Here is a 56,927-nt window from a genome sequence, read left to right as displayed (position 1 = left end):
TAGCGGCGTGGTACCTACTATCAAGGGATCAACAACGGCCGGCATACCATCGGCGCCAGCAATTTGGCTACCGGGCCAACTTACGGAATTGAAATTTCGCACTCCCTCGATTGAGGCCCTGGAGTCCCTGCAAGGATTCAGACCTGGCTGGACGCGGGCAGCACCACAGCGTGACCGCTGGAAACTCGTGGGAAACGCTGTAGCTGTTCCCGTCGTCAAATGGATAGCGCAGGGACTGAGGGAGTATGAGGATCTGGCTCCGATCACAGCTCCAGTTGGACTAGCCACGAAGCACACTTGGGGCCTAGCGGGCATATCTATTGGTGGGAACACTCAAGCCTTCTCTGCGTCGGAAGGACCCACGACAGGGCAACTGCCGAGGACGTTCAGTCTTCACAGGCTGCTTCAGGAACGCGGGTCAAATCCCCTTTCAGTCAAGGCGACCCGCGGATTTTGCTCCAGGCTGGAACGAAGCACCCTGCGATATGACCTGTCCTTTATGAGCGACCTCAAGGCATATGCTGCCCTTTAGGGTGGAGTGGTTGTGTATAACTTGTATCTAAAGGACGAATTACAACATGGGGGCTAGATGACAGACGCGGCCGCGCGGTCAATGGTTAGTGATGAGCTTCCAGAAGTTGGGCAGCTAGTAACCGTTCGAGGCTCTAAGTGGATTGTCACGGATGTTGCAAGTCAGGCACTGGAACGGTCCAGCGCAGACGACGGCAAGGCCGAGCTTCAGCACGCAGTGTCGCTCCAGTCAATCGAGGAAGAACACTACGGCCGCGAGATGACTGCCATCTGGCAGCTTGAGCCTGGACGGGGCGTCATTCTCGACCAAGGCCTCCCCACGACAGTCGACCCGGAACATTTCGACGACCCGACCACGTTCGCCGCCTACGTCGACGCCCTTCGATGGGGTGCCCTAACCTCGGCCGACGCCCGGACGCTTCAGGCCCCCTTCCGCAGCAGCGCTACCATCGAGGCCTACCAGCTTGAGCCGCTCCGACGAGCACTGGAAGCCCCTCGAGCAAACCTCCTCCTTGCCGACGACGTCGGCCTCGGCAAGACCGTCGAAGCCGGACTCGTCGTGCAAGAGCTGCTGCTCCGTCACCGCGCCCGGTCAGTCATCATCGTATGCCCGGCCGGCCTCGTCATTAAGTGGCAGGAGGAGATGCGCGACAAGTTCGGGCTCGGCTTCGAAATCGTCAACTCCAACACCATGCGCGACTTCCGGCGACGCTTCGGAGTGCACGCAAACCCATTCATCCTGTTCCCCCGGGTGATCGTCTCCATGTCCTGGCTGCCATCGCCGCGGGCCGAACGACTCGTCCGGGACGTCTACGCGCGCGCCGACGACAAGCGTGTTGCTGACCGATACGCCTTCGATGTCGTCATCGTCGATGAAGCCCACCACGTTGCCCCGTCCACACCCGCGCGCGGCGGCAATGACAAGAGCCGCTACGCCGTCGACAGCCTCCGCACGGTCTCCGTTCGCGAACTCGCGCGGCGCTGCGAACACCGGCTCTTCCTCAGCGCCACCCCACACAACGGATACACCGAATCATTTACGGCACTCATGGAGATGGTCGACCCGCAGCGCTTCGCCCGCGGCGCCGATCTCGATGCCAAGGCGCTGCGCGAAGTGGCCATTCGCCGACTCAAGAAGGATCTTCCAGATGAAGGCTTCCAGCTGCGCGAAGTGCACGCCCTGCTGTTCCAGCCGTCCGACGACGAGTCTGAGGCTTACGACCGACTGGTCGCGTTCACCAAACGGCGCAACGCAGCTGTAAAAGCCGAGAAGGGCAAACGCGCCGCCGATCTCGCAACGCTGATTCTGAAGAAGCGGTTCTTCTCCTCCCCGACAGCATTCGCCTCGACCGCCGAAACGTATCTCGCCACCCGATTGCGTGGAGACGACGACATCGACTTGCCTGACTACGACGAGGTGCTCGGCGAGGAGGCCTCCGATGAAGAAGAAGGCCGTCTGGAGCAGCCTGAGCTAGAAGCACTCCGCATGGCACAGCGCGCACACGTTCCGCTGACAGATGAAGATGTCGCAGACCTTGAGTGGCTCATCGACTGGGGACGGTGCTACTCGTCATTGCCTGACACGAAGCTCCAGTCGCTCATCAACCTGATACGGGGTCAGCTGCTTACCCCCGACGGAATGTGGTTGAACGAACGCCTCGTCGTCTTCACCGAGTACGTTTCCACACTCGACTGGATTCGCGACATTCTCAATGCGTTTGACCTCGGAGGGGACCGTCTTGCGGTGATCGAGGGCTCAACCGATGCCGAAGAGCGCGAACTGATCCGCGTGCGCTTTACCGAGAACCCCTCCAAGGACCCCGTGCGGATCCTGATCGCGACTGACGCCGCGGGTGAGGGCATCGACCTGCAAACACACTGCCACCGCCTAGTCAGCTTCGACATCCCCTTCAACCCCAACCGCCTGGAGCAGCGAATCGGCCGCATCGATCGATATGGGCAGACCGAACGCCCACAGATTTACCACCCGGATCCGGAGGACAAGTCGGCTACCTCCTCGAACTACGCCAGGGACACCGACTATCTTGCCCGTGTCGCCCGCAAAATCTCCCGTGTGCAGGAAGACCTCGGGTCCGCGGGCGATATCATCGATCCGGATATACAGCGCACGCTTGGCTACGGAAACCTACCCGCCCGGCCCAAACCAGTCAAAGGCTCTGGCGAGCAGATCATTCAGACTGCCATGCAGGGCGAACACAATCTCCGCCGTGAACTAACTTCCCTTGCCAACAGGCTTGAGAGTTCCCGTGACCACCTTCACCTGCATGACCGCAATCTGCGCCGCGTTCTGGAGACCGGACTGCGCGTCTCCGGTCAGCCTGGCCTCACTGGTGTAGTGGACGACGATGAACAGGCAGACCTCTACGCCCTGCCGCCCGGACTCGACCGGACCTGGACGCCCGGGCTGGAGGGGCTGCGCACGCGTCTTCGCCCAGATAGGCTGCGCCCCATCACCTTCGACGGTGAAGAGGCGAGGGGTCGCACCGACATCGTCTACGCGCACTTGGGACACCCGCTCATCCAGCGCGCTGCCCGGGAACTCCGCGGTCAGATCTGGACCCGCTCAAGTCACATTCATGGCGTGAGCGCCGTGGTAGTCGACGGACTGGAGCAGTCGTTCGTGGCCGGCGTCGCACGCTTGGTCATTGTCGGCGACGGCGGCACTCGCCTCCACGAGGAGGTGTTCCTTGCCGGCACTCGCCTAACCCGACGTCAGGAACTCGGCGTGGAACGGTCGGAGGACCTTCTGGTTACAGCTCTGGACGCCGAGAAGCTGACTTCACCCGCCCCTGGCGTGCTCGCCGGACTGGCCGATCTTTGGAACGTAGATGGCCTCGACGACGGCGGCATTCGCCAGCGCGTCGCGGACGCGGTCGCGTCCCGCGCCCAGAGGCTTCGCAGCGGAATCGAGCAGGATCTGATCAAGCGCAAGACAGCCGATCTCGAACGAGTAAACGAGGTTTTCGCCCGGTTCCGCCAGACACTGGCTGGCACGCTCGACAACGCCGAAGAGCGCAATCGCGAGCTTGAGGACATGCTGTTCCACGAGGAGCAGCGCCAGCGCGAGAAGGACCTAACAAACATCCGGCGGCGCCTCGACGCCCTCGCCGAGGAGCAGCGCGATGAGCTGCAAGCGGTGTCTAGGCGCTACGCCAATCTGCGACCGCACACATTCGTCGCCGCGGTCGTGTTCGCACTGAGTCCGGCCGATGCAGAGAGATTGGGGAAGAACGATGGCAATTGGTGATCCTTGGGAGTGGCTCTCCCTTGTGGATGTTGACGGTCCGTTCCTTTCTCGCGCCGCCCTCAAATCGGTGTTCCCCAACGGACTTGACCGGCCTTACAACGCCATCGACGATGTCAACAGCACCTTCGTGTACGAGCACAGGGTTTGGTCAAAGGCGTGGACCGCCCGTCAGAATCGGCCAGATGGCGTTCAGGACCTCGCCTGGCGGGACCGCTGGGTCACGTCAGTCCTCCGCGATCTGCTGCAGTGGGGCGACTTCCTAGACGAGCATCCCGACTCCTCGATCGCCGCCAGTTCGCCTGATGGAGACGTGACCGTACGTCCGTGGGCCGTGCTGGACGCAGGTGGCGGCCCGGCCGCGCTGGTCCTAGTTGTCGACCCTACGGACGATCTCCGACGAACTGGCTCCGACGGGTGGGCCGCCAACGCCGTCGACCGAACCGCTGCCCTCCTGCGCGAAGGGAAAGTCAGTGTCGGGCTCGTCACCGACGGCCGCTGGTGGGGCATCGTCTCGGCCGTTCGAAACGTCACTACAGCGAGCGGCATCTTCGATTCGCTGATTTGGAGTGAGGAAAGGGACAGCCGGGACGCGTTTCTCGCTCTCGCTGCGCTGGTCTCGCTCGCTGGGGGCGCCACCGAAAAGCGTCTACCGAAGTTGTTCGAGCTCAGCGTCGCTAGCGCCGAGGCAATCACAGAGGCCCTGGGCGACCAAGTTCGTCGAGCTGTGGAGCTCGTCCTCCAGGCCATGTCGGAGTCGCATCTGCGAGCGATCGCGAACGGAGAAGAATCCCCTCTGCCGGACGACAGCAAACAGGTGTACGAAGCCGCAGTATCCGTGCTGATGCGCGTCGTTTTTCTCCTCTTCGCCGAGGAACGCGCCCTCCTGCCGCAGCACGAAATGTACCGGAGCGCCTACGCCATTTCCGGAGTGCGCAGCGCTTTGGAGCGTCAGGCCCAGAACGCCACCGAAGAAGCCCTCGACCACACTTGGGAGACCTGGCACCGCCTACTCGCCGCCAGCACCGCAATTTTTTCCGGTGCCACCTTCGAAGATACGCGCATGCCGGCGTACGGCGGGTCCTTGTTCGCCCCGACCCGTTTCCAATGGCTGCGGAAGACCAATGCGCAGGGACAACTTTCCGTACGCGTCTCTGACCGGGTCATGCTGCATGTACTCAAGGCCGTTCAGATCGCCCAGGTAGGCGGTGAGGCCCGCCAGCTCTCTTTCCGCGACCTCGACGTCGAACAAATCGGCTACGTCTACGAGGGACTACTCGGGTATTCCGCCGAATACACCCAGGACGTGGTCGTCGGGCTCCACGGCAAGAGTGGATACGAGCCTGAAATCGCGTTGTCCGAGCTACGCGAGCTCTCCGGTGCCGCGACAAACGGTGCAGACTTTGCCAAGAAGCTCCTAGCCCGGCTGAGACAGACCCAACCCAATGCGAAACCCGCGACAGCACGGCAGATTGCGAAAGCTTTCGAAGAGGACGACGAAACGAATGCCGCAGACGCCCGCACCCGCCTCGGTTTCGTGCTGCTCGGCCATGCCGAATTGGTGGACCAGCTCGCACCGCTGCACGCTCTAATCCGAAACGACCTTCGTGACTTCCCATATGTGGTCCCCGAGGGCGGAGTTGTAATGACCGAGTCCCCGCAACGTGCCAACACAGGAACCCATTACACACCACGATCACTCGCTGAAGAAGTGGTGCTTCATGCGCTGGAACCGCTCGTCTTCTCGCCGGGCCCCCTCGACACAGAAAACCGGGACGACTGGGTCCCGAGGAGTTCCACTGAAATCCTCAACCTCAAAGTTGCGGACATCGCCGTCGGTTCCGGTGCTTTTCTCGTTGCCGCCGCCCGATACCTGGCGGAACGCCTGATAGAGGCCCGCTCAAGGGAGGGGTTGAGCGCCGCTGCGAACGAGGACGCCAAACGGTGGGCCATACGAGAAGTCGTTGCCCGTTGCCTATACGGTGCCGACATCAATGGCATGGCCGTAGAGATGTGCAAGCTCTCGTTGTGGCTCATCTCGATGGACCCCGGTAAGCCGTTTTCATTCGTGGACGATCGAGTCTTTCATGGCAACTCGTTACTGGGTGTCACCACTGAGCGGCAACTCCGCGCGCAGCACATCGACCCTAGCCGGAGCCGAGTCGTTCAGAGCAAACTGCTGCAGCTAGACGTCGAGAGCGATCTCACCCGGGCTGCGCAGCTCCGCTGCGAGCTCTCCAGCGGCCAAGTCGACGACACTGACCGGATGCGCTCTACTCGTGCCAAACGTAAGCTCCTGGAAGAGTCGCGCGATATAACTGCACGCCTGCGCGACGTAGCTGACGGCATAATCGCCGCGGGGCTCCGCGAAGGCGGGAAGCCCGGCAAGGCCCTCGAAAGTCGATATGACGAGCTGGCCGATGCGCTTTACACTGCATATCCAAGGAATGGCGCCGTCGGTGACCGGAGTCAGCTTGACGCGATACTCACCGCCGGACTGACTTCCGAAGTGGACACGGGCGGCGCTCATCTAAGACCCCTGCACTGGGTGATCGAGGCGCCAGACGTGATCGTGAACCATGGTGGATTCGACGCCATCGTCGGAAATCCACCGTTCTTCGGCGGTTCCAAGATAAGTGGATCAATGGGCACTAATGTGCGTGAGTGGTTCAAGCATCGCGTTGCGAATGGTAAGCCCGGCAATGCAGATCTGGTCGCGTACTTCTTGCTTCGGGCTTCTGGCTTACTAAATGCGACAAATGGCTATTTGGGACTCATCACGACAAATTCCATCAGTGAGGGAGACACGCGCGAGGTCGGACTTGATCAGGTGACTAGCGGAGAACTCTACGTGTACCGATCAGTCAAAAGTATCCCTTGGCCCGCCACTACCGCAAAGTTGGCTTGCTCTTATGTTTGGGCTTCCCGTCAGAACTTACCGGTGAAGATATGCGATGGTCGTCGGGTCAGTTCAATCAATTCGCTCCTGGAAGAAGCCACACGGGTCCTAGGACACCCGATACCGTTGAGCTCAAATCGAGCGGGAGCTTTCAACGGATCGAAAGTGTACGGCGATGGCTTCTTCCTCACTCAAGAAGAAGCTTCCGAGATGATCCGCTCCAACGCACGCAACAAGGAAGTCATACTTCCATTCCCGGAGGCGAAGGGCGACATCCTGAAACGCCCCAGCCAGGCGGCAGGCTTGTATGTAATCCATTTTAAGCGAATGAGCATAGACGAGGCGTCGTTGTTCGTCGAACCTTTCGAACGGGTAAAGCGGCTCGTTCAACCAGTGCGCGCGACCAACAATCGAAAGGTACGTCGTGAGCGATGGTGGCAGTTCGGGGAATATGCGCAGGGCTTGGAACGTGCTGCACACGGCCTTGACCACGTCATGGTGCAAGTCATCACCAGCAAAATGGTGATGCCGACCCGTGTACCGGCTAGGCAGGTGTTCGGGCACAATTTTGCCGTTTTCGTTTCCGACGATTTCGCTCTTCTCGCCTTGCTAGACTCCTCAATTCACCAACTTTGGGCCGTGGCTCGCGGCACAACTTTGGAAACTCGCATACGTTACACGCCGTCTGACGTGTACGAGACTCTTCCCCAGCCCACTTTGACTAAGCAATTGCGTGAGCTGGGCGAAAACCTGGATCGCGAACGCCGCGAGAACATGCTTCGCCGAGGGCTCGGGCTTACTGCGCTCTATAACTTGGTCAACGACCCAAAAGTGGTGAATGACCAAGACGTCACCCAGCTCCGTGAAATGCACGTCGAGATCGACAATGCTGTGATGGATGCATACGGCTGGACAGATATTCGGCTCGAACATGGCTTCCATACCTACCGACAGATGGAGCGCTTCACAGTGAGTCCGGCGGCGCGAGTCGAAATTCTCGACCGGTTGCTGGAAGAGAACCACCGCCGGGCGGCGCTTGAGGCGCAGAACGGCGGAAAGGCGCCTACCCCGATGGAGCTCGACCTTGATCCGGAGACCGCCCCGGAAGGAGCGATGTTCTAAATGACCACACAGTCAGCGACCTCCCAACCGGCGACTTCCGCCGAGGTTCGAGACGAGCTCGTAGACCTATTGCATCGGGATCTGATCGGGCCGTGGGGCGGGCCGGACGAGACCGTCAAGGGCACGCCGCGTGCTCGCTACCTTGTCGGAGCGCTGGCGCCCATCGCAATCGGCGACGACGACCCGCTGCTTCAGGCAAAAGCTCAACCGGACGTAGGCGGTCCTGATGACTTCCGTGACTCGGACTTCCCAGCCGTGCAGGACGCCGATGCGAGGCGCGAGGTCAAGGGCGTGTTGGACGAACCTGACGAGTCCATCGCTGATTCGGGTGGGGTTGAAGCTGACGAAGACCGCGGCCCGGAGTCCAAGCTCATCGCGCCGTCGTCGATGGGCCTCCGATTCCAGGTCGGCCCCGACGTTGGCAACCTCATTTTCACGGCGCGATGGGGACAATACAAGTCTCGCCGGGAGACCGACGAGGACGGGCGCACGCAGACGTTCTACGAGCGGACAGACCACGTTGAGCGGCGGCCGATCGACATCGCGGCAATCGGCGCCGGTCAGACGCACACCGAAGTGATCGTCGAGGGCCATGTAGCGATCTCAGTCGAAGTTTTCGACCACGACGGGCTCCGAGTAGTTGAAGCCGCACTCCAAAATACCAAGGTCACCGGTAAAGAGCTGCCGCCCAAGGTGTGGCTATTCCAGACCCAACTCGAAGTCAGCGCCGAAGATGGGAGTGCCGTCTTCCGACCCACCCGGGACGCACTCGAACAGGCGCGTGACTTCGGCGACCCCGAAGTGCTGCAGCTCGATCTGTTGTACCGCGATCGCCTTGAATTCGCCGTCGGCCGCACGACCTCAGCTACGTGGACTCTGCCGGATGCACAGTCCCGCACGGCCACTGCGGTGGGTACCACCTGGCTCCCCACCGCTGAGGTCCCGCAGACCCTTGCGCCCACAATCGAGCGCGCCGAAATGAGCATGCGGCTTCTGATGGAGGCGTCTCCTGACCAGCTTGGGCAATACCTGACACCTTTGCTTGACGGCTATGAGCACTGGATCAATGACCGACGCCTCGACGCCGCGGCTCTGCCTGAGCGCCTCCAGAACGTGGCCGAAAGCGGAATTCAAGACGGCGAGGACGCGCTGAAGCGCCTGCGCGCTGGCCTCGGCCTGCTGACGAATACTGATTCGAATGCCCACGCAAGCGAACAGGCTCGAAAAGCCTTCGCCTTCATGAACCGAACGATGCGCGACCAGCGCATCCGGTCCCAGATTGCCGCACTCAGGAATGCAGACCGCACACTGACTGTCAAGGATGCGACCGCAGCGATCGAGGCGAAAGGTGATGGCGCTGCTTCATGGCGCGCCTTCCAGCTCGCATTTATCCTGATGCAACTGCCGTCTATCGTTGATCCGACGTTGCCTCGGCGGTCCGGTGATTTGCCCAGAGCAGAGCTCCTATTTTTCCCCACCGGTGGTGGCAAGACTGAGGCGTATCTAGGTCTCGCGGCATTCACATTCGGCATCCGTCGCCTCCAAGGCGTTATCGAGACGCCAGGCGGCCTGATTGATGGCCACGATGGTGTCGCAGTGCTGATGCGGTACACGCTCCGCCTGCTCACCTCTCAGCAGTTCCTGCGTGCCACCACGCTCATGTGCGCCGCCGAAGTAGTGCGGCGTGAGAACCCTGCAACGTGGGGGCAGGAACCGTTCCGCATCGGACTTTGGGTGGGCTCCAGCGTCAGCCCGAAACGTTTTGCCGAAGCCGAGAAACAGGTCAGCGACGTACGGGACGACGACGGCAACTCCGCCTACGGACTCACCGTGCTCCAGTTCAGCAGCTGCCCCTGGTGCGGAACGCCAATCAATCCCAAGGCGGATGTCGTTGCCGTGAAAGCGACCCAGCGCATCCATGTGTACTGCGGCGACAAGCTCCAACGGTGCCCGTTCTCCGCGGGGGGCAGCGCAATGGACGGCCTTCCCGTGCTGACCGTCGACGACGAGATCTACCGGAATCCCCCGACCTTCCTACTCGCAACCGTCGATAAGTTCGCCCGACTCGCCCGCGAAGGTGAGGCGGCGAGCCTGTTTGGCTATGTGTCTCAGCGCTGCGAACGGCACGGCTACAAGCACCCGGACACCGTGGCTTCTGTGTGCGGAGCGAGCGGACACACCGCAAAATCGGAGGGCGGGAGAACCTATCCGAAGGCTATCGTGAAGAGTGTAGACCGGCTGCGTCCGCCGGACCTCATCATCCAGGACGAACTCCACCTCATCACCGGCGCGCTCGGCACCGCCGTGGGATTATTCGAAGGAGCAATCGACACGCTTTCAACCTGGGAATACGGTTCTGCCGACCGCCCCGCGCTAGTGAAGCCGCTGGTTATCGCCTCCACCGCGACCGTGAGGAATGCGCGCGACCAGGTGATGAAGCTCTATGCACGCCAGGTGCAGATCTTCCCGCCCCAGGTCCTATCAGTGACAGACACCTTCTTCTCGAAGGAAGTCCCTATCAGTGAGAAGGACCCCGGCCGTCGTTACGTCGGGGTTTGCGCCCACGGGGCACGCCTGACGCTGGCGGAGATCCGGGTCAGCGAAATTCTGCTCCTCGCCGGACAGAAGCTATTCGATGCGCACGGCGGGGCGGCCGAGCCGTACGCGACGCTGGTTGATTACTTCTCCGCCACCCGGGAGCTGGCCGGCATGCGCCGCTATCTCGAAGACGACATCGTCACCCGAACCAGCAACCCCGACAAAGACTCTGGTTACCCCCGTCGGGGGTCCACGGGGCTGCGGATCGGCGAATTGACGTCCCGCATCTCGTCAGCGGATATCTCGAAAACCCTCACTACCCTGGGTGTTCCGTTTGACCCTCAGAAGGACACAACCGCAGCAAAAAGGCAGTACGCTCAACTGGCCGCAGCCGCCAAGAAGGCCCGCAAGAAGCTCCCTCCCCGGGACATGCCGTATGACGTGGTACTCGCTACCTCCATGCTCCAGGTTGGTGTGGATGTGCCGCGGCTTGGCTTGATGCTGGTGGTTGGCCAACCGAAGAATACTGCGGAGTACATTCAGGCGACTTCACGTGTTGGTCGTGAAGCCTCCAAACCCGGACTTGTAGTGACGCTCGCCAACCGGTCTCGGCCGCGGGACATGGCGCACTATGAACAATTCGAGCACTACCACGACACGTTTTATGCACACGTCGAAGCACTGTCGGTTACACCGTTCTCCGACTCCGCGTTGGAGCGGGGCCTGACTGGCGTACTGGTGTCGGCAGCCCGCGTCGCCGACCAAAGGAACGAGCCCTCACTCTCGCCCGAAACTGGGGCTGGGGCAATCGCACAGCGTCGAACGTTTGTCGACACCCTTGTCGACCGGCTCGTCACAAGGATCAGAATTGCCAGCGGTGGGGACGACGCTGTAGCGGACGCCGCCAAGAGCAAGCTCATCCTGCGCCTCGACAAGTGGACGGACGAGTCGGACAAGTGGTCAGGCGCATTGACTTATCAAAAGGACGCCTTGGGCGGTGGGCAGATCGTTTCGCCGCTGCTGGTGAGCCCTGAGACTGTGGTTCCCGACGAAGACAGCCGTCTGTTCCAAGTCGCCAACTCTATGCGCGAAGTTCAGCCCGAGATCAATCTCCTTGTAACACCGATCGTTGGCAGACTAGCGGAGCCACTAAGTGCTGCTGCGCCGAAATGGGTCTTCTCGAAGAAGGATGCAAAATGAGTCAAGTCCCAGAGGAAGAGGTTACGACCGTCGCAGGGGTGGTAGCAAACCCGTTTGGTGAGCTGGAAAAAGTCGGCGCGAAAAACCACAGCCGCGTGGGCTCGGTGAGACCTAGCGCCCTGCTATACACTTCGGGCATTGGCGCCACGGTGGATATGCCTCACATAGCAGTGATGCCCCAGGGGCTGGACGCCTGGGAGATCGCTTATTCAAAACAGGGCGGCCCGCAGCTGGTCTTGGTGCCGCGGCTCCTGGCGGCGGTACGCAAGATGCTGCCTCGTGTTGAAGAGCTGCGGCAACCCCCCTGGGTGCCTGAGAAGGCCCATGAAAGCGGCACTCCGATCGGAATTCCCACCCGTGTGTTCCCTCAGTGGCTGCGCTGCACCGGCTGTGACCTATTGGCGCCAATCTCGGAATCGACCAAGTTCGAGTTTGTGAACACCAGCAAGCACCGGCCTGACAAGGCGCAGTTCGTCCACAAGTCGTGTAAGGGTCGTGCGAAGAAAGGCCAAAAGCAGGGTGCCTTGGAAGGGCGGCCGCGGCTAGCCGTGCCTGCCCGTTACCTGATCGCCTGTACCGACGGCCACCTCGACGAGTTCCCGTACGTCGAGTGGGTGCACGGCGCCGACGGAGACCCCGTAAAGTGCAAGGTCGCCAAGCCCGAGATGCGAATGTTGGAATGGCGCTCGAACCTCGGACCGCAAGTGAAGATCTCTTGCATGGCTTGCGAGGCCTCTCGAAATATCGCTGAGCTCACGCGGGCCGGCGGAGAAGAGATGCTTCCCGACTGCCGCGGACGACACCCACACCTTCCCACTTATGCACCCGCCGAGCATCCGTGTCAGGCGGACGTTAGGCTCATGCTGTTGGGCGCCGCGAACCAATGGTTTCCAGCATCGGTGAGCGTGCTCGTGCTGCCTGCTCGCAGGCACATCACGGCCGCAGACGTAGCTGAGACAGTGAAGGGTTTGCCAGCAGTCACGTTCGCAGACGTGCAGACGCTCGATGACTTACTCGGGTGGCGGAAGTACGGGCCGAAGGATGTACGCTCGATCTTCGACGGAATTGCAGATGAGGCCCTATGGAACGGAATTCAGGTCGCCCGGGGCCAGGCTGTCCCTGAACCCGAGTCCTCGCCCTCGGGCTTCGATCCGATCAGTCTTTTGGAACCAGAGTGGGACACCCTCGTTCACCCAGAGGATTTCGAACGCGAAGACCGAAGAGCTGGCTTCCGTGTTCGACCAGTGGAGGTGGCGCAGGCCCTGCGGCCGGTTCTATCCCATGTCGTGGCGGTGGAGCGAGTCAAGAAGGCCAACGCGTTCGTCGGCTTCACACGCATCGATGCTTTGGATCGGGTAGGCGACGCTCCCAGCCGGATCGCGCCGCTCGTCCAGTCAGGAAAGCCGAAGTGGGTTCCGGCAACGGAGGACCGTGGCGAAGGAGTTTTTCTCCGCTTTGATGAGGATGTGATTCGGGCTTGGGAGGACGGTGTACTCGGATCCAAGGTGTGGCAATCCCATGTTGCCGCTCACGAACGCAACCTTAAAAGGCGCCAGAGTCGCACCGCTGAGGCGATTGATCCGGCGGACCGGATGCCCCCGCCGCGCTACTGGGCGTTGCACACTATGTCCCACCTGCTCATTCGTGAAATGGCCATGTCCAGTGGCTACGGCTCCGCTTCGCTGTCCGAACGTCTTTACGCATGGCGTGAGACGGACGCACGGGAGGCTGCGGCAGGCATCCTGATAGCCACGACATCGCCGGACAGCGAGGGAACTCTCGGCGGGTTGGTTGATCTGGCCAGAACGGAACGCCTGGAGGAAGTAGTCCTGGACGCACTCCACAGGGCGGAGCGGTGTTCATCAGACCCGATCTGTGCTCATCGGGTGCCCGCCGGACAAGAAGACTTTCTCCACGGTGCCGCCTGCCATTTCTGTCTATTCGTGTCGGAGACGTCCTGCGAGAAAGCCAACCGCTTCTTGGACCGTCGCTTTGTACTCACCCTGAATGCAGGGGCTGAGCACGCGGTTGATGGCCTGCTACAGCCCTTATTGCCACCGTTTGGAGCTTGAGAGTCATGGGAGATGTTCTCCTCCAGGTAGCACAAACTTTGACTGCCTCACAGGCAATTAGCATTGCCGCATCGCTGGAAATCGACGGACGGCTGGACCGAGCAGTATCGTTCCTGCCAAAGTCATCCCAAGCCACCACCGCCCTACTTGGAAAAGCTCTCTCCTTGCTCGGGGATCCACTGCTCCTGGCATCGGTCTTGCGGGGCTACGCGGCCGCTGCGGATCGGGGACTCGCCCCGCCGCGGGCAGTCTGGAGCGGCCCTAGCTTTGACGGTGACGGCGACCACACGACCGCCGCTGTCGCGCATCTGGTCGACGAAGCGAAGGAAGATGTGCTCGCTTCCACTTATTCCGCATCAGTCGACTCCCCATTCGTCGAGGCCCTTTGGCGCGCAATCGCGAGGGGCGTCTCGGTAACCCTCGTGCTGGAGGGTGCCAAGATGGAAGCAACGGTTGCCAAGCTTATGGCCAAGCTTGGTGGCGCCGAATTCCTGAGGTATATCCCGCCGGCAGGACAATACGGGGTCCAACATTCAAAGGTTGTCATAGTGGATTCCACTGTGGCATTCGTCACGAGTGCTAATTTCAGCGATGCCGGTGCCCACAGAAACCTAGAAACTGGCGTTCTAATCCGCGATCCAATTTTTGCCTCAAAACTCCGACAACGCTTTTCCTCTTTGCGCAAATCGGGGTGGCTTGACCTCGAGTCTCCGAGGTCCGCTTAGAGGCATTCCAGTGGTTGGAGCAGTCTGGTCCTAGTTGGATGGAAATGTAGTGTTTCGCGGCCTCAAGAGTCGCTTGAGGCTCAGTACGTCGGCAACATCTGTTCGCCAGGGGCAACACAATTCAGCCGCGATTAGTGGACGATATTACGCGGGCGTCGCTCTGAAGGAAATGGCGTCCAACCTGCAGGTCTTGTTCAAGTCCCCGGCTAATTGGTAGAGCCCAGTGCCTTTAGAAGATCCAAACCCATAAAGTCGATACAAATGGTACGAATCTGAAGCTGATTCGGAGGCTAGGATCTCTCCGCGAGTGACGAAAAAGGGTACATCTATGGCATAGGTCGTGGTTTTGACCTCTATCATCTTTTCTCGACCGTTGATGTCAAACGATAGGACGTCGTAGCCCAGGCCATCACCTTGCGTCACCGCAACATGCTCAACTCGATCCGCCAACTTCTTGCGACCAAGACCGTGCAGCAGCCGTTGCTCTCGCCGCACAACGGCCAGCTCCCCCTCAAGACCTAACTTTCTATTCGCAGCCTCAAGCTCAAGATAGTTCCGTTTAAAGGGACGGGCAGCCTTCCTACCGTGCAAAAGATCCGTAATAACCACCGCCGGGGCGGGTGATTCTCGGACTATGTCGACGGGGCCAATCGGGGCAATCTTTGATAGTTCGACCTCAATAACGGAATCCAGTGACTCGCGCATTCCTAATTGTCCAAGGACCGATTCCACGAGACTTCGTTGGTAGTTCGCTAGCGGAGACAGACCTCGAAGATGAGGGTATCCCAAACCGACAAGAACTGCACTGATGTTACTCATCTTGCGCTCTATTGAATTCACATTTCGTGCGGGGAAGCGCCGTGAAAGTTCCCTGTACACTCTGGCTTTCACAAACTGCTGCCCCTGAATGTCAAGCACCATCATGTCGAAGTAAGCCTCGACGGCGGCGTCGATCTCAGGGCTTGTCCATGGCATTCCCGTTTGTCCGGCGGTCATCGGTCCAGGATAGCGTGTCGCCCTAGGTGTTGCATTTGTTGTACTGGACCGAAGATTCGCAAGCTCTGCCAGGCCCAGTACCTGACAAGTTCGAACGCTTCATACCCAGAAAGCCTCATAAGCCTCATAAGCCTCGAAACGCCATACGGCTGGCACAATGAGCATTCGCACGCCGCAATTCCGCCTCCGGGTGACTCGGAAATACTCCGACCCAAGTACGAGCACCGCCCCCACCAACTGCCAGACCGGCAACGCCTCCCCAGGAAAACGACCCCCACCACTTTGGCCACAAGCGGGCTCAGGAATCCCAGGAACGAGACCACCATCGTCGGCAGCCGCTGGATCCCCGGAACCAGACGGCGTAAGCCACCAAAGCGCCGATGACGCTGAGGTAAGCGAAGCCCGCAACATTAGGCAAGGTCACCGACGTCGGCAGTCCTTCAACAACCCAGCGTCACCGGCAGGAGCATGATGCCTCCCACCGCTAACTGCAGGCCGGTAAACCCAAGCAGCCCCACGCCGTCGGGCCTTCCCCAACGCTTGGTCAGGACAATGCCCGCCGCCATGCTCAGCGCGCCCGCCATCCCGGCAAGCACACCGATGGCGGTCAACGTCGCATTGGACCTCAGGACCAGCAACCCGACTCCGGCAGCACCCACAGCGCAGGCAACCACGTGGGTCAGGCGAATCCACTGCCCCAGCAACGGCACTCCCAGAAGCAGTACGAACAGGGGCTGAATCGACCCGACCAACGCCGCCACCCCACCCGGCAACTGGTACGCAGTAAAGAAAAGCAGGAAGAAGAACAGCCCAATGTTCAGTGGAGAGGCCGGCCTGCGTTTGCCATCCCACCGACAATCAACAGCACTTCCTCGCCCCAAGGAGCCGTGGGGACAAGCCGGCGAACTGCTACTCAGTAGGCTCAGGCCGGAAGTCCCACCGTATACCCGTTAACCCACCACTCAGTCGCCGCCCCCTACCCACACAACCGATCCTGCACCTCCATCAGCGCCGACAGTATCTGGCTGCTCATCAGATCACGTTCGTACAGCGTGCCGGGATTCTCTCGCGGCGACGGCTCCGGCGCTGGGGAAACAGTCATGGTTGCTTCGTACCGCCCATCGCTGGAACTGAGTGCGATGGTCCGGAAGTCGAGGAAACCGCCCCTGGCGAAGAACCTCGGTGCGCCGCTGCAGTCCGGTGACCACTTGTACACCCCCAGCGCGAAGGAGCCGATGACAGCCTTCTTCATCTCAACCAAAGCGCCGGCGGAGATCAGCCGGCCACCAAACAGGCCAGCCATGAAGTCATTGATGTCGGACATGGTCGAGACCACGCTTGGCATAGGGGAACCGAGCCGTTCCAGTGCGGTGCCGCCGGTGACACGCTTACCCTCAATGCTGACGTAGCCCTTGAGCAAATCAGCCGCGTCCGATACCTCCCCGTCGACGGAAGTGTGGCTTAGCCCCAGAGGGTTGATGATGTCATCGCGAAGAATCTGCTCGTAGCTCTTCCCACGGAACTTTTCCAGAATCAGTCCCAGGGCCAGGTTGTTCGAGTCCGAGTACTGGAACAGCCCGACAGTCCGCGATTCCCAAGGCAACGTACTGGCCAACCTCAAAGCTTCAAGCGCGGTCAGTCCCTGGTTGGAACCGGACACGTAGTCATCCACGCCCCGGAACATCAGGTCTCCGTAGGAGGGCATTCCCGAAGTGTCGGAGAGTAATTGGCGCAAAGTGATCGGGATAGGCGGCTTGAGGCCAACCGCAAAACCCTCCAAGAGCCCGTTGACGGGATCATCAAGAGCGATCAATCCATCGTCAACGAGTTTCAGCACAGAAACCGCCGTCATGGTCTTGGTAACACTGGAAACCGGGACGCGATCCTGCGGCTGGGCTGGTTGCCTGGTGTCAAGGTCGCGGACACCGTAGGCCTTCGACCATTTGCCGCCCGGCCACCGCACCTGCGCGAGGACGGCCACAGCGTCCTGGGCCATGAAGGCGTTCATCGCGTACTCCAGTGAGGCGATCGCCTCGGCGTCACCGAACGACGACGACGGCGAGGGCGACGGCGACGGCGACGGGCCCGGCGATGTGCACCCCGCCAGAACCGTCACAACCAGAAGTGCAGTCAACCGAATCAGCCAGCCCCGGCGCCTCATCGACACACCAACCTTGACGGAATGTCAGACCTCGGAACCAGCTCCCATCACGGCCACGACTAGCCGATGAACGCTGGTTCCTGGATACGGCTCAGGGCCGCCACAACGCAGCTCCGCACCGCGCAAATAGCGATGCAGCTACGTTGATCGTCCTCCCACGCCACCCGCGGGACAAGTATCAGCGTCAGCTCAGCACTTCCGCCTGCACCGGCTGCCGCCGCCCCGCACCAGCCGCCGCTCGCTGCACCAGATACACCGAGGCCAGCACCAACAACGCGCCCACCAATTGCCACCCCGACAACGCCTCCCCCAGGAACACGAACCCCAGCACCGTCGCGACCAGCGGGCTCAGGAATCCCAGGAACGAGACCACCATCGTCGGCAGTCGCTGGATCCCCCGGAACCACACCGCGTAGGCCACCAAGGCGCCAATGACGCTGAGGTAGGCAAAGCCCGCAACGTTAGGCAAGGAGACCGACGTCGGAAGTCCTTCAACCACCAGCGTCACCGGCAGGAGCATGGCCCCGCCCATCGCCAACTGAAGGCCGGTAAACCCAAGCAGCCCCACGCCGTCGGGCCTCCCCCAGCGTTTGGTGAGAACAATGCCGGCCGCCATGCTCAGCGCGCCCGCCATCCCGGCAAGCACACCAATGACCGTCAGCGACGCGTCGGAACGCAGAACCAACAAACCGACCCCGGCAGCTCCCACGGCGCACGCCACGATGTGCGCGAGACGGATCCTCTCCCCCAGCAGCAACGCACCCAGGAAGAGCACGAACAGGGGCTGGATCGACCCAACCAACGCCGCCAACCCACCCGGCAACTGGTAGGCGGTGAAGAACAGCAGGAAGAAGAACAGCCCGATGTTCAGTGCGCCCAGTGCCGCTGCTTTGAACCACCACGTTCCCCGCGGCCATGTCCGGGTGACGAGCATCAGCACGATTCCGGCAGGCAGGGCCCGCACGGTTGCGGCAAGGAGCGGCCTGTCGGCGGGAAGGAATTGAGTTGTCACCAGATAGGTGGAACCCCAGACCATCGGCGCGAGCGCGGTGATGAAGAGGTCGCGGGGAGACATCCGAGCCATTGTTCACTTCCATACATTTCGATGTCGAACTATTTGATGTATGACAATGTAGGTGTTGTACTGTTTGAGGTCAAGCATGGGAGGGCAATGGACCGCGACGCAGTGGACACGATTCTTGACCAATGGAACCGGGAGCGCCCCGATCTGGATGTCAGCTCCATGGGCATTTTGGGCCGGCTCGCAAGGGCGAACCGTTTGGCGTCACTCGATGTCCAGAAGTTCATGAACCAATTCGGGCTGGAACCTTGGGAGTTCGACGTCCTGGCAACGCTGCGGCGCTCCGCAGCTGAGGCCCCCCTCACCCCTGGCCGGCTCGCCAGCCTCACCATGATCGGTTCCGCAGCCATGACCAACCGCGTCGACCGCCTGGTCAACCGCGGTCTGATTCACCGCGAGACCAACCCTGACAACCGCCGTCAACTACTGGTCAGCCTCACGCCTGAGGGACTCGCCCTGGTCGACGAAGTGGTGGAGCATCACGTGGAGAATCAGCAGAAGATGCTCGACGGCCTCTCCAAAACCGAACGCGAACAGCTGGCGAACCTCCTGCGGAAGTTCCTCCTGGCAAACAACGACAGCGAACCCTCCTGAGCGGGTAGCGTCGCCCATGCGAGGATGAGGGGTGGACACTTCCTCTGAGCAGCTGGCGATCGCAATCGGCAAGGCCATGGTGGGTGGTGACGGCACTTCCTACGATGCAATCTCACTATGCCAAGCTGGTGGGCACACTGAGCGGTACGCCATCTCAGTGCTTCCAAGAGGCTTCATATGGTCCGCGACGCGGCTATTGGACGGAACCACCCAGAGCTTTGACCCTCACACCATGACTGTTCAGGTTGACGGCGCAGCCCAGCATTCCCTCTCCATAGAGCGCGTCCCCCGCGCCTTTCCTGAGTCCGTTCAGTTGGCCTTCCCACTCTCCCTCCCCATATGGGGCCGGAGCATGGACAGCTACCATCCGGCGGCCGTGGAGATAAATGGCACAGACACAACACTGCTGCTAAGGCACCGCTCCGACCCAACAATCTTTGGATCCTTCACGTTCGAAACGGAAAGCGGAGTCGCGAAAAGCTACTTCACGCCCAGCGAGGTACGGAAGCTGGAGCGCGAGTCAAAACCGGACGACGGCGGAATAGACTTCGGCTTCGTAGCGGGCATTGGGGAGAGCCTGCCACCAGGGATGCAGTATCCCACGAAATCTACGCAGACATAGAGGTGGCATCCAGTCCATCACTACCGGATCACTCAGACTCGCCGGCCTCCCGGGGTGCAGCCTTCTGCTTGGCTTTCCGGAGGACATAAACTCCGTAGCACCCGAATCCCAGCATGAGCACGGCCCCCGCGGCCCGCCACCAGACCAACGGTGGCCACATCGCAAAGATGATCGCCAAGGCAAAGAACATCACTACTTGCAATGGGCTCGGTGCGTTCTTCACAGGTCTTCCCCCCGAACTGGCGAAATCTTCCTTGAACTGTGAGTCTACGAAACAACCCGAATGTCACAGCGTAAGACGACCAACTTTTCATTTCGGAAATTTCCGACATATCATAAACCCGTGCCCTCCGACGTCTTCGGTGCCCTCGCGAACCCCTCGCGGCGGACCATCCTCGATACCCTCCTCGCCGGTCCCCTGACCGCGGGCGAACTGACGGGTCGACTGGAGCTCAGCCGCTCATCGGCGTCGGAACACCTGGCCGTCCTCAAGGAGGCAGGCCTGATCCGCGAGGAACGGCAAGGCAGGCACAGGATCTACCACCTCCAGCCGCAAGGACTGCGTGAAGTCAGCGGTTGGCTGCAGCACTACGAGCATTACTGGAACCAGAGGCTCGATGCCCTGGCCGGTCTTCTGGATGAGGAGAACACCCATGACTGAAAACGCCATCCGCCTCGAGCGCACCTTCCCCCACCCCAAAGAAGCCGTGTGGGCCGCCCTCACGACGCCGGAACTGCTTGCCCGCTGGTGGGCGCCTGGCGATATCGCACCCGTGGTCGGACACCGCTTCACCATGGACATGGGCGGCTGGGGCCAGCAGCAGTGCGAAGTCACCGCCGTCGAGCCCGGCGATTCCATAACTTTCGTCTTCGCCGAAGGCGCCTTGGACACGACCATCACCTGGACGTTGGAAACGGTCGACGCCGGGACAACACTTCACTTCGAACACGCCGGCTTCAACCTGGACTCACCCATGGGACGGCAGGCCATCGAGGGCATGGGCAACGGCTGGCCGGGCCTGCTGGGGCGGATCGGGCAGGTGTTGGTGAGCGTGGGCTAGGATCGCCGCGGTGACGGGTTCCCGCCTATAGCTCGAAGTAGGTGGAGAATCACTCGTATGGGTGGATCTATGTATCAAGCGGCAAACGACTATTCAGTATCGGAGGATGCCCGCCGAGCTCGCAGCTCCCGCGCGGAGGAATTCGGCCAGTTCGCCTACGGATTCTCTGCTACCGCGCCGAGCCCGCTCTCGATCTCGGGTCCATCGGAAGTCGAGACAGGGCTCGTGGTCGATGCACGCTTCGACCATCCGCCTATTGAAGGTGAAACCAGCCCACCGACAGAATGGCTGATCACCCTCAAGCCCGTTCTCAACCATCCACTGGGTGCCGGGCAGCTTATTGACCTTCTAGCCAAGGAACTTGTTCGATTTGGTCTTGGTCAAATGGTTGCCACGAATCCCACGGAACTACTCCGGGCACTCGCCAGCGCCAGCGCCCAGCCGACGTCCATAACCGTCAACGGCGTCGCAACCGTCGGGTGGAGTCTTGAACTTGCTGAAGTCCGGGGGTTAGTCGCCGGTTCCCATGGTCGGGTGTTCATGTGGCTCGCCACGCGAGTCTCATCAGCTCCCAAGCTCTTGGTCACGAAAGACCTGGGCTCATATGTGCGGGCACTGCTCGGCACCTAGACCGGCTGCTATATTGCAGGGAACCGCATGTTCAAGGGGGAACGGCATGGAAGCTTTGCAATGGATACCAGCGATCTTGGCGGGAGCCGCGGCACTCTTTGTCATGGGATCAATCATTTGGGGCTTGTTCGACGTTCTTGGTGACAAGCGCCTTGACCAAGCAACGCGAACTGTATGGGCGCTACTGATCTTCGCCCTGCCGCTCATTGGCATCTTGGCATGGCTTTACACCAAACCCCAGATCGCCGGCGGCAGTGACCACGTCCGCCTGAAAAAACCCTTTAGGGGCACTTAGCCGCCGGGCGCCCGGCCCCCGCAAGCCGCGCCCCGCCGTCGTACGGCTTCCGACGGCTTGCCGTCACCCGCCCGCAATCTCCCGCAGCGTCTGCAGGTGCGCAGCCCACACGTCCCGGCCCAATGCCGTCAGACTGGCCGACGTCCGCGGCATCTTCCCGGCGAAGCTCTTTTTGATCTTCACGTACTCGGCCTTCTCCAGGATGGCCAGTTGCTTGCTCAAGACGGAATCGCTCACCTGGATGGCATCGCGGATGTCCTTGAAGTCCATCGATTCCGCGCCGGCGAGCGCAGCCATGATGGAGAACCGGACGGGTGAATGGACCAACTCGTTGAGCTTGTGGCGCGGGTGCTCCGCCGGGGCGCTCATGCGCGCAGCTCACGGAAAGCCGCTGCCAGGCCCACTGCACCGAGAGCAATGGCCGCCGGGAGGTAGAACCACAGGTTGCCGTCCCGGAAGAACGAGGCGCCCACCACGAGCGCCACTATGTAAAGGGCAAAGTACGCAAACAGGGACGTGAGGAAGCGCCTGGTGTAGCCGGCCTTGGTGGACCGCTGGAACATGGGCCAGACGGAGGCTGTGATGGCAGCCCAGGCACCCACCGAAATGGCTAACAGGGCTGCGCCGTAACCTGTCACGAGCACGATGTGCATACCGATCATGAGCAGCGATCCAATGATCGCGAGGCTGGTAAAGGTGACGGCAACCGGCCAGGCGGCTGCGTTGGTTGAGGTGGCACTGATGGCCTCTGCCTTGGCAAGGAGCTCGCGTGCTTCTGCAGCGGAAGGGCCGCCTGTGGTGTCGTTCATGGTTCCCCCAAAGGTGCGTTTACTTGATAGAGCAACTCTAAGAAAGTACTTTTCAGTCTGTCAAGTACTTTCCATTGCACTCCCGTTACCACCAGCCCCGCCAGACCCGGTAAATTTGATTCCACGAGTTTGACCCTCGGTGAGCAACACCACTCGCGCGCCTCACGAAAGCAGGATCATATGACCGTCTCTCCCCTCATCTGGGGCATCACCATCGTCGTCATTCTGGCGCTCTTGGCCTTTGACTACTTCTTCCACATCCGCAAGGCCCACGTTCCTTCCCTGAAGGAAGCAGCCATCTGGTCGTCCATCTACGTAGGCCTGGCCGTCGTCTTCGGCATCCTGGTACTGGTCTTTGGCGGAGCACAGATGGGTTCGGAGTACTTCGCCGGATACATTACGGAGAAGGCCCTCTCGGTCGACAACCTTTTCGTCTTCCTGATAATCATGGCGAGCTTCCGGGTGCCGCGTGAAGACCAGCAGAAGGTCCTGTTGTTCGGCATCGTGTTCTCACTGATCGCCCGCACCGGCTTCATTTTCCTCGGCGCCGCGCTCATCAACTCGTTCGCCTGGGTCTTCTACATCTTCGGCCTCATCCTGCTCCTTACGGCCGGAAACCTCCTCAAACCCGGCGACCACGGCGACGACCAAGCGAACAACTTCATCATCCGACTCGCCAAAAAGCTCTTCCACACTACGGATAAATACGACGGCGACAAGCTCTTCACCATGGTCAACGGCAAGCGTGCCCTGACTCCCATGCTCCTGGTGATGGTGGCCATCGGCGGCACGGACATCCTCTTTGCCCTCGACTCCATCCCCGCTATCTTCGGCCTGACGCAGAATGTCTTCATCGTGTTCACGGCGACGGCGTTCTCGCTGATGGGCCTGCGCCAGCTCTACTTCCTGATCGACGGACTGCTGGACCGCCTCATCTACCTCTCCTACGGCCTGGCGGCCATCCTCGCGTTCATCGGCGTCAAGCTGATTCTCCACGCGCTGCACGAGAACAACCTGCCGTTCATCAATGGCGGTGAACACGTCAACGTCATCGAGATCACCACAGGCCTCTCGCTGAGCGTCATCATCGGCGTCCTGGTCATCACCGTGGTGCTCTCACTGATTAGCCCGGCAGGCAAGGCCCAAACTGCCATCAACAACGCCCGCCGCCACGCCGTGGACTACTTGGACCTCGACTACACCGCCGACGCCAATGAGCGCGAGCGTATCTACCGGGCATTGACCGCGGAGGAAGCCCAGATCGTCCAGATGCCCCTGAAATATCGGAACAAGGCCAAGGACGTGGAGAAGATCCGCGAACAGGTGGCAGAAGCCCACCGCCAGCACGAGGCGTTCCTCAACCGCTAAGCACAGCCCTCGGTTCAGCATGAAAAACGGGACTCTGGCACCACTGCCAGGGTCCCGTTTCGATGTTCACCTGCACATTCGATGACGGGCAACGTCGAATGCGCAGCGGACCATCGAATCGGACCCAACCGATCCGCTAAACGGCCGCCGGTTTCCGCCACAGCACCGCGAGCACCAGCACCACGGCACTAAGCCCGAGCATCACCAGGACCATGATGCCCCAGTTCGCCTGGTTCACACCCGGACCGTACAGCACGCCGATCAGCACGGTTGCGGTGATCGCGCCAAGGTAGCGGCACGTCTGGAAGATGCCAGCCGCCACACCCCTCTCCTCGGGACGGGCCGAAACATACAGGCCTTGGTTCGACGCCGTACTGACCACACCATACGGAACACCCATCAAGGCAGTCAGCACGAACACCACCGGAGCCCACAACGTCATCGTCAGGACGCCAAGTGTTCCTGCCGCGAGCGTCAAAATCCCGACGCCGGCGATCAGCACCGAACGCACACCGAACCGCTCAATGAACCGCACCGTCAGCGGCGTCACCACAACCGACAACGCCGCAAGGGGAAGCATCAGCAGGCCTACAACACCGGCGTCGTAATGGCCTGCTTCCTGCAGCAGCTGCGGCAGGCCGAAGAACGCAAAGTAGTACACGCCGCTGAAAACAATGAACAGCATGTAGACCAGCAACAGCGGCCGGTTGCGGCCCAGCAGCCGGAGGTCCAGGAACGGCGGCCTGAACCGCAGCTCGCGCCAGGCAAAAAGCGCGCCAATCACGGTAGCCGCTCCCAGAAGGTACCAGCGGTAGCCCGGCATCACGTTGAGCAGCGCCATCATGGCGAGCATGAGGGAGGTGACGAACGCGAGGATGCCGGGGATGTCGGAATCCCGTATCAGCGTTCCCAGCGAACCGGTCTCCCTCCCGGAATCGGCAGGTGCAGTTTGCCGGACAACAAACAACGCGAGCAACGCGATGGGCACGTTGATCGCGAACAGCGCCTGCCACCCCACCAGGCTCACCAACAGGCCGCCCACCACGGGACCCACAGCAGCGGCCGAGGTGTTGGCCATCTGGATCCGGCCCAGCGGCCGGGTGGACGGCAAGTTCGCCAGCCGGCTTAGTTCGGTGACCATCACGACGGCGGACGGGTACGCCGTCGCGGTCCCTACAGCCATGAGCGCGCGGGCCACGCAAACCAGCGCAAAGTTGGGCAGGAACGGTGCGATCGCACAAGTAACAGCGACCAAGGCCATGCCGAACATGAACAGCCGCCGGGGCCCGAAGCGGTCAGCCAGCCTGCCCATGAGGGGTTGCCCTGCCGCGGACGCCAGATAGAACGAGGTGATCACCCAGGTGACTGTTGCGACGTCGAGCTCAAAATGCTCCCGAAGGACCACCAGTGCCACAGCGATCATGGACGAGTTCAGCGGGTTCAGTGCAGTTCCGAGGCTCAGCGCAGCAATCGCGAGCCCAGGACGGGGTTTCTTGGCGGTCACCCAACCCAGTCTGCTCCATGGTTGCCTCGGGTTACGAAACGGGTTCGGTGGGCGGACTTACTGGTTCGGGCAAATTTTGCTGGATCATCCGGAGTGGCACCGGCACCCAACCCTGGAATTCCGCGGGTGCACCGATGTGCGGGCGACGATGATCCAGCAGAATGTACTCACTCCTCGAAGTGCGTGGTGATCTTCCCGGAAGACACAGCCGCGATGATGGACTTGGCCAGATGCCGCAGCTTGATGTTCCGGTTGCTGGAGGCCGTCCGCAGGATAGTGAAAGCTTCCTCCTGGCTGCAATGGTTTTGCGCCATGATCGCCCCGACCGCGAGGTCGATGACGGTGCGCGACTGCATCGCTGTTGCCAGGTCGTTCCGGGCATCGCTGAGTTGTGCGATTTTCAAGGCGAGACGCAGCGACTTGGAGGCGTGGGAGGCGAAAACCTCGGCCCGCTCCATGTCCTCGGCTTGGAACGCATCCGGTTTCTCGGAGTACAGGTTCAGGGCAGCGCGCGTATCGCCCTCGACCAGGAGCGGAACGCTCAGGATGGAGCGAAGCCCTTGGTCGGAGGCGGCCTGGATATAGGCCGGCCAACGCTGGTCGCTCAGGAGATCCGGGACCAGTACGGGGGTGAGCTTGTCCATGGCCGTGAGGCAGGGACCTTCGAAGGTGCTTTGGAGCTGATCCATGACGCGGGCGCGCTCGTCACTGCTTGCGGCAGTTGCCGACTTCTTGCGACGTAACACTGTGATGCCGCTGTATACCGGGCTCTCCGGGTGAGAGAGGCTCTCGGCTGAGAAAGCCGCGAGGTCGCTGAGAAAAGCCTCAACGTCCTCGCTTCCCAGGACGAGATCCAAAAAGTATCCGTTCTGGAGAGCTTCATGCTCGGGGAGGGGGTTGACCATGCACGTTCCTACTGACTGAAATGCGTCCCCAGCAGACAGCAAAGGAGCGAAAAGGGCCGCCCTCTGCAAAACGGTCTGGCAATACCTTATCGCCCAACGATCGACGGTACAAAGTGCGGCGCAAGACGTCGTTGACCTGCGGCTATGGTGAAACGCCCCCTGATGGTTTACCCCCTCACCCTGAGTCGGGCCCGCTAGCCGCTGGCCACGAGAGAACGTTCGTTCAGACGTCCACAGGGTCCTTGGAGAAGCGCGCTGCACGAGCGTCCAGCTCGTTTCCCTGCTGGCGGCCGAGGATGCCGTACAGCTCTGGCCTGCGGCCACGAATCCATCTGCGCCCGGTTGAAAGTGGCACGAGATCAAAGTCCAGATCTGCCGTTACCACGGCTTCGTCCGCCACCCAGGTCTCGGCCACGATCGTTCCGTAGGGATCGATGATCATCGCATTCCCCGTCCGGATCTCGTCGTCGTCGCGGCCCACACCGTTGCTGAAAAGGATGAACATGCCGTTGTCGTGGGCACGGGCAGGCAGCCACCGCATAAGCCACCCACGGCCGTTGACCCCCCGGAACGCGTCCTCGATGGCCGCGGGATCCGCTGCACGGTTGTCCCATAGCTCTGCCGGGACAGGCTTCATGCCCAGGGGACTGGCCGAGTTGGTCCCGCCCGTCTGGTGGGGAGCGATAAGCACCGTTGCCCCGAGGAGGGCCGTGGCACGCACATTCTCCACCAGGTTGTTGTCCCAACAAATCAGAATCCCTGCTTTGACACCCCAAGGCGTATCGAACACTGTGAACTCCGAGCCGCTACTGATGGCCTCGTGCTCGAAGGCGTGGAGTTTCCGGTGGGTGTGAACGGTCCCGTCCGGGAGGCAGACGGAGTAGGAATTGAAAAGCCTCCCGTCGGCCTGTACTTCCAGGAACCCGATACCGATCCCCAGTTCGAGCTCTGCGGCAAGCTTCCTGATGGTTTGGACGTGTTCACCGTCCTCGGACTGTGCTAATTCATACAAGCGTTCCGGGGTCTGCTTGCGTAGATGCCAGTAACCGATCAGGCACATTTCCGGGAACGCAACAATCCGGGCGCCGTCCCTCGCCGCCTTGATGGCCAGCCGGCGAATGGTCCTTAGATTGAGGTCCGGGCGATCCGGGGCGGCTTCGAACTGGACAACCGAAGCGCGAAGGGTGGGGGCGGTGATCATTGGTTTCTCCTTGGTTGGGACACCTCCCATGCTCGCCTCCACCTAGCATTCCGTCTAATGAAACTTTAAGGACTTTTGATTCCCTTCGGGAATGAAACTAGGATCCCAGAATGGAACTACGGCTGATTCGCTCCTTCGTTGCTGTCGCCGAAACCGGGAACTTCGGGTTGGCGGCCAAGGCGCTTTCCACCACGCAATCCAACCTCACCAAACAGATTCAGCTCCTGGAGCGTCAGGCCGGAAGCCAGCTGTTCACCCGGGGTCGGCATGGGGCAGCACTCACCCGTGCCGGAGAGGCGCTGCTTGCCGATGCGGTCGACCTCGTGCGCCGCGCCGACGGGCTCGCACAGCGCATGGAACGTATCGCGGCGGGGGCTGAGGGTGCGTTGAAGGTGGGATTCGGCATGTCCGCGATCGACGTGGCTCCGCGTGCTGTGGCCGCCTTCAGGACCGAACATCCGGCCATCGACATCGGATTGGACGACATGTCATCCACAGCGCAGTTCGAGGCACTGCGCAACGGGACGCTCAGTATCGGATTTGTTCGGCTGCCTGCCCCACCGGACATTGACACCCGGATGATTCGCCGCGATCGTCTGGCCCTGGCGATTCCCAAGAGTGAGTCGGCTCCCCTATCGACCCGGGATGCGCTGCATCGGTTCATCGATGGTCGTCCTCTCATTCGCCTTAATCCGGCGCGCGGCCCAGGACTCACTGCCCAAACCAGCAATCTCTTCTCGGATCTGCGCGCACGGCCAGGCGTCCTCTATGAGACCTCGGACCTTCTCACTGTGCTGGCGCTCGTTGCAGCCGGAGCCGGCTCCGCCGTGGTTCCCGCCAGCACCTCGGCCATCGTTCCGGAAGGCGTGCAATTGGTGCCCATCGACCTCGAGTCCTCAGTGTGGAGCATTGGAACCGCGTGGCTGCCCGGAAACAACGACCCACTCATCCCATTGTTCCTGCAATCCATCGACGCCCTCAGTCTTTAGCCGGCCCCGCCGTCGAGCCCCTCACCACCAACTCAGTCCCCAGCTCGATCCTGTAGGTTCACGACCCACTTTGACATTCGGTGGCCCCAAATTCAGCCGATTCCGGTTGCATAAGCGTCCAACGGAGTTCAAAGAAGGTAGCGGAAGCACGGCCCACGGCGGGGTCAGCGGCCGGTAGGCTTCGGAGATGCTCCCCCTCCCAACCAAACGATTGCGCTTTCGCGAGATGACGCCAGCTGACATCGACGGGATGAGCAGCCTGCTCGGTGACCCCCACGTCATGACGTACTACCCGGCGCCCAAAACCCTGGAAGAAGCAGCCGCCTGGATCGACTGGAACCGGGCGAACTATGCCCACCACGGGTACGGGTTGTGGATCGTGGAAACCCACGACGGCGATTTTGTCGGCGACTGCGGGTTGACGTGGCAGAACGTCAATGGCCGGTCCGAGCTTGAGGTTGGTTACCACGTACGCCTGGATCTTCAGCGGCGGGGCTATGCCACGGAAGCCGCTTTGGCCTGCCTCGAATACGCCCGGGACGTGGTGGAAGTTGATCGCCTGGTAGCCATCATCCACCCCGACAATGGTGGCTCGAGGCGCGTCGCCGAACGGATCGGAATGCGGCACCTTGAGGACGACCTTGCGGGCTCCACGGTTCGGACCGTGATGGGTGTCAGGCTCCGTTAGCTGCCTCTCCGGCGTCACGCAAACTTCACGTCCGTGTCCGGGTCCTTCCGGGTATCCAGCATTCCGGCGATCTTGCCTTCCAGGGCGGCGACCGTTGCTTCCGGCAGGACAATCAGCCCGTCGAGTTCCTTGCGTGCGCGCTTGTACGCAGTTTGCCGTTCCGCAGGTGTAGCTGCGGTGTCCTCCGCAATGCGCAGCAGTTTCCGTGCCGTAGCCAGTCGTTGCCGCTCCGGGCCGCTGAAGTTACCGTCCTTGATTCTCCGGGCTTCGCGTTCGGCTACGTCGAAGGCCAACTCGTAGCTGTGGACTGCCGCGCGGTACTCGGCGAGCCGGGCCGGCGTCGAAATTTCTTCAGGCGCTCCGGGACGCAAGCCGTCGGCTTCCTTCTTGGCGCGCAGGAAAGCGACGGTCAGTGGCTCACGGACGTCGGTCATCAGCGGAAAGTCGATGAGATTGCCGACGTCGAGTTCGTACTCCAGCCATCTGTGATTGACCGAATCGTGGGCGGACATCAGCGAAACCACTTCGGCCTGGTTCGCTTTCTCATGCACGGCCAATTGGTTTCGCAGCTTCAGCAGTTCCACCTTGCGGCGGTGCCGCTCTTCACTCGCTTTGGACCACGATCTCGCCCAACCGCCAGCCATCCCGCCGATGGGGAAGATGAGCCACCAGTAACTGCCAAGGAAGTCGAAGAGGGGTTCCACCGCTCCATCCTCCCACCGCTGCCGACGGTGCCTCAACAGGCCATGGCGAGTCGCTCAATCATCTGGATTTTTGGGCCCGCAGACGCTGCCACCGATCGGAACTTCAACGTCAAGCAGCCACACTCACTGGCTTGCTTATAGAACCCAATAAGCACCGAGCATTAGATCCTCTATCCCTAAGCTAATCTAGGCATAAGCCAGCCTTGTCCACCGGATATGCTCCTTCCGACCGTGATTACGTCTTGGAAGGACACACCTTGCCTACTACGAATGACCACAACGACGTGGCATCCACCCCCGCCCTCAACGTTGTGGTGGCCGGTTCCACCAGCGCGGCAGGCCAGGCAGTGGTGAGCGCGTTGCTCGCCGCAGGAGCCCGTGTTGCCGCCGTCGACCTCGACGCCGCCCGCCTGGAGGAACTCGCCCAGAACCACGACGGCGTGATCCCCTACACGTGCAACCTCGCGAACCTTGAGTCGGTGGAGAAGCTGGCCGCCGCAGTTCGAAGCGACCTGGGCCCAGTGGACGGACTCATCCACCTGGTCGGCGGATGGCGCGGAGGCGACGGAATCACGGGTCAGAAGGACGAGGACTGGGACGTCCTGCACACCAGCATCATGACCACTCTCCGGAACACCTCCCGCGTGTTCTACCCGGATTTGGAGGCATCACCGCGGGGTCGCTTGGCTATTGTTTCCGCCACGGCGGCAGCGAACCCCACCGCCGGGGGCGCCAGCTATTCGGCCATCAAGGCCGCCTCCGAAGCATGGGTCCTCGGCGTCGCCGACGGTTTCAACGCAGCCCAGTCCGGCCACAAGACTGAGCCCAAGGAACAGACCTCGGCCGCCGTGGTTTTCATTGTGAAAGCCCTTTTGGACGATGCCATGAAGGAGGCCGCGCCGCACCGCAAGTTCCCCGGCTACACGCATGTCAACGAACTTGGCGAACACATCGCCGCGCTCTTCGACGCCCCGGCTTCCCATCTGAACGGCACCCGTCAGCGCCTGAGCTAGCTTCCGGCGTCGTACCCTGTCGCTAGCATGTCCGTATGGACCAGCGACTGCACTTCATCACGTTCGCCACGCCTGATCTCGACCGGGCCCGCGCCTTTTACAAGGACGGGCTCGGTTGGGAGCCGCTCATGGACGTGCCCGGCGAAATCCTCTTCTTCCAGGTTGCCCCGGGTTTGATGCTCGGCCTGTTCGACGCCGAAAAGTTCGACCAGGACCTGGCCAGCGGCATCCAAACCCCTGGTGTGAGTGGAGTGACGCTCTCCCACAACGTCGGCAGCGCAGCGGAGGTCTCCCGCACCATCGACGCACTTGTGACTGCGGGCGCCACGCTGATCAAACCCGCACAGGCAGGCGCTTTCGGCGGCATCTTCCACGGGCACGTCAAGGATCCCAACGGCATCGTCTGGGAGATCGCGTACAACCCCGGCTGGCGAATCGACAATAACGGAAAGGTGGTTTTTGAATGAGCGCATCTACGCAAGAGGTCACCAACGAGGACATCCGGACGCAGTTCGAGGCGTTTCTGGACGAGCACCGCCGTGCGCTCACCGCCAGTCTGGACGGTCTCACCGAAGAACAGGCACGACGGCGGCTGGTCCCGTCGCGTACGACGCTTCTGGGCCTGGTGAAGCACGCGACTTTCGTGGAAAAGGTGTGGTTCGACGAAGCCATCACCTGCAGGTCGCGGGCCGACATTGGCATCCCCGCCACACCTGACGAGTCCTTCATCCTTGGCGCAGATGACACCATCGCCAGCATTCAAGAGGCATACTCGGTGGCCTGCGAAGCTTCGCGGAAGGCTACGTCGGACCTGGGGCTGGACGACCTTCTCCCCGGTAACCGCCGCGGACCCCTCCCCTTGCGCTGGGTGTATCTGCATATGCTGCGTGAACTGGCCCAGCACTGCGGGCACGCGGATATCCTGCGGGAACAGGTGACTCCTCCGAACGTCGAAGCATAGGTCTTGCAGCCCGCCTCTCCCTACGAAAAACCGTTGACACGTGACCAAAAGGTCACCTATCCTGATCCCATGGACGCCGTGTTCAAGGCCTTGGCTGACCCCACCCGCAGGGAACTTCTGGACGAGTTGTTCCGCGCGGATGGCCAATCTGCCACCACCCTCGGAGCCCGGTTCGAGATGACCCGTTTCGGCATCGCAAAGCACCTCAAACTGCTTGAGGATGCCGGGTTGGTGGTTGTCCGCCGTCGAGGACGCGAGAAGCTGCACTTCCTGAATCCGGTCCCCATCCGCCTCATCCACGATCGCTGGGTGAGTAAATACGCAGAACCATGGGCCGCTGCCCTCAGCGACCTCAAATCCAGATTGGAAAGTCCCATGGAAAAGATCTTCGAGATTTACATCAAGACCACGCCGGAAAAGCTTTGGGAGGCCATCACCGACAGCGATATCCGCAGCAAATACCAGTTCGGGAACACCTTGACGTCGGACTGGACGCCGGGCAGCCGCTTCGAGATGCGCAACCCCAAAGCGGACGCGCCGCTGGGTGAAGGCGAGAACATCGAGGTCGATCCCCCACGCAGGCTCGTCCAGACCATGACGGCGCTGTGGGGCGAGGACGTCAAGGCCGAGGGAACATCGCGGATCACGTGGGAGATCGAGCCAGTCGGCGATTCCTGCCACCTCACCGTCACGCACGATCAACTCCGCGAAGGGGCGAACGACCAGCTCTACGGCGGCTGGCCCATGATCCTCTCCGGCCTGAAGACCTGGCTGGAAACCGGGGAAAAGCTCACCACGCCCGGTTCGCTGATGTACGCATAAGGCCCTTAAAGATGGACGACGACGGCGGGCCGCTGCCGCCGTCGTCGTCGATACCTCAGTCTCCCGCCCGTCAGGCGACGGGCTGTGCTACCTGCTCTTCGCTGAGCCAAGCCGTCTGCAAGGTGCCCAGCAGGTGGGGAGCGAAATCCTCGCCGATCTCCAGGACGACGCGGCATCGCGCGCCGCGCTGCTCCGGGAACCCGGCGTACTGTCCTCGGAGATCGCAGACCGTCTGGCCCCGGCCCGGGCCGTCGGTGGTGTCCACTTGGACCCGGACGGTCGGGGCCAGGGTGGGTTCTACTCCCCTGACGGCGATGGCGGCGGCAAGGGGATCGTGCATGGCCGAGCAGGCCCGTCCGAAAATGTCGATATAGAAGCCGAAGTAGTAGCCCAGCATCTCCCCCAAGGCCTGGGACACCGGGTGTTTAGTGGACAGCAGCTCCTGGCGGTGGTTTTCCTCCAGGACGTTGGTCATGGTGACATCCAGGGGAACCAGCGTCACGTTCCAGTCCGCGGCCAGGACCTCGGCTGCGGCCTCGGGGTCGTTGGCGATGTTGGCTTCGGCCACAGGAGAGATGTTTCCCGGTGCCAGCGCAGCGCCGCCCATGATGGTCACCTCGGCAATAAGCTCAGGCAGCTTCGGTTCCAGCCGCAACGCTTCGGCGATATTGGTCAGCGGACCGATGGCCACCAACCGCAGCTCCCCGGCGTACTGGTGGGCCAACTGGACCAACAGTTCGGCAGCCGTGGTCTTCACCGGTTCGCGGTCTGAAGGAACCAGGTCCACTCCGCCGATGCCGTTATCGCCATGGACGTGCGGGGCGCCCCCATGGAAAGTGCCCACCTGGGGATCGTGCGCGCCGACTGCCACGGGAATGTCCGGGTGGCCCACAAGATTCAGCAGGTCCAGGGTGTTGCGGGCGCCGCCGGCCGCACTGACGTTGCCGCTCACGGTCCCGATTCCTACGAGCTCGGCCTTGGCTGAGGCCAGGAGGTAGGCGAGGGCGAGGGCGTCGTCGATGCCGGTATCGCAGTCAAGGAAGAAGGGTGCAGGCTGGTTCACAGGTCTCTCGTTTCAGGTGTAGCGGTGATGGGGGTTCTGCTGGGTGTCCGCGCGGAACCGGCGGACCGGCGTCGCGCGTTAGATCTTTTCGCCTTTCGGCGCGGCGATGAACAGGCTGACAACGAACGCCAGGGCAGTGATGGACACCGAAATCCAGAGGGCAGCAGAGTACCCGGCGGCGGTGCCTTGGCCTGCGAACGGCGCAACAACCACGACGCCGAGGCTCGCCCCGATCCCGAAGGAGGCGCCGTTGATGCCCGGCAGAGCTGCGGGTGCTTCCTTGGGCGAGAGCAGGACGGACAGGCCGTTGATGGCAGTGAGGAAGAATCCGTTGTAGAAAATGCCCAACGCGGCGATGGCGATGAGGACCGCGATCTGGTTGTGGGCGAACAGGGCGGCGATGATCGCGCAGGCGAGGCTGGTTGCGGTGCCTACACGGACGGTCTTGATCCAACCGCGGCGGTCGGCGATCCAGCCGGCCAGCGGAGCGGCGAACACGCCAATCAGTGCTGCAGGGGTGAGGAACAGCAGGGCTGCCACCGACGCGGACAGTCCGAAGCCGTTGTCCTTGTCCTGGCTGAGCAATACCACGGTGAAGTTGATGATGGCGAAGATGCCCGCAAGTGTCAGCACGGTGGTGGCGATGACAGGCCACACCTGGCGGGAACGGAGGTGGTGGACTGCAACCAACGGGGTTTCGCGCTTTTTCTCGATGAGCCAGAAGGCCGTGAACGATGCAATACTGCCGGCCAGCAGTCCGAGGGCCGCCGGTGAAGTCCAGCCGGCAGAGGAACCCGTGGACACGAAGTAGGTGATGAACACCAGGAACACCGACAGGGAACCCGCTCCCCACCAGTCCATCCGGCCCGGAGCCACGCTGGACCTACCGCCCGGGACTACCTTGATGACACAGACGACGGCGATGGCTGCCAGCACCAGCACGGCGACGAAGATCGACTGGAAGCCCAGGGTCTCGGCCATGAGCCCGCCAAAGTAGCCGTCCACGCCACCAACTCCACCGTTGATGGCGGCAATGATCCCAATGGAGGTGCCGAAGAGCCGGGCGGGCAGGTACTCGTTCAAGACGATGTAGGAGAGGGCGAAGATCGCGCTGGAGACGCCCTGCATGAAGCGGCCCGTCACCAGCAGCGGCAAGGTCGGGGCGAAGATGCACAACACGGTTCCGGCGCCCATGATGGCCAGCACCAGCAGCAATGCGTTGCGGCGGCCTATGAAGTCGCTCCACCGGCCAATCACAGGACCGGAGATGGCGCCGGCGAGGAAGAACATGGATTGAACCTGTGCGACGGCTTCCGGGGTCTCGCCGAAGAAGGAGCCGATATGCGGCAGTGCGGGGGTGATCATGCTGGCGTTGAGTTGGAACGCCAGGACGGCCAGGACCAGCGTGGTGATCAGCAGTGCGGCAGCTTTGCCGTGCACCCTGCCTTCGTCGCGGGCGTCAAGATCGCCGGCCGGGGTTTGCGGGTCTACGGCCTGCGGATCTGCAGCCTGCTGGCCTGTGGCGGTGGGGATGTTCACATCAAACTCCTTTGTCCAGGGGCGCGGGGCGGCGCCACGAGATGTGAGTTGTTATACAAGCATGTATTACGAGCTTGTGCAACCTGTCACATTCATCCGGTACAGTGTCGGTAACCCATTCCAAGTGAGGCCTCTCTTGACCGACAAAGCCGTCCCGTTCCTGTCCCGTCCCATAGCTACCCAGCCCGGGCAGCCCCTTCGTGTTGCCGCGTACTCGCGCATCGCAGAGGCGATCCGGACAAAGATCCTGCCGCCGGGTTCGCTGCTCCCCACCGAGACCGAGCTGGGCACCATGATGGATGTCAGCCGCACCGTGATCCGGGAAGCGTTGATGTTGCTGGAAGAAGACGGCCTCACCCGGGCACGCCGTGGAGTCGGACGGTTCGTGGCTGATTCACTGCCCAGGATCGGCATTGAACACATCCGCCCGTTCGATCAACTCCTTGGCGGGCCGGACCAGGACATCCAGGTCAAGCGCGTGGCAGCCATCAAACAACCGGCGTCGGAGTTCGTTGCGCCGGGTATCGGAGTGGAGCCCGATGAGGACGTCTGGTTCTGGGAGAGCGTGCTCATCCGCAACGGCGAGCCCGTGGCCCACCTCCAGGAAAACGTCGCACAGGGAATTCCCGAAGCCGACCAACTCGCCGAGGCAGCAGAGGCGCCCACGCTTTCCGCGTCCACACTCCTGGAGGTGCTCAGCGGACTACCCGGCGCTTCCCTGGGACCCGGCGAATGCGAGATCAGCCTCAGCACGGCCGGACCAAGCCGTGCAAAGCTGCTGGGACTGCGCCCCTCTGATCCGGTGCTGGTCCTCACCCAGTACGTGCGCCGGAACGGCTCCCCGTTCTACCTCGCAAAATGCCTCGTAGCCGCGAAAGCCGGCCACCTCTCCGTCATCCAGTCCTCCTGACATTCAGCTGATTTCTTCCAAAAAGGACCTTCCATGAGCACTCCCCTGCACTCTTCCGCGCCCATTTCCAGCTCCACGCTCACGGTGGTGGGCAGCATCAACCTCGACATCACGGCAACGGCCAGCCGGCTGCCCTCCCCCGGTGAAACCGTCGGCGGAGCAGTCCTCCGCCAGCAGCCCGGTGGGAAGGGCGCCAACCAGGCAGTTGCCGCGGCCCGGCTTTCCGGCCGCTCCCGCATGGTGGGGGCCGTTGGCCAGGACGACGCCGGCCGGACACTTCTGGACGCAATGGCCGGTGCCGGCGTCGACATCCACAGCGTTGCCCGCGTGGAAGCGGCGACGGGAACTGCCTTGGTGCTGGTGGACAGCGACGGCGAAAACCAAATTGTGGTGTGCCCCGGCGCCAACGGCTCAGTGGCCTTGGACGGGGTGTCATTCGGCGAAGAAGAAGCCCTGCTGTGCCAGCTCGAAGTGGACCAGGACGTGGTTCTGGAAGCTGCCCGCCGCGCACCGGGATTCTTCGCACTCAACGCCGCACCGGCAGCGCCGATCCTGCCGGAACTCCTGGAGCGCTGCGATCTGGTAATCGTTAACGAAACCGAATACGAGCTGATCCCCGCCCTCAAGAATGCGCCGCTGGTCGCGGTGACCTACGGCGGCGAGGGCTCGGCAATCTTCGTTGACGGCGAACGCGTCGCCGAGGCTCCGGCGGTAAAAGTCAAGGACATCGCCAACACCATCGGCGCGGGCGACGCCTTCTGCGCAGCCCTGGTCCTTGCCTTGCAATCCGGCTTGGACCACAGCCATGCCCTGGCCATAGCCAACGCCGTGGGCGCTGACGCCGTCCGCGATGCCTCGTCCCAGCCCGGCTTGCATTCCTTGGAACACTACATTGAGGCGACGCGCCTGCCTGATGCAGCGGGTTCCGCCGCCACCAAGTAATCCGCCCACCGCTTCAGGGCAGTCTCCACAGGCGGATGATGCAATCCGTGTGCCTCAGCCAAGGCGAGCGCTGCCGCGGTGGGATACCGCTCTTCCGAGAGGAACGACAACGTCTCCGGATCCGCGCCGGTGAGTTTGGGCGGGAGCCTCTTCAGAAGAGCACTGGGGATTCTCAACCACGGGACCCTGACCTTCAGGTGCTTCCCGAGCATGCGCAACAGTTCCGGCAACGGCGGCGTGGCGTCATCGAGAACCCAGTACGAGGCGTTTTCCGCCTCGGATGTGATGGGGACCAGCGCCATGAATGACGCCAGGTAGTCCACAGTCACCACGGGGACGAACGTGCGGTTGTTCCCGGGCAGTGCGGGCAGCTTTCCACGGGAGAGGTCCATGACGCTCGCCGCGAGGCCCAGACCCTGCTGCGACTCGCCGTTGACGGAATCTCCGATCACGGAGGCCGGATTGACCACGGTGAAAGGGACGCCCAGGGAACGCGCTGTCGCTTGCACGACGGCGTCGGACTCCACCTTGGACCCTTCATAGGCGCCCAGGTGTTTGTATTCCCTGGCGCGGCGCGAGTCGTCCCACGGCACCTCGTTCGGGTCCTGGCCGCCCACCCGGTAGCCGGACAGATGGACCAGCCTGGTCAGGGCCGGCAGCTGCGAGGCGAAACGAACCACGCGTTCTGCGCTGGTCACGTTCGCGGAGTAGGCATCGTCGGCCGTCATGCCAAACGCGAACGCACCGGCGACATTGTGGACCTCAGTCACGGTCCGGAATTCGTCCGACCCAGGATCAACACCCAAGCCGGCGTCGTTGAAGTCCACGAGCACGTGCTTTGCGGTGCCGTCGGCATCGTGACGTGCGAGCCAGTCCGCCAGCCGGTGGAAGGAATCCTCGCTGCGCACCGCGGCTGTGACGGTCACCCCCTGGTGCAGGAGTTCCCGCACCAGCCACTGCCCGATGTGGCCCGTGGCTCCGAAAACGAGGGCATGGCGGAGGCTCATGCGCCTGATCCGACCCGGGTTGCTGCCAGCAATGTCTTGAGCGCCCCGGCGGCTGCGTCCATTGGCTGGGTGGACTTGTGGGCGCGGGACAGGATGAGCGAGCCCTCCACCAGGCAAATGATCGATGTCGCCAGGCTATGGGCGTTTCCCTCTTCCACCCCGAACGTGGACAAGTAGCCGGATACGGCCTGGATCCATCCGTCGTAGACGCGGCTGCACGCCTCCCTCAGCGGCTCATTCTCCGATGCCGCGTCCAAGGCGACGGAGGAAACGGGACAACCTGCCTGATAATCGCTGGTTTCCAGGATGTTTTTGAGTTCGGCAATGAGTGCGTCCACTACCGCCGCAGGTGAGGTGGCCGTCGTCGTGGCCTTGCCAATCAGTTCTCCGAAGTGATCGCCGGCCAGCGCCACGGCGGCAACACCGAGCCCCGTCTTTCCTTCGGGGAAATGGAAATAGAGCGAGCCTTTGGGAGCACCGGACCGGGCCAGGACAGTGTTGAGTCCGGTTCCGTGATAGCCGTGAAGTTGGACCAGATCAAGCATGGACTCGACCAAACGCTGCCGGGTTGCGAGTCCCTTGGGGTATGAAGAAGACATATTTAGATAATAGACCAGTCTATATATTATTTCCACAAACAGTCGGGTTAGATACTACAGTTGCTACGATTGCTACGGAGGATCATCATGACAACTATTCCCCACCGGGAACTGCGCAACCAGAGCAGCAAGATTCTGGAACGCGTCAAGAATGGCGAAGTCATCGACGTCACCAATAACGGCCAGGTCGCGGCCACCCTCATTCCGCCATCCGCTTCGCCCTTTGAACGATTGCTCCAAGCAGGAAGCATCCGGCCTGCGATCGAGTCACCCGTGGACTTCCGCCTTGTGGCGCGTGTCAGCAGCGATCTGACCACGGCCGACATCCTGGCTGACCTCCGCGGGGACCGGTGATCGTTTACGCGGACACCTCCGCGATTCTTAAGCTTGTTGTGGATGAGCAGGAATCTGAAGCTCTGGCCGCGCATCTCCAGGGAGTCCGGTTAGCTGGAGGTCACTTGGTGGCTTCCATGATCCTCTACACCGAGCTTCACTGCGCTGCACGCCGACGCAGCCTTCCCTTTGACCAAGTCAACGATGTCCTTGCCGGCCTCAACCTTGTTGATGTCACCCGTTCGGATCTAATGTATGCCTCAGCGCTGCCCAGGCAACTTCGGAGCGCAGACGCCATTCACTTGGCAACCGCCATCAGGCTTCAAGTGGACTCCGTGGTGGCCTATGACCAGGAACTGTGCTTGGCCGCGAAGGAATCCGGGCTCACGACCACGTCGCCCGGAACCTAGCCAGGCCTACCCCACGATCCGGAAGTCGTCGAACTCCCCTGTACCGTCGGAGAGTTCGAAAGCCACCTTCTCAACGCGGCCCGGCGCCTGCGTGGACTGGAGCCACTTCGCGAGGCGGTCAACGTCGGCTGCCGAACCCTCGGCAAGCAACCGGACGGAACCGTCGTGATCATTACGGACTGTCCCAGTCAGCAGGAGTTCGTCGGCCTTCCGCGCAGTCCAGTAGCGGAAGCCCACCCCTTGGACGACGCCGGTGATGCGGGCTGTGAGCCGAACGGTCCCGTCAGTCATGGCTCCACTTTAACCAGATCCGCCCTTGTCCGGCCCGTTCACCGTATAAGGGCGTGCGGGCCTGACAAGGGCGGGATCCGGCAGCAAACAAGCTAGCCGATCACGATGTCGCGCGTTTCGTGGCTGTAGGTGATGGTGACCGTGCCGCCGTCGTGGTTCAACTCGTGGTTGGCGCCGTCACGGACGCCGAACGCACCGTAGTTCTCGTCCCACGAGCGGTTCAGGGCCACTTTGTAGGTGTAGAAACCAGCGGGCAGTTCAGCCGTCAGCGTCCATACCTGGACCAACGGGTTGAACGTCATCTGGGCTTCGTCATACTGCGGCGCCCAATCCTCGGGGGCACCAAGGATCTTGTTGAAGTCCCCGGCAATCGCGACGGCGTCCGGCTGCGGCAACGTCTCGACGGCGGTGGCCGCCTTGCCCTTGCCCGACGCCTTGCGCGTGGTGGCCTTCTTTGCCGCAGGTGCGGCTTTCGCCGCGGCAGCCTTGGTGGCAGTGGCCTTCGGGGCCGACACCCTGGCGGCGGCAACCTTCGGCTCGGCCACGTCGGTGGCCGCTTCCTTGGGTGCGGTCACTTTCTTCGCAGCAGCACGTTTGGTCGCCGCTGCCTTCTTCGCCTGGGGCTTCACCGGCGGCGCGGTGGGAACCGGGACGTCGGCTGGTACCGGCGTTCCGGCGTCGAGCGCTGCTGCAAAAGCTGCAACGTCGCCGAACGCGACCGTCGCACGCAAGCCGTCCTCGGGAATGGTCCAGCCCGAACGTCCCTTGACCAGCCAGCCGGCCTTGACCAACTTGGCCGAGGCGGAGGTGAGCGTCTTGTGGCCGCGCGGAATTCCGCCACTGAGCAGTTCGGCCTCGTGGTCGTTGAAAGGAACGCGCGCAGTCGCTTCGGCCAGCACTTCGCCGGCGTTCAGCGTTGCCCCGGACCATACGCCCTCTGCGAGGATGTCCAGAACGGCCTTCAGACGAAGGTTGGTGTTCTCGGCGGTGTTCGCGCCCATGCTTCTCCTTCTACGGTGGTTATTCCCTTGCAGTTTGCCAATGAATTGTTAATTCCCGCGACTGCAGTTGGTAAACACCGTGTGTCGTGACTGAGTGTGACATCACAATCGCCGCAAGTGATCTACGGGTCTCGGCTGGAGCGGTTCAGGCCCGCGTCACCGATGATTTGACCCACTCTGTGACCTCGTCCAGGAGCTCTGTCTTGCGCGCCTCGCTGGCGAAGGATGACCGGATCGAATTGGCAGCCAAGGTAGCCTGCTCGGGCACCGAGAACTTCAGGACCTCAACCAGCTTCCCGAAGTTATCGTCCACGTACCCGCCAAAGTAGGCGGGGTCGTCCGAGTTGACGCAGACGTTCAGGCCGATCGCCAGCATTTCTGGAAGCGGGTGGTCCTCCAGCTTGTCCACGGCGCGAAGCCGGACATTGGACAGGGGGCAGACCGTCAGTGGCACCTGCTCGGCCACCAGCCGCTGCACCACATCGGTGTCTTCCATGCACCGGATGCCGTGATCGATCCGCTCAACCTGCAACACGTCCAGCGCCTCCGTGATGTAGGAGGCGGGGCCTTCCTCGCCGGCGTGGGCGATCCTTCGCAGCCCGGCCTCGCCTGCGCGCTGGTACAGGCGCTCAAACTTCGACGGCGGATTGCCCACCTCGGCCGAGTCCAGGCCGATGCCAGCAACGGGAGCATGCATGGCAAGGAGCTGGTCGAGCACTTCCAGCGCGGATTCCTCTGACATATCCCGCAGGAAGGCGGCAATGAGGAGGGTGGAGACACCAAAGTCCTCTTCCGATGTTGCCAGGGCCTTGGCCACGCCGTTGACGCAGGTCTCCAAGGCCACACCGCGTGAGATGTGGGCCTGGGGGTCCATCATGATTTCCGCGTGCCGTACTCCTCCGGCGGCGGCGCGCTCCAGGTAGGCGCGGGTCATGTCCGTGAAATCCTGTTCGGTCTGCAGGACGGCCATGTTGGCGTAATAGAGGTCCAGGAAGGACTGCAGGTCGGAGAATTCATACTTCCCGCGGAGTTCTTCGATGTCTTCATAGGGCAGTTCAATGCCATTGCGTTCGGCCAGGGCAAAGATCAGCTCTGGCTGGAGGGTCCCTTCGATGTGCAGGTGCAGTTCGGCAACCGGAGGTGCCGGGGTGGTTGTTTTCTCGCCAATAGTTTCCACCCTGCAACTCTAGGCCCGAACACGGGCACGTGTCCCGGAGCACTCAACTTGGTTCTCACGCCCGGCACCCTCAAACTGAAAGGATGCAGACTTTCCTCCCTTTCGCCGATTTCCGTCAGAGCGCTGCGGCACTCGACACGTCAAGGCTCGGCAAACAGCGCGTCGAAGCACTCCAGGTCCTCCGCGCGTTGGTGATCCCGGAGTACGGTTGGCAGTCCCACCCGGCGGTCCGCATGTGGATGGGCCACGTCCCGGCGCTCACCATGTACGGCCTGGCCATGGCCGACGAATGGATGGAACGCGGTCACCCGGACAACACCCGCACCAACATCGCGGAGTTCGCACCGCAGGCCGCCCACCCGGACTACGCGTCCAGGATCATCATGCCGCCGTGGCTGGGACACGAGGACCTGCACCTCAGCCACCGTTCAAAACTGATCAGCAAGGACCCCAAGCACTACACACAGATCTTCCCGGGTACCGAGGAAAAGCTGGAATACGTGTGGCCGGAGCCCAAGCATGAGTTCCACCCGGAAGATCCCGAAGAGGACAGCCTGTGGATCCTGCGCTCCAACGTTGAGGACCTTCGTCCCGAAGAGCTCACCACCGTCAGCATGCCTCCGCATGGCAAGGCCCGTTCCACGGCGCCGGCAGACCCCGACGAGTACCAGTTCGTCTACGCCGAGGAAAAGTCGCGGCGGCAGGTGAAGGGCCCCAAGAAGCGCCCGGTGAAGCAGCTTGAGAAGAAGCCCACGCGCAAGCGCCAGGCCCAGGAGCAGGCGTTCAACACCCTGCCCGGCAAGACCGAACTGGCCGTCCCGTTCGACGGCGGCCAGACCTTCGCCGTCGGCCTTATCCATGGGCGCCCCATCACCGTGAACGGCCGCTTCGCACGCAACTTCGAGGTCACCAACGTGATCAAACGCTCCGACTTCGACTACCCGGCGCTGTTGCAGGATCCCCGGGTGTTCTTCCCGGTCCCCGCACCCGCGCAGTAGCGGCACGTTTCCACCAACGCAGGGAGGGCCATGGATTTCCAGCACATCATCGAGGCCGTTGGCAGGTACATGGATGCTGCAGGGGTGGCCGTCATGGTGGTTGGAGCTTTGGTTTCCATCCCCATGGCCCTGCGCGGCTACCAGCCGGAACGGGCCAGGGGCTTGGCGCCATTCACCCCATACCGGGCCTACCGGCAGTTGCTGGGCCGCTCCATCCTGTTGGGCCTTGAGCTCCTGGTGGCGGCGGACATCATCCGTACCGTCGCGGTGACGCCAACTTTCGAGAGTGTCGGCGTCCTGGCGATCATCGTGCTCATCCGAACCTTCCTCAGCTTTTCGCTCGAGCTGGAAATAACCGGCCGCTGGCCGTGGCAGAAGGAAAAAAGCCCGGACGCCACCGAGCCGCTACGATCGGATGCATGACGCAGCCGTGGGGACAGGACATTCTTGGCGAAGGCTTTGAACAGCAAACGCTGAAGCTCGACGGCGACGCTGTCGCCACCTTGGTGCGTTACGTCGGTTCCGGTCCGCAATGGCTCGATGCTCCGGAGGGCGTTGGCCTCGACGCAGACGTCCTCTACGTTCATGGCTGGTCCGATTACTTCTTCCAACGCCACCTCGCCGAATTCTGGCACCGGGCCGGGGCGCGCTTCTACGCCCTGGACCTGCATAACTACGGCCGCAGCCTGCGGCCTGGACTGGTACCGGGGTTCGTCACCAACCTCACGGATTACGACGCCGACATCGCGGCCGCCTTGGACGCCATGGGGCGTTCAGGTGCGCCGGGTGAAGACCGTCCACTCATCCTGCTGGGACACTCCACCGGCGGGCTGACACTAAGCCTCTGGGCGCACCGCCATCCCGGTATGGCCTCGGCACTGGTCCTCAACAGCCCGTGGCTGGAGTTCCAGGCCACCGAACTTGGCCGCCGCGCGATTGCGCCGCTTGTGGGTCTGCATGCCCGGCTCCACCCGCTGGCGCCGCTGCCGCCCGTGGATCCGGGAATTTACACCCGTGCAGTCTCAGCAGCCCTCGACGGCGAATGGGACTACAACCTCGACTGGCGCCCCGACCGGGGATTCCCCATCACGCCGGCATTCCTGGACGCTGTGTTCCGCGGCCAGGCAACAGTCGCCGCAGGTCTGGGCATCGACACACCCGTGCTCGTGTTGCTCTCCGACAAGAGCTACCTGCAACCGAAGTGGTCCGCCGATGCGCTCACTGCGGACGTGGCACTGAACGTAGACGCCGTGGCCCACCGTGCCCTTTCCCTGGCGGACACAGTCACAGTGAGCCGGCTGCCGAACGCCTTCCACGACATCTTCCTCTCCCCGGAACCCATCCGCCGGGAAGCGTTTGAGCGCATCGGCCGCTGGCTGCCCATGGCCCTGCAACCGGCCGACGCCATGGAGTGGGAAGCCAGGACAGCGGGCTTGTAGCCCTCGCCCGGTCCCGCCGTTGTTGGCCCGCTGCAGTGGGCCATGCAGCCCGCTGCAGCACGGAGGGTACGCCAGCGAGGGCAGCCCGCGGGGATCCGTAGGCGGCAGGCCTACTTGCCAAGCCCCGCCCGGCGCAAGGCCTCAGCCATGGCGGTGTTGGCCGGAGCTGCTTGGGTCTGCTGGGGTTTGCCCTGTCGCGGGTTGCGTTGTTGCGGGCTGCCCTGGCCTTGCCGCTGGCCCGGCTGACCGCCGCGCTGACCCGACTGGCCGCCGCCCCGCTGGCCCGGCTGACCGCCCGAGTCGCGCCCTCCTGCTGCACGCCCACCCGAGGTGCGGCCACCCGCAGAGCCGGGTTCGTCGTCGAGCCTGAGCGTCAGGGAAATGCGCTTGCGCTCCGGGTCGGCCTCCAGCACCTTGACGCGGACCACTTGGCCGGACTTCACGATTTCGCGCGGATCAGAGACGAACTTGTTGGACAGGGCCGAGACGTGCACCAGACCGTCCTGGTGCACCCCGACATCCACAAAAGCGCCGAACGCGGCAACGTTGGTGACCGTACCTTCCAGGATCATGCCCGGCTTGAGGTCGGAGATCTTCTCGACGCCCTCGGAGAACGACGCCGCCTTGAACGCCGGACGAGGGTCGCGGCCGGGCTTCTCGAGTTCGGACATGATGTCCTTGACCGTCGGCAGGCCGAAGGTACCGTCAACGAACGCCTGCGGATCCAGCGCCGTGGCGGGACCCCCTCCCGCTGCCACGAGGATCTTGCGGGCCACGGAATACGCTTCGGGGTGCACGCTGGAGGCATCCAGAGGCTCCGCTCCCCCGGTGATGCGGAGGAAGCCGGCGCACTGTTCGAACGCCTTGGCCCCCAATCGGGGAACCTTCTTGAGGTCGCTGCGCTTGGCGAACGGGCCGTTCTCGTTCCGGTAGGCCACGATGTTTTCGCTCAGCAACGGCCCGACGCCGGCCACGCGGCTCAGCAACGCAGGCGAGGCGGTGTTCACATCCACGCCCACGGCGTTCACGCAGTCCTCCACCACCGCATCCAAGGACCGGTCCAGCTTCGCGGCAGTGACATCGTGCTGGTACTGGCCCACGCCGATGGACTTTGGCTCGATCTTCACCAGTTCCGCCAAGGGGTCCTGGAGGCGCCGTGCGATGGACACAGCGCCACGTAGCGAAACGTCCATCCCGGGAAGTTCCGAAGCCGCCAAGGCAGATGCTGAATAGACAGAAGCTCCGGCCTCGGAGACAACAAACTTCTGGATCCCCTTGGAGCCGGCAGCTTCAAGGGACTTGATCAGCTCGGTGGCAAGCTTGTCCGTCTCACGGGATGCCGTTCCGTTGCCGATCGCCACGAGTTCCACGTTGTGCTGCTTGGCGAGCCGGCCCAGGGTTGCCAAAGCTTCGTCCCATTTCCTGGCGGGAGCGTGGGGGTAGATCGTGTCCGTGGTGACCACCTTGCCGGTGCCGTCCACCACAGCCACTTTCACACCCGTCCGCAGACCCGGGTCCAGTCCCAGGGTGGCCCGGTTGCCTGCCGGGGCGGCGAGCAGGACGTCGCGAAGGTTGGCCGCGAAGACGCGCACAGCCTCGTCCTCTGCGTCAGCGAACATGCGGCCGCGAAGATCCGTGGTGAGGCGGTCCAGGATCCTGCCACGCCAGGCGAGCTGAGCCGTCTGCATCAGCCATGCATCGGCGGGACGGCCCTGGTTGGCGACGCCCAGGCACTTGGCCACAGCGTTCTCGTACTTGCCCCGGGCGGCGGCCAGGGCGTCGTCGTCGGCCGGGTCTGCTTCGGCGAGATCCAGCTCAAGGACGCCGTCCTTCTCGCCTCGCAGCAGGGCAAGCACGCGGTGCGACGGCATCCCGGACGGCACCTGCGTGAACTCGAAATAGTCCTTGAACTTCTGGCCCTCGGCCTCCATGCCCTTCTTGACGCGGGAGAGACCATGCGGCCTTGCTTCCACAGGCGTTCCCGGAGGTCCTCGGCGAGGTCCGGGTCCTGCCCGACGCGCTCCACCAAAATGGCACGGGCACCGGCGAGCGCCGTGGCGGCGTCCTCGATGGAGTGCTCGCTGTTAAAGTACTTGGCGGCTTCGGCGGCGGGGTCCAGCTGCGGGTTGGCGAGAAGGACGTCGGCCAAGGGCTCGAGACCGGCTTCGCGGGCGATCTGCGCTTTGGTGCGCCGCTTGGATTTGAAGGGAAGGTAGATGTCTTCGAGCCGGGCTTTGGTATCGGCCCCGACGACGGCGGCCTCCAGTTCCGGGGTCAGCTTGCCTTGCGAGGCAATCGCCTCGAGGACGGCCTTGCGGCGTTCTTCCAGCTCACGAAGGTATCTGAGGCGCTCTTCGAGGTCACGCAGCTGGGTGTCATCGAGCGTCCCGGTGACTTCCTTGCGGTAGCGGGCGATGAAGGGGACGGTGGATCCGGCGTCGAGCAGTTCCACCGCGGCCTTGACTTGCCAGGCTTTGACGCCGAGTTCTTCTGCGATTTGTGCGTGGATGGCGGAGTCGGCTGACTGGTGTTGGAGATTTGAAGTCACCATGACAGTTTGCCTCACGAGGGCTTGCCTGTGGGAACGGGCCGCGAGGCGTTCCCGTGGCGGGAGTGCCTCGCGGCAGCTGGCCTTGCCCTCCGGCGTGGTTTAGTGCGCCATGTGCTCCTTGGCGGAGATGTGCTCCACCATTTCGCCGAGGCGCTGCTCGGCGTAGTGGTTGCGGGCAATGTCACCCTGGCTGATGATGCCCACCAGTTTGTGGTCGCTGATGACGGGCAGGCGGCGCACCTGGTGCTCCTCCATCATGGCCACGGCGTCGTCAACGCTGGCATCGGCGTCCACCCAGTAGGGCTTGCCGCCGGCGAGCTCGCTGGCTAGGACTTGCCGGGCGTCCTTGCCCTCGGCCAAACACTTGACCACGATGTCGCGGTCCGTGATGAAGCCGGTGAGCTTGCCGTCATTGCCGCAGATGGGAAGCGAACCGCAGTCCAGGTCCCTCATCAGCACGGCGGCTTCCTGGAGAGTTTTGTCCTCGGCGATGCACTGGGCATTCGTCGTCATGAATTCACGCACGGCACTCATGGGTCCTCCTTCATCGATTGGGATTATCGACGCGGGGCCCTTCGGCTCCAACGCCGATGATGCCAGACTACGCCCGCCAAGTAGCCGTGACCAGACGGATTTCAGTCCTCCGCGATGTCCTCGGCCCAGAGTTCCGGATGCTCATCCTGGAAGGTGCGCATCATGTCCACGCAGCGTTGGTCATCCAGCACAATGACCTCCACGCCGCGTGAGCGCAGGAGTTCGAATTCGCCCGGAAACGTCTCGGCCTCCCCCACCACCACGCGCGGAATCTTGAACTGGATGATGGTCCCGGTGCACATCGCGCACGGGGCAAGGGTGGTGTACAGGGTGGTGTCGCGGTAACTCTTTTGCCGGCCGGCCGCACGCAGTGCCGACATTTCCCCATGCGCAATGGGGTCGCCGTGCTGGACGCGCTCGTTATGCCCGCTTGCTATGACTTCTCCGGCCCTTGCCAAGGCGGCTCCGATGGGGATTCCGCCCTCGTTGAGGCTCTTCTGCGCGGCTTGGTAGGCGGCTTCGAACGCGGGATCTGCCGTGGGCATTGTTTCGGTCATGGGTGCAGTCTAAATCGGAGGGAGGCTACATTGCCGGGCTATATTGTCGGGGCCCGCTGATAGCTTGGCTTGCAAGGGTATTCACAGCAAGGAAGGCAGGTGGCCCGCGGTGTTCTTTCTCGATCCGGAGCCGGCAGGCGCCCCGCAGGATCTGGTCTTCTCGGCCAGCGATCTGGTGATCGCGGCTACCTGCGAGTACCAATTGCTCCGCAAGCTCGACGAAAAACTGGGCCGCACTCCGAAGCCGGATTTCCCTGCCGATGCCATGCTGGAACGCACTGCGGCACTCGGCGACGTCCACGAACACCGGGTTCTGGAGGAATTCGTGGACCGGTTCGGTCAGTGGGACCCGGCCACGGGAACCGGGGTTTACGACGTCGTTCCCGCCACTGCGATGGACCGCGGCACGCTGAGGGCCAAGCATGCGGAATCCCTCGATGCCTTGCGTGCCGGTGCGGATGTCGTTTTCCAGGCCGCCTTCTTTGATGGCACGTTCCACGGTCGATCCGACTTCCTGGTCAAGCGGCCAGGCGGTCAGTATGCAGTGTTCGACACCAAGCTGGCGCGCCACGCCAAAGTCACAGCCCTCCTGCAGCTGGCCGCCTATGGGGACCAACTCATTCAGGCCGGCATCACACCGGACCCCCACGTCACCCTGGTGCTGGGCAACCGGGTCCAGAGCGATCATCCGCTTTCCCAAATCCTGCCCGTGTTCAAGGAACGCCGCGAACGGTTCCTCGGAATGACCGCTGCGCACCGTTCAGGCAGCGAACCGGTTGCCTGGGGCGACCCCCGGTACTCTGCGTGTGGCCGCTGCGACTACTGCGCGGAGCAGGTCCAGCTGCACCGGGACCTGCTCATGGTCGCGGGCATGCGTATCAGCAGACGCAAGAAGTTGATCGAGGACGGCGTCACCACCATCGACCAGCTGGCCGCCCTGCCGGCCACGGGCGATCCCACGCTGCTGCGGCTCCGGGAACAGGCGAGGCTCCAAACGGGAACCGGGACCCCGGACGGCACTGTGGAGTACACGGACGCGTCCGGAGAAGCCAAAGCAATCAGTTACAACGTGCTGACTGACAACACGCTGGGACGCCTCCCGACGCCGGACCCCGGGGACATCTTCTTCGATTTCGAAGGCGACCCCCTGTGGCAGGATCCAGCTACCGGAAAATGGGGCCTGGAATACCTGTTCGGTGTCGTGGAGAACCCTGTTGAGCCCGGCGCATCTCCGGTGTTCCGTCCCTTCTGGGCGCACTCCCGGACGGAGGAAGGCCAGGCGTTCGTGGACTTCCTGGAATACGTCGCCAAGCGCCGCGCACAATATCCGGGCATGCATATCTACCACTACGCTGCTTATGAAAAAACTGCACTGCGTAATCTTTCCTTGACACATGTGGTGGGTGAAACCGCCGTCGACGACCTCCTGCGCGAAGGCGTCCTCGTGGACCTTTACGACACCGTCCGGCACAGTATCCGGATTTCCTCGAACTCCTACAGCATCAAGAAACTTGAGCCCTTGTACATGGGCCAGCACCTCCGCTCCGGTGACGTGACCGACGCTGGCGCGTCCGTGGTGGCCTATGCGGATTTCTGTACGGCCCGGGACACCGGACAGGCTGCCGTAGCCGCTGAGATCCTGGAAGGTATCCGGGACTACAACGAGTACGACTGCCTCTCCACGCTGGAACTGCGCAACTGGTTGCTTGCGCGGGCGGCGGAACGCTCAATCACTCCCGGATCGTTCCGCGACGAGACCGGTGACACGCAGCCAGGGAACCCGAAAGACCGGGACGCGAACAGGTACGAGGCCGCACCCGAAGAGACGGCACTGTTCGACTACCTCGCCGGGCTCCCGGAGGCCGAACGAGCCACTCCGGATGCCCTGGCCATCCGCATTGTCGCAGCGGGTGTCGGCTACCACCGGCGTGAAGACAAGCAGCATTGGTGGGGCCACTTCGATCGTCTTGAGAAACCCACCTCCCAATGGGACGACGCCCGTGACTTGTTCATCGTGGACCATGCCGAGTTGCTGCAGGACTGGGCCAGGCCAACGCCCCGCAGCAACCCGGTCCGGATCGTCAAACTGCTTGGACGTTCCGGTGACGGTGCGGGGTTGGATCCGGGCAAGAGCTACTTCAGGATGTACGGCCCCCCGCTGCCGGAGGCCCTGTCAGCGAAGGAATCATCAGTTCTTGGCCGCGCCGGCTGGAGCAACACGAAGGTCACCGAAGTGGGCGAAGACGGGGACTTCGAGTCAGTCATCATCGCCGAAAGCCTCCGCAAGGACTCCACGGAGTTCACCCAACTGCCCATGGCCTTGACCCCTGACAGCCCCATTCCGACGAACGGTCAGAGGGCAGCGCTGGCAGCTTTGGCCACCAAGCTCCGGGACGGGTTGCCCGCATGGCCCAAGGACGCGGCGCTGGATCTGGTCCGCCGGCAACCACCCAGGCTGCGCAGCCTCGACGCGCTGCCCGCTGTTGGGTCCGGGCCCGACGGATACATTGACGCAATTACCGCCGCAGTGAAGGACCTTGACCATTCCTACCTGGCGGTCCAGGGCCCTCCGGGGAGTGGGAAAACCTACGTTGGCGCGCACGTCTTGGCCCGGCTCGTGGCCGAGGGCTGGAAGGTCGGCGTCGTGGCACAATCACACGCCGTGGTCGAGCACATGCTGTGTGCCGCCGTGGAGAAGGCCGGGGTGGACCCGATGCGGGTGGCCAAAGAGGTCAAACACAACGACCCCGTGCCGTGGAACGGGTGCGGGAAGGCCGACGTGGCGGAGGCGTTGTCCATGCCCGGCGGTGCCCTGATCGGCGGCACAGCCTGGGCCATGGTGGGCAAGGAGGTCCCTGCGGGAGCCCTGGACCTGCTGGTCATCGACGAAGCAGGCCAGTTCTCCCTGGCCAATACCATGGCCGTCAGCCGGGCAACCAAGCGGCTCCTCCTGCTGGGTGATCCCCAGCAGCTCCCGCAGGTCACCCAGGGGACGCACCCTGAGCCCGTTGACGAGTCAGCACTGGGCTGGTTATCCGACGGATACAACACACTGCCGGCTGAGCTTGGCTACTTCCTGGCGCTGTCATGGCGCATGCATCCGGATCTGTGCAGTGCCGTGTCCGAGCTCTCGTACGACTCCCGGCTGGAAGCGGCACCCGCAGCCTCAGAGCGCTGGCTGGAAGGTGCCGGCCCGGGAATTTCGACCGTCTACGTCCACCACACCGGGAACTCGACATCCTCAGCCGAGGAAGCGGCGGAAGTCCTCCGGCAAGTGCAGGCCCACCTCGGCCTGACATGGCACGACCCCTCCCAATCCCCGAAAAGCCCATCCCCGGAGGGCCGTGCTTTGGAGGGCCGTGCCCTGGAGGTCCGTGCCCTGGACGAGAGCGACATCCTGGTGGTCGCGCCCTACAACGCGCAGGTACAGCTCATCAAGCATGAACTCCACGCTGCCGGCCTGATTAAGGTCCGGGTAGGGACAGTGGACAAATTCCAAGGCCAGGAAGCTCCCGTGGTCATCGTGTCCATGGCTGCATCCGCCGCCGGAGAAGTCCCTCGCGGCATGGAGTTCCTGCTCTCACGCAACCGGATCAACGTGGCGGTCTCCCGCGGACAGTGGCGGGCCGTCGTCGTGCGTTCTCCCGAACTGACCAACTACCTGCCGACACATCCGGAAGGACTGGAAAACCTGGGCGGCTTCGTGGCCCTCTGCCAGCGGAGTTTTTGTACACTTACTGCCCTTTAGAGGGCGACTTAAGGGCGTCTGCTGTACAAAAACTCAGGGCCTCATCCAGGACACGGCCAAAGTTCGCGGCGTCGTGCGCGAAGCGGCCAAGGAAGAGGCCGGAAACACCCGTAACTCGGGGCAGGAGGCCGGGTTTCGCCGAGCCCCCGTAGATCACGGGAAGGCCCTGCAAAGCGTGCTGCGCCAAAGCCTCGCGCAAGGCGCCGACCACCAGGGAAACGTATTCGGCCGAGGCCGGTTCGGGAGCGCCAATGGCCCACACCGGCTCATACGCAATCACGAGCCGGGCAGCCACGGCCCAGTCGCCGGAAACAGCCGCCTTGATCTGGTGGAAGACAATCTCTGCTGCGGCCTCCGGCGCGCAGGCCTCGGTCTCGCCCACGCACAGCAGCGGAGTAAGGCCGGACCCGACGGCGGCGCCCACTTTCAGGGCCACCACCGCATCGTCTTCGGCAAAGTGCCGGCGGCGTTCGGCGTGCCCGATTTCCACCAGGCCAACGCCAAGCTCAGCGAGCATCGACGGCGCTACCTCACCAGTCCAGGGCCCGTCGGACCAACCACAGTTCTGCGCGCCGAGGACCAGCGACGAGTCAGCCACCAGCGCAGCCGCCGCAGGGAGGACCGGGAACGAGGGGATGACAAACGGGACTACCCGCCCGGCCGCGAGGGCCGGACGGGCGTCCACTTCTGCCACCAACTGCTCCAGCCACGCGAGGCTGCGGGCGTACCCCATGTACATCTTGGTACTGACTCCGATGTACAGGGCGTCCTGAGAGGTCATGGCTGCTGCGTTCATTACTACTTGTCCAGCAGCTCGTCGGCCTTGTTGGAGAAGACACGGGTGCCGAACATCATCACCGCGGCCAGGAAGGGCAGGACCCCGAGGGCGTAAACACCCATGGTCCCCGTGTCCGAGGCCGTCATCTGGTTGACTGAGGTGCGCAGGATCGGTGCGACGAAACCGCCCAGGTTACCCAGGGAGTTGATGAGGCCGATGCCTGCAGCTGCAGCCGTTCCGGTGAGGAACGCCGTCGGGTATGACCATGCGATCGGACCGATCGCCAGGAAGCTGCACACCGCCAGGGTGATAAAGATGATGCCGAGGACCGGCTGGTGGTTGGCGCCGGCCCAGGCGGAACCGAAGATGCACAGACCTGTGGAGACGAACAAAGCCGTGCCCCAGCGGCGCCGGCGGAGGACCGTGTTGGCTGCCTTCCCGATGAAGAAGCAGGCAAAGATGCCAAAGAACCATGGGATGGCGGTCAGCAGTCCGACGGCGAGCCCTACCTTTTGTCCTGTCAGCTGGGACACCTGTTGGGGAAGGTAGAACGTGACACCGTACACCGCGATCTGCAGGCAGAAGTAGATGACGGTGAAGTACCAGACCTTGCCATTCTTCATCGAAGCCATGACGCCGCGGGGGCCGGATTCTTCCTTCACGGTGTCTTCCAGCGCCATGACATCGGTCAGGGCCACCTTTTCTTCCTTGCTCAGGAACTTGGCATCCTGGGGGCTGTTGATGAGGAAGAAGAAGGCAGCAATACCTGCCAGGACAGCGAGCATGCCTTCGACGAAGAACATCACCTGCCACCCGGCAACCCCCGGAACCTGGTCACCAATGTTGATGAGCCAGCCCGAGAGCGGGGCGCCGATCATCTGCGAGAACGGCTGGGCAAGGTAGAAGATGGCGAACATCTTCACACGGACCTTGTTGGGGAACCATGCGGCGAGGAACATGATGACGCCGGGGAACAGCCCGGCTTCAGTCACGCCCAGCAGGAACCGGAGGATGATGAACGAGGTTTCACCCTGCACGAACGCGAAGCAAGCGGACACTATGCCCCACGTGACCGCAATGCGTGCAAGCCACATTTTCGCGCCGAACTTGGTCAGCAGCAGGTTGCTGGGGATTTCAAACAGGGCGTAGCCGATGAAGAAAATACCGGCACCCAGGGCGTAGGCCCCGGCGGTGATGCCCTTGTCCACACCGAGTGCCGCTTCGGCGAAGCCCACGTTGGTGCGGTCAAGGAAAGCTACTACGTACAGGATGACCAACATGGGCATCAGCCGGAATGAAGCCTTGGATATGGCCGATTTCAGGACCGGCGAATCCAGCAATTCCTTGGTGGAACTCGAGGCAACAGACATCGAAACTCCTCTTTGAGTAGTCAATTGGGGGGGAGATAACCTCAGTGCGCTATCAGCGCGGGAAGAAAATGAGCACCAGGCCCACGACGCAGACGACGACGCCCACGGCAAGGTAGATCTTTCTTTCTCGGGTCCAGGTCTTCATCGGCGAAGGCCTAGTGCATGTACAGTCCGCCATCCACATTCAGCGTCTGGCCGGAGATGTATCCGGAGTCCTCGCTGATGAGGAAGGCGATGGCGGCGGCGATGTCACGGGTGGAGCCCACGCGGTTCACCACGAGGTCCTTGGTGAGTTCATCTTTGCGCTCCTGGCTCAACGTGCCACCCATGATGTCGGTGTCGATGGGCCCGGGTGAGATGGCGTTCACGGTGATGTCGTATTCCCCCAGCTCGCGTGCGGTAGCACGGGTCAGTCCGATAACGCCCGCCTTGGCCACGGAGTACGGGGTCTTGGAGAACGTGCCGCCGCCACGCTGGGCGGAAACCGATGAAATGTTGACGATTCGTCCGATGCGGTTCTTCACCATGGACTCGGCAACGCGGCGGGTGGCGTAGTGGACGCCGTTGAGGTTGATGTTCAGCACGCGGTCCCACTCGGCCGGCTCGAGTTCGAGGTAGCCGATGGGCGAGCTGACGCCGGCAACGTTGGCCAGTGCCACGATCTGGGGCAGTTCAGCCTCAAGCTCGTCAATGGCTGCACGTACTTCGGATTCGCTGGCAACGTTGGCGCCTACGCCGTGGGCCTGGACACCGTATTCGGCGGCGATCTCCTTGGCGGCAGCCTTGCAGGCGGCGTCATCGAGGTCGATGATGCCGATGTTCCAGCCCTGCGCGGCGAGGTAGTTGACGGTGGCGCGGCCGATGCCGCGCTCGGAAACAGCACCCGTGACGATTGCGGTGCGTTCTGCGGGGAAAGTCATGTGGTTTCTCCTGGATTAGTTGATCGGGGCCGGGCCAAGCTCTTCAATGAGCTTCTGCATGGCGACGTAGGCCTTGTTGCGGTAGGCGATCAGTTCCGGGGTGCGTTCTGCCGGAACATTGAGGAAGCCCGCACCGGTCTTGGTGCCGAGCTTGCCGGCCTCCACCAAGTCGGAGAGGATCTTCGGCGTCGCGAAGCGCTCCGGGAATCCGGTCTGCAGCGACTTGTAGCAGAAGTTGTAGACATCCAAGCCGGCCATGTCCGCAATGGCGAACGGACCGAAGAAGGGCAAACGGAAGCCAAACGTCGTGCGCACCAGCGTGTCGACGTCGTCGGCTGTTGCGATTCCCTGCTCCACCAGCTGTGCCGCCTCGTGGAACAGCGCGTACTGCAGGCGGTTGAGGACAAAGCCGGTGACGTCCTTCACGACGGCGGTCTGCTTGCCGGCCGCGTGGACGAGGTCACGCGAAGCGGACACCGTTGCCGCGGAAGTACCTGCGTGGGGAATGACCTCCACGCCGGGAATGAACGGTGACGGGTTGGAGAAGTGGACGCCCAGGAAACGCTCCGGGTTTGTCACGGCCTCGGCCAGCGCCGCAATGGAAATCGTTGAGGTGTTGGAGCCGATCACTGCATCCGGACGGGCTGCGGCGCTGATCCGTGCGAGCGTTTGGTGCTTGATCTCCAGCACCTCGGGAACGCATTCTTCGATGAAGTCGGCGTCGGCAACAGCTTCCTCGATGTCCTTGGCAGCCCACAGGTTCTGCTTGAGGATCTCCGTGGAGCCTTCAGGGAAAAGGCCGTCCGCGATGAACTGCTCGGACTCCACCAGGAGGCGGTCGTAGTTCTTCTGCGCAACTTCGGCGGACACGTCAGCCAGCGCAACGCGTGCTCCACCGAGTGCCAGGACCTGCGCGATTCCGCCGCCCATGTAGCCGGAGCCAACGACGGCGATCTTCCGGGCTGCGTTGTTTACAGCGGCTTCAGTGGTTTGAGTGCCTTCGGAAACGGTCATGATCAGACTGCCTTTGTGTAGTCGGGCTCGTACGAGCAAATGGCGTCCACCTTGGCGGCGGAGGATGAGTTTTCGTCAAAACGGTGGCTGAGCCACTCTCCGACCAGCTTCTTGGCCAGTTCAAGGCCAATCACCCGCTGGCCGAGGGTGAGGACCTGTGCGTTGTTGCTCAGGACTGAACGTTCCACGGAGTAGCTGTCGTGCGCGGTGACTGCGCGGATGCCGGGCACCTTGTTGGCCGCGATGGCCACACCCAGTCCCGTTCCGCAGATCAGCAGTGCCCGGTCCGCTTCGCCTTCTGCCACCTTGCGGGCAGCGTCGACGGCCACGTGCGGGTAGGCAGTGGAATCGTTGGGACCCACGCCGACGTCGGTCACTGACGCAACACGCGGGTCAGCTTCCAACAGGGCCAGGAGGGCGTTCTTGTATTCCACTCCGGCTTCATCGTTGCCGACGATGATGCGCCAGCCTGGTGTGTTGCTCATTCTGATGCTCCGTTTCCGGCCGCTGTGGAGGGAGCCGCGGCGGCCAGTTGTGAATCGATGTGGTGGGAGATCCTTGCGGCGATCAGGCCGAAGGACACTGCACCGGGATCAGGGTGGCCGATGCTCTTCTCGGCGAGGGGACGTGCGCGGCCCTTGAGCGGCCGGAGGTCAGCGGTATTGGCGGCAGCGGACTCGGCCGCTGCAGCGGCGACTGCCAGTGCGCGGTCAACGGGAGCTCCGCCGTCGAGCTCTGCAAGGAAGGCGTCCCGGAACGGCAGGAGGGCATCCACCATGGTCTTGTCACCGGGGTCGGCCTTGCCGAGTTCGGTGATGGCGCTGGTGAAGGCTTCCACCGCAGCAGCGGCATCCTTGGAACTGTAGGACTCCCGGTTTCCGAGCGACAACCCGGCTGCGATGACTGCCGAACCCCACAGCGCCCCCGAAGTGCCACCGGCCCGCTCACTCCACGCCTCGCCGGCGCTGGCAAGAATCCGCGCAACGGAAG

At 62.5% G+C, this 56,927-nt stretch carries 53 protein-coding genes and 1 pseudogene (2 of these 54 running past the window's edge); 27 read left to right on the top strand and 27 right to left on the bottom strand.

Annotated elements, in window-relative coordinates; genetic code table 11:
• The 6 genes in view from HMI60_RS09685 to drmC are tightly spaced (at most 57 nt apart) and all read left to right on the top strand, a layout consistent with a single transcriptional unit that may run on beyond the window.
• Window positions 1–532, top strand: partial view of a DNA cytosine methyltransferase gene (locus HMI60_RS09685; protein ID WP_193591060.1) — the end only. Its footprint begins 629 nt before the window's first position; the window shows 532 of its 1,161 coding nt (coding positions 630–1,161); its start codon lies off the left edge, out of view; its stop codon occupies window positions 530–532.
• 57 nt (window positions 533–589) lie between these two features.
• On the top strand, window positions 590–3,799 hold the full coding sequence (drmD, locus tag HMI60_RS09680) for a DISARM system SNF2-like helicase DrmD (RefSeq protein ID WP_193591059.1): 3,210 nt from the start codon (window positions 590–592) through the stop codon (window positions 3,797–3,799).
• Window positions 3,786–7,817 (top strand): DNA methyltransferase, encoded by a 4,032-nt coding sequence (locus tag HMI60_RS09675; protein ID WP_193591058.1) that lies wholly within the window; start codon window positions 3,786–3,788, stop codon window positions 7,815–7,817. The genes drmD and HMI60_RS09675 overlap by 14 nt, the downstream gene beginning before the upstream one ends.
• Window positions 7,818–11,555 carry a DISARM system helicase DrmA gene (gene drmA, locus HMI60_RS09670; protein ID WP_193591057.1) on the top strand — a complete coding sequence of 1,246 codons (3,738 nt, stop codon included), beginning with the start codon at window positions 7,818–7,820 and terminating at the stop codon, window positions 11,553–11,555. It abuts the gene before it with no gap.
• Window positions 11,552–13,627: a DUF1998 domain-containing protein gene (gene drmB, locus HMI60_RS09665; protein ID WP_193591056.1), complete on the top strand. Its 2,076-nt coding sequence runs from the start codon at window positions 11,552–11,554 to the stop codon at window positions 13,625–13,627. Before drmA ends, drmB begins: the two co-directional genes overlap by 4 nt.
• Before the next feature lie 5 nt (window positions 13,628–13,632).
• On the top strand, window positions 13,633–14,352 hold the full coding sequence (gene drmC / locus HMI60_RS09660; protein ID WP_193591055.1) for a DISARM system phospholipase D-like protein DrmC: 720 nt from the start codon (window positions 13,633–13,635) through the stop codon (window positions 14,350–14,352).
• Between the two features lie 144 nt (window positions 14,353–14,496).
• Here drmC and HMI60_RS09655 read toward each other — a convergent pair whose 3' ends face one another.
• From HMI60_RS09655 to HMI60_RS09640, 4 genes are all read right to left on the bottom strand, one after another.
• Window positions 14,497–15,348 (bottom strand): DUF3883 domain-containing protein, encoded by an 852-nt coding sequence (locus tag HMI60_RS09655; RefSeq protein WP_193591054.1) that lies wholly within the window; start codon window positions 15,346–15,348, stop codon window positions 14,497–14,499.
• A 440-nt stretch (window positions 15,349–15,788) separates the two neighbouring features.
• A complete protein-coding gene (locus HMI60_RS21030; protein ID WP_370584102.1) occupies window positions 15,789–16,109 on the bottom strand; it encodes a hypothetical protein in 321 nt (106 codons plus the stop codon).
• A gap of 215 nt (window positions 16,110–16,324) precedes the next feature.
• Window positions 16,325–17,482 (bottom strand): serine hydrolase, encoded by a 1,158-nt coding sequence (locus HMI60_RS09645; RefSeq protein WP_193591053.1) that lies wholly within the window; start codon window positions 17,480–17,482, stop codon window positions 16,325–16,327.
• A gap of 211 nt (window positions 17,483–17,693) precedes the next feature.
• Window positions 17,694–18,584 (bottom strand): EamA family transporter, encoded by an 891-nt coding sequence (locus HMI60_RS09640; RefSeq protein WP_193591052.1) that lies wholly within the window; start codon window positions 18,582–18,584, stop codon window positions 17,694–17,696.
• A gap of 96 nt (window positions 18,585–18,680) precedes the next feature.
• On the opposite strand from HMI60_RS09640, the gene HMI60_RS09635 reads away from it, so the two are divergent.
• Both HMI60_RS09635 and HMI60_RS09630 read left to right on the top strand, forming a co-directional pair.
• On the top strand, window positions 18,681–19,184 hold the full coding sequence (locus HMI60_RS09635) for a MarR family winged helix-turn-helix transcriptional regulator (protein ID WP_193591051.1): 504 nt from the start codon (window positions 18,681–18,683) through the stop codon (window positions 19,182–19,184).
• A 232-nt stretch (window positions 19,185–19,416) separates the two neighbouring features.
• The gene (locus HMI60_RS09630; RefSeq protein ID WP_193591050.1) at window positions 19,417–19,806 is read left to right on the top strand and encodes a hypothetical protein; all 390 of its coding nucleotides are present in this window, start codon (window positions 19,417–19,419) and stop codon (window positions 19,804–19,806) included.
• 28 nt (window positions 19,807–19,834) lie between these two features.
• On the opposite strand, the gene HMI60_RS09625 is transcribed toward HMI60_RS09630, so the two are convergent.
• A complete protein-coding gene (locus tag HMI60_RS09625; RefSeq protein WP_055974540.1) occupies window positions 19,835–20,029 on the bottom strand; it encodes a hypothetical protein in 195 nt (64 codons plus the stop codon).
• 120 nt (window positions 20,030–20,149) lie between these two features.
• On the opposite strand from HMI60_RS09625, the gene HMI60_RS09620 reads away from it, so the two are divergent.
• The 4 genes from HMI60_RS09620 to HMI60_RS09605 are packed head-to-tail and all read left to right on the top strand — an operon-like array spanning window position 20,150 to window position 21,792.
• Window positions 20,150–20,467 carry a helix-turn-helix transcriptional regulator gene (locus HMI60_RS09620; RefSeq protein WP_018777176.1) on the top strand — a complete coding sequence of 106 codons (318 nt, stop codon included), beginning with the start codon at window positions 20,150–20,152 and terminating at the stop codon, window positions 20,465–20,467.
• Window positions 20,460–20,867 carry an SRPBCC domain-containing protein gene (locus HMI60_RS09615; RefSeq protein ID WP_193591049.1) on the top strand — a complete coding sequence of 136 codons (408 nt, stop codon included), beginning with the start codon at window positions 20,460–20,462 and terminating at the stop codon, window positions 20,865–20,867. Before HMI60_RS09620 ends, HMI60_RS09615 begins: the two co-directional genes overlap by 8 nt.
• A 57-nt stretch (window positions 20,868–20,924) precedes the next feature.
• Window positions 20,925–21,497, top strand: coding sequence for a hypothetical protein (locus HMI60_RS09610; protein WP_193591048.1), 573 nt, complete (start codon window positions 20,925–20,927; stop codon window positions 21,495–21,497).
• A 46-nt stretch (window positions 21,498–21,543) separates the two neighbouring features.
• Window positions 21,544–21,792: a PLD nuclease N-terminal domain-containing protein gene (locus tag HMI60_RS09605; RefSeq protein ID WP_193591047.1), complete on the top strand. Its 249-nt coding sequence runs from the start codon at window positions 21,544–21,546 to the stop codon at window positions 21,790–21,792.
• A 63-nt stretch (window positions 21,793–21,855) separates the two neighbouring features.
• On the opposite strand, the gene HMI60_RS09600 is transcribed toward HMI60_RS09605, so the two are convergent.
• Entirely contained in the window at window positions 21,856–22,161 is a 306-nt protein-coding gene (locus HMI60_RS09600; protein WP_064722008.1) for a transcriptional regulator, read from the bottom strand.
• Complete coding sequence (locus HMI60_RS09595; protein WP_039240175.1) at window positions 22,158–22,601, bottom strand: hypothetical protein; 444 nt, start codon at window positions 22,599–22,601, stop codon at window positions 22,158–22,160. Before HMI60_RS09595 ends, HMI60_RS09600 begins: the two co-directional genes overlap by 4 nt.
• Before the next feature lie 180 nt (window positions 22,602–22,781).
• On the opposite strand from HMI60_RS09595, the gene HMI60_RS09590 reads away from it, so the two are divergent.
• On the top strand, window positions 22,782–23,969 hold the full coding sequence (locus HMI60_RS09590; protein WP_018777168.1) for a TerC/Alx family metal homeostasis membrane protein: 1,188 nt from the start codon (window positions 22,782–22,784) through the stop codon (window positions 23,967–23,969).
• Window positions 23,970–24,105: 136 nt separating this feature from the next.
• On the opposite strand, the gene HMI60_RS09585 is transcribed toward HMI60_RS09590, so the two are convergent.
• The 3 genes from HMI60_RS09585 to HMI60_RS09575 form a co-directional block, all read right to left on the bottom strand.
• Entirely contained in the window at window positions 24,106–25,473 is a 1,368-nt protein-coding gene (locus tag HMI60_RS09585; RefSeq protein ID WP_193591046.1) for an MFS transporter, read from the bottom strand.
• Between the two features lie 167 nt (window positions 25,474–25,640).
• On the bottom strand, window positions 25,641–26,378 hold the full coding sequence (locus tag HMI60_RS09580; RefSeq protein ID WP_039240170.1) for an ANTAR domain-containing response regulator: 738 nt from the start codon (window positions 26,376–26,378) through the stop codon (window positions 25,641–25,643).
• 223 nt (window positions 26,379–26,601) lie between these two features.
• Window positions 26,602–27,579 carry a nitrilase family protein gene (locus tag HMI60_RS09575; protein ID WP_193591045.1) on the bottom strand — a complete coding sequence of 326 codons (978 nt, stop codon included), beginning with the start codon at window positions 27,577–27,579 and terminating at the stop codon, window positions 26,602–26,604.
• A gap of 110 nt (window positions 27,580–27,689) precedes the next feature.
• Between HMI60_RS09575 and HMI60_RS09570 the strand changes: the two genes are divergently transcribed.
• A complete protein-coding gene (locus HMI60_RS09570; RefSeq protein WP_193591044.1) occupies window positions 27,690–28,568 on the top strand; it encodes a LysR family transcriptional regulator in 879 nt (292 codons plus the stop codon).
• 187 nt (window positions 28,569–28,755) lie between these two features.
• Window positions 28,756–29,256, top strand: a complete 501-nt coding sequence (locus HMI60_RS09565) for a GNAT family N-acetyltransferase (RefSeq protein WP_193591043.1) — start codon at window positions 28,756–28,758, stop codon at window positions 29,254–29,256.
• Window positions 29,257–29,270: 14 nt separating this feature from the next.
• Here HMI60_RS09565 and HMI60_RS09560 read toward each other — a convergent pair whose 3' ends face one another.
• Window positions 29,271–29,960, bottom strand: a complete 690-nt coding sequence (locus HMI60_RS09560; RefSeq protein ID WP_193591042.1) for a hypothetical protein — start codon at window positions 29,958–29,960, stop codon at window positions 29,271–29,273.
• 257 nt (window positions 29,961–30,217) lie between these two features.
• Between HMI60_RS09560 and HMI60_RS09555 the strand changes: the two genes are divergently transcribed.
• The 4 genes from HMI60_RS09555 (at window position 30,218) to HMI60_RS09540 (ending at window position 32,756) form a co-directional block, all read left to right on the top strand.
• Complete coding sequence (locus HMI60_RS09555) at window positions 30,218–30,973, top strand: SDR family oxidoreductase (protein ID WP_193591041.1); 756 nt, start codon at window positions 30,218–30,220, stop codon at window positions 30,971–30,973.
• 35 nt (window positions 30,974–31,008) lie between these two features.
• Window positions 31,009–31,440, top strand: coding sequence for a VOC family protein (locus tag HMI60_RS09550; protein ID WP_055974487.1), 432 nt, complete (start codon window positions 31,009–31,011; stop codon window positions 31,438–31,440).
• Window positions 31,437–31,934, top strand: a complete 498-nt coding sequence (locus HMI60_RS09545) for a DinB family protein (RefSeq protein WP_193591040.1) — start codon at window positions 31,437–31,439, stop codon at window positions 31,932–31,934. The genes HMI60_RS09550 and HMI60_RS09545 overlap by 4 nt, the downstream gene beginning before the upstream one ends.
• 69 nt (window positions 31,935–32,003) lie before the next feature.
• Window positions 32,004–32,756, top strand: a complete 753-nt coding sequence (locus HMI60_RS09540) for a metalloregulator ArsR/SmtB family transcription factor (RefSeq protein ID WP_193591158.1) — start codon at window positions 32,004–32,006, stop codon at window positions 32,754–32,756.
• A gap of 70 nt (window positions 32,757–32,826) precedes the next feature.
• Here HMI60_RS09540 and HMI60_RS09535 read toward each other — a convergent pair whose 3' ends face one another.
• Window positions 32,827–33,819 (bottom strand): nucleoside hydrolase, encoded by a 993-nt coding sequence (locus HMI60_RS09535; RefSeq protein WP_193591039.1) that lies wholly within the window; start codon window positions 33,817–33,819, stop codon window positions 32,827–32,829.
• A 78-nt stretch (window positions 33,820–33,897) separates the two neighbouring features.
• On the bottom strand, window positions 33,898–35,358 hold the full coding sequence (locus HMI60_RS09530; protein WP_193591038.1) for an MFS transporter: 1,461 nt from the start codon (window positions 35,356–35,358) through the stop codon (window positions 33,898–33,900).
• 136 nt (window positions 35,359–35,494) lie between these two features.
• On the opposite strand from HMI60_RS09530, the gene HMI60_RS09525 reads away from it, so the two are divergent.
• Window positions 35,495–36,268, top strand: a complete 774-nt coding sequence (locus HMI60_RS09525; protein WP_193591157.1) for a GntR family transcriptional regulator — start codon at window positions 35,495–35,497, stop codon at window positions 36,266–36,268.
• A 33-nt stretch (window positions 36,269–36,301) separates the two neighbouring features.
• Entirely contained in the window at window positions 36,302–37,210 is a 909-nt protein-coding gene (locus HMI60_RS09520) for a ribokinase (protein ID WP_193591037.1), read from the top strand.
• On the opposite strand, the gene HMI60_RS09515 is transcribed toward HMI60_RS09520, so the two are convergent.
• Window positions 37,156–38,217, bottom strand: a complete 1,062-nt coding sequence (locus tag HMI60_RS09515; protein WP_193591036.1) for an SDR family oxidoreductase — start codon at window positions 38,215–38,217, stop codon at window positions 37,156–37,158. The genes HMI60_RS09520 and HMI60_RS09515 overlap by 55 nt on opposite strands.
• Window positions 38,214–38,816 (bottom strand): TetR/AcrR family transcriptional regulator, encoded by a 603-nt coding sequence (locus HMI60_RS09510; protein WP_193591035.1) that lies wholly within the window; start codon window positions 38,814–38,816, stop codon window positions 38,214–38,216. Before HMI60_RS09510 ends, HMI60_RS09515 begins: the two co-directional genes overlap by 4 nt.
• An 87-nt stretch (window positions 38,817–38,903) precedes the next feature.
• Here HMI60_RS09510 and HMI60_RS09505 point away from each other — a divergent pair, with 87 nt between their 5' ends.
• Together HMI60_RS09505 and HMI60_RS09500 are read left to right on the top strand one after the other, a co-directional pair.
• A complete protein-coding gene (locus tag HMI60_RS09505) occupies window positions 38,904–39,170 on the top strand; it encodes a type II toxin-antitoxin system Phd/YefM family antitoxin (protein ID WP_110505843.1) in 267 nt (88 codons plus the stop codon).
• A complete protein-coding gene (locus tag HMI60_RS09500; RefSeq protein ID WP_193591034.1) occupies window positions 39,167–39,559 on the top strand; it encodes a type II toxin-antitoxin system VapC family toxin in 393 nt (130 codons plus the stop codon). The genes HMI60_RS09505 and HMI60_RS09500 overlap by 4 nt, the downstream gene beginning before the upstream one ends.
• 6 nt (window positions 39,560–39,565) lie before the next feature.
• Here the strand turns inward: HMI60_RS09500 and HMI60_RS09495 are convergent, their stop codons facing one another.
• From HMI60_RS09495 to HMI60_RS09485, 3 genes are all read right to left on the bottom strand, one after another.
• The gene (locus HMI60_RS09495; protein ID WP_193591033.1) at window positions 39,566–39,850 is read right to left on the bottom strand and encodes an acylphosphatase; all 285 of its coding nucleotides are present in this window, start codon (window positions 39,848–39,850) and stop codon (window positions 39,566–39,568) included.
• Between the two features lie 92 nt (window positions 39,851–39,942).
• Window positions 39,943–40,851: a glycosidase gene (locus HMI60_RS09490; RefSeq protein ID WP_193591032.1), complete on the bottom strand. Its 909-nt coding sequence runs from the start codon at window positions 40,849–40,851 to the stop codon at window positions 39,943–39,945.
• 145 nt (window positions 40,852–40,996) lie between these two features.
• Complete coding sequence (locus HMI60_RS09485; protein ID WP_193591031.1) at window positions 40,997–42,028, bottom strand: adenosine deaminase; 1,032 nt, start codon at window positions 42,026–42,028, stop codon at window positions 40,997–40,999.
• Between the two features lie 83 nt (window positions 42,029–42,111).
• Between HMI60_RS09485 and HMI60_RS09480 the strand changes: the two genes are divergently transcribed.
• Genes HMI60_RS09480 through HMI60_RS09470 form a run of 3 tightly spaced genes read left to right on the top strand, consistent with a single transcriptional unit; the run spans window position 42,112 to window position 44,465 of the window.
• On the top strand, window positions 42,112–43,026 hold the full coding sequence (locus tag HMI60_RS09480; protein ID WP_193591030.1) for an MSMEG_6728 family protein: 915 nt from the start codon (window positions 42,112–42,114) through the stop codon (window positions 43,024–43,026).
• Between the two features lie 30 nt (window positions 43,027–43,056).
• On the top strand, window positions 43,057–43,449 hold the full coding sequence (locus HMI60_RS09475; RefSeq protein WP_018777134.1) for a DUF1622 domain-containing protein: 393 nt from the start codon (window positions 43,057–43,059) through the stop codon (window positions 43,447–43,449).
• Window positions 43,446–44,465: an alpha/beta hydrolase gene (locus HMI60_RS09470; protein WP_193591029.1), complete on the top strand. Its 1,020-nt coding sequence runs from the start codon at window positions 43,446–43,448 to the stop codon at window positions 44,463–44,465. The genes HMI60_RS09475 and HMI60_RS09470 overlap by 4 nt, the downstream gene beginning before the upstream one ends.
• 110 nt (window positions 44,466–44,575) lie before the next feature.
• On the opposite strand, the pseudogene HMI60_RS09465 reads toward HMI60_RS09470, so the two are convergent.
• From HMI60_RS09465 to HMI60_RS09455, 3 genes and pseudogenes are all read right to left on the bottom strand, one after another.
• A pseudogene (locus HMI60_RS09465) lies at window positions 44,576–47,016 on the bottom strand (Tex family protein).
• A 99-nt stretch (window positions 47,017–47,115) separates the two neighbouring features.
• Window positions 47,116–47,550 (bottom strand): CBS domain-containing protein, encoded by a 435-nt coding sequence (locus HMI60_RS09460; RefSeq protein ID WP_018777131.1) that lies wholly within the window; start codon window positions 47,548–47,550, stop codon window positions 47,116–47,118.
• A 101-nt stretch (window positions 47,551–47,651) separates the two neighbouring features.
• Window positions 47,652–48,107, bottom strand: coding sequence for a nucleoside deaminase (locus HMI60_RS09455; RefSeq protein ID WP_026267077.1), 456 nt, complete (start codon window positions 48,105–48,107; stop codon window positions 47,652–47,654).
• Between the two features lie 109 nt (window positions 48,108–48,216).
• Between HMI60_RS09455 and HMI60_RS09450 the strand changes: the two genes are divergently transcribed.
• Window positions 48,217–51,855, top strand: coding sequence for a bifunctional RecB family nuclease/DEAD/DEAH box helicase (locus tag HMI60_RS09450; protein ID WP_193591028.1), 3,639 nt, complete (start codon window positions 48,217–48,219; stop codon window positions 51,853–51,855).
• On the opposite strand, the gene HMI60_RS09445 is transcribed toward HMI60_RS09450, so the two are convergent.
• The 6 genes from HMI60_RS09445 to dhaL all read right to left on the bottom strand — a co-directional run.
• Window positions 51,842–52,636 (bottom strand): triose-phosphate isomerase family protein, encoded by a 795-nt coding sequence (locus HMI60_RS09445; protein WP_193591027.1) that lies wholly within the window; start codon window positions 52,634–52,636, stop codon window positions 51,842–51,844. The genes HMI60_RS09450 and HMI60_RS09445 overlap by 14 nt on opposite strands.
• 17 nt (window positions 52,637–52,653) lie before the next feature.
• The gene (locus tag HMI60_RS09440) at window positions 52,654–54,003 is read right to left on the bottom strand and encodes an MFS transporter (protein WP_018777127.1); all 1,350 of its coding nucleotides are present in this window, start codon (window positions 54,001–54,003) and stop codon (window positions 52,654–52,656) included.
• A 155-nt stretch (window positions 54,004–54,158) separates the two neighbouring features.
• Entirely contained in the window at window positions 54,159–54,923 is a 765-nt protein-coding gene (locus tag HMI60_RS09435; RefSeq protein WP_018777125.1) for an SDR family NAD(P)-dependent oxidoreductase, read from the bottom strand.
• A 15-nt stretch (window positions 54,924–54,938) separates the two neighbouring features.
• Window positions 54,939–55,937 carry a 3-hydroxyacyl-CoA dehydrogenase family protein gene (locus HMI60_RS09430; RefSeq protein ID WP_018777124.1) on the bottom strand — a complete coding sequence of 333 codons (999 nt, stop codon included), beginning with the start codon at window positions 55,935–55,937 and terminating at the stop codon, window positions 54,939–54,941.
• A 2-nt stretch (window positions 55,938–55,939) separates the two neighbouring features.
• A complete protein-coding gene (locus HMI60_RS09425) occupies window positions 55,940–56,422 on the bottom strand; it encodes a ribose-5-phosphate isomerase (protein WP_039240134.1) in 483 nt (160 codons plus the stop codon).
• Window positions 56,419–56,927 carry the final stretch of a dihydroxyacetone kinase subunit DhaL gene (gene dhaL, locus HMI60_RS09420; protein WP_193591026.1) on the bottom strand. Its footprint extends 1,246 nt past the window's final position, so only the last 509 of its 1,755 coding nucleotides appear in the window; the start codon falls outside the window, past its right edge — the gene reads right to left on this strand; it ends in the stop codon at window positions 56,419–56,421. The genes HMI60_RS09425 and dhaL overlap by 4 nt, the downstream gene beginning before the upstream one ends.

The sequence above is a fragment of the Paenarthrobacter sp. YJN-D genome (assembly GCF_015040335.1).
GTDB classification, from domain to species: domain Bacteria; phylum Actinomycetota; class Actinomycetes; order Actinomycetales; family Micrococcaceae; genus Arthrobacter; species Arthrobacter nicotinovorans.
Note: the sequence above shows the minus strand (reverse complement) of the source record. Positions and strands in the feature narration are given on the sequence as shown.

Excerpts from the sequence above, each read along its gene's own strand:
- HMI60_RS09675 (WP_193591058.1), top strand. The coding sequence starts at position 3,786 with ATGGCAATTGGTGATCCTTGGGAGTGGCTCTCCCTTGTGGATGTTGAC.
- HMI60_RS09570 (WP_193591044.1), top strand. The coding sequence starts at position 27,690 with ATGGAACTACGGCTGATTCGCTCCTTCGTTGCTGTCGCCGAAACCGGG.
- HMI60_RS09580 (WP_039240170.1), bottom strand. The coding sequence starts at position 26,378 with ATGGTCAACCCCCTCCCCGAGCATGAAGCTCTCCAGAACGGATACTTT.
- HMI60_RS09655 (WP_193591054.1), bottom strand. The coding sequence starts at position 15,348 with ATGACCGCCGGACAAACGGGAATGCCATGGACAAGCCCTGAGATCGAC.
- HMI60_RS09505 (WP_110505843.1), top strand. The coding sequence starts at position 38,904 with ATGACAACTATTCCCCACCGGGAACTGCGCAACCAGAGCAGCAAGATT.
- drmB (WP_193591056.1), top strand. The coding sequence starts at position 11,552 with ATGAGTCAAGTCCCAGAGGAAGAGGTTACGACCGTCGCAGGGGTGGTA.
- HMI60_RS09425 (WP_039240134.1), bottom strand. The coding sequence starts at position 56,422 with ATGAGCAACACACCAGGCTGGCGCATCATCGTCGGCAACGATGAAGCC.
- HMI60_RS09445 (WP_193591027.1), bottom strand. The coding sequence starts at position 52,636 with ATGACCTCTCAGGACGCCCTGTACATCGGAGTCAGTACCAAGATGTAC.
- HMI60_RS09435 (WP_018777125.1), bottom strand. The coding sequence starts at position 54,923 with ATGACTTTCCCCGCAGAACGCACCGCAATCGTCACGGGTGCTGTTTCC.
- HMI60_RS09565 (WP_193591043.1), top strand. The coding sequence starts at position 28,756 with ATGCTCCCCCTCCCAACCAAACGATTGCGCTTTCGCGAGATGACGCCA.
- HMI60_RS09630 (WP_193591050.1), top strand. The coding sequence starts at position 19,417 with ATGACTGTTCAGGTTGACGGCGCAGCCCAGCATTCCCTCTCCATAGAG.
- HMI60_RS09455 (WP_026267077.1), bottom strand. The coding sequence starts at position 48,107 with ATGACCGAAACAATGCCCACGGCAGATCCCGCGTTCGAAGCCGCCTAC.
- HMI60_RS09640 (WP_193591052.1), bottom strand. The coding sequence starts at position 18,584 with ATGTCTCCCCGCGACCTCTTCATCACCGCGCTCGCGCCGATGGTCTGG.
- HMI60_RS09590 (WP_018777168.1), top strand. The coding sequence starts at position 22,782 with ATGACCGTCTCTCCCCTCATCTGGGGCATCACCATCGTCGTCATTCTG.
- HMI60_RS09600 (WP_064722008.1), bottom strand. The coding sequence starts at position 22,161 with ATGAGCGCCCCGGCGGAGCACCCGCGCCACAAGCTCAACGAGTTGGTC.
- drmC (WP_193591055.1), top strand. The coding sequence starts at position 13,633 with ATGGGAGATGTTCTCCTCCAGGTAGCACAAACTTTGACTGCCTCACAG.
- HMI60_RS09545 (WP_193591040.1), top strand. The coding sequence starts at position 31,437 with ATGAGCGCATCTACGCAAGAGGTCACCAACGAGGACATCCGGACGCAG.
- HMI60_RS09540 (WP_193591158.1), top strand. The coding sequence starts at position 32,004 with ATGGACGCCGTGTTCAAGGCCTTGGCTGACCCCACCCGCAGGGAACTT.
- HMI60_RS09430 (WP_018777124.1), bottom strand. The coding sequence starts at position 55,937 with ATGACCGTTTCCGAAGGCACTCAAACCACTGAAGCCGCTGTAAACAAC.
- HMI60_RS09510 (WP_193591035.1), bottom strand. The coding sequence starts at position 38,816 with ATGTCTTCTTCATACCCCAAGGGACTCGCAACCCGGCAGCGTTTGGTC.
- HMI60_RS09610 (WP_193591048.1), top strand. The coding sequence starts at position 20,925 with ATGGGTGGATCTATGTATCAAGCGGCAAACGACTATTCAGTATCGGAG.
- HMI60_RS09475 (WP_018777134.1), top strand. The coding sequence starts at position 43,057 with ATGGATTTCCAGCACATCATCGAGGCCGTTGGCAGGTACATGGATGCT.
- drmD (WP_193591059.1), top strand. The coding sequence starts at position 590 with ATGACAGACGCGGCCGCGCGGTCAATGGTTAGTGATGAGCTTCCAGAA.
- HMI60_RS09495 (WP_193591033.1), bottom strand. The coding sequence starts at position 39,850 with ATGACTGACGGGACCGTTCGGCTCACAGCCCGCATCACCGGCGTCGTC.
- HMI60_RS09635 (WP_193591051.1), top strand. The coding sequence starts at position 18,681 with ATGGACCGCGACGCAGTGGACACGATTCTTGACCAATGGAACCGGGAG.
- HMI60_RS09440 (WP_018777127.1), bottom strand. The coding sequence starts at position 54,003 with ATGTCTGTTGCCTCGAGTTCCACCAAGGAATTGCTGGATTCGCCGGTC.
- HMI60_RS09460 (WP_018777131.1), bottom strand. The coding sequence starts at position 47,550 with ATGAGTGCCGTGCGTGAATTCATGACGACGAATGCCCAGTGCATCGCC.
- HMI60_RS09615 (WP_193591049.1), top strand. The coding sequence starts at position 20,460 with ATGACTGAAAACGCCATCCGCCTCGAGCGCACCTTCCCCCACCCCAAA.
- HMI60_RS09515 (WP_193591036.1), bottom strand. The coding sequence starts at position 38,217 with ATGAGCCTCCGCCATGCCCTCGTTTTCGGAGCCACGGGCCACATCGGG.
- HMI60_RS09480 (WP_193591030.1), top strand. The coding sequence starts at position 42,112 with ATGCAGACTTTCCTCCCTTTCGCCGATTTCCGTCAGAGCGCTGCGGCA.
- HMI60_RS09550 (WP_055974487.1), top strand. The coding sequence starts at position 31,009 with ATGGACCAGCGACTGCACTTCATCACGTTCGCCACGCCTGATCTCGAC.
- HMI60_RS09595 (WP_039240175.1), bottom strand. The coding sequence starts at position 22,601 with ATGAACGACACCACAGGCGGCCCTTCCGCTGCAGAAGCACGCGAGCTC.
- HMI60_RS09605 (WP_193591047.1), top strand. The coding sequence starts at position 21,544 with ATGGAAGCTTTGCAATGGATACCAGCGATCTTGGCGGGAGCCGCGGCA.
- HMI60_RS09490 (WP_193591032.1), bottom strand. The coding sequence starts at position 40,851 with ATGGGCGCGAACACCGCCGAGAACACCAACCTTCGTCTGAAGGCCGTT.
- drmA (WP_193591057.1), top strand. The coding sequence starts at position 7,818 with ATGACCACACAGTCAGCGACCTCCCAACCGGCGACTTCCGCCGAGGTT.
- HMI60_RS09575 (WP_193591045.1), bottom strand. The coding sequence starts at position 27,579 with ATGATCACCGCCCCCACCCTTCGCGCTTCGGTTGTCCAGTTCGAAGCC.
- HMI60_RS09470 (WP_193591029.1), top strand. The coding sequence starts at position 43,446 with ATGACGCAGCCGTGGGGACAGGACATTCTTGGCGAAGGCTTTGAACAG.
- HMI60_RS09520 (WP_193591037.1), top strand. The coding sequence starts at position 36,302 with ATGAGCACTCCCCTGCACTCTTCCGCGCCCATTTCCAGCTCCACGCTC.